The 57,671-nt window shown below is 64.7% G+C and carries 45 protein-coding genes and 2 tRNA genes (2 of these 47 running past the window's edge); 28 read left to right on the top strand and 19 right to left on the bottom strand.

Features of this window, described 5'->3' with window-relative positions:
• The 5 genes from GV068_RS01805 to GV068_RS01785 all read left to right on the top strand — a co-directional run.
• Positions 1 to 1,080, top strand: the 3' portion of a protein-coding gene (locus GV068_RS01805) for a DNA polymerase III subunit gamma/tau (protein ID WP_159695721.1). 1,062 nt of this gene lie to the left of the window's left edge; 1,080 of the gene's 2,142 nt are visible here — the last part of the coding sequence; its start codon lies beyond the left edge, outside the window; its stop codon occupies positions 1,078 to 1,080.
• Positions 1,081 to 1,128: 48 nt separating this feature from the next.
• Complete coding sequence (locus tag GV068_RS01800; RefSeq protein WP_159695720.1) at positions 1,129 to 1,455, top strand: YbaB/EbfC family nucleoid-associated protein; 327 nt, start codon at positions 1,129 to 1,131, stop codon at positions 1,453 to 1,455.
• Positions 1,456 to 1,468: 13 nt separating this feature from the next.
• Entirely contained in the window at positions 1,469 to 2,059 is a 591-nt protein-coding gene (gene recR, locus GV068_RS01795) for a recombination mediator RecR (RefSeq protein ID WP_159695719.1), read from the top strand.
• 103 nt (positions 2,060 to 2,162) lie between these two features.
• Positions 2,163 to 3,296 carry a glycosyltransferase family 1 protein gene (locus GV068_RS01790; protein WP_159695718.1) on the top strand — a complete coding sequence of 378 codons (1,134 nt, stop codon included), beginning with the start codon at positions 2,163 to 2,165 and terminating at the stop codon, positions 3,294 to 3,296.
• The gene (locus GV068_RS01785; RefSeq protein WP_229463596.1) at positions 3,283 to 4,155 is read left to right on the top strand and encodes a DUF2334 domain-containing protein; all 873 of its coding nucleotides are present in this window, start codon (positions 3,283 to 3,285) and stop codon (positions 4,153 to 4,155) included. The genes GV068_RS01790 and GV068_RS01785 overlap by 14 nt, the downstream gene beginning before the upstream one ends.
• Here GV068_RS01785 and GV068_RS01780 read toward each other — a convergent pair.
• A complete protein-coding gene (locus GV068_RS01780; RefSeq protein WP_229463594.1) occupies positions 4,061 to 4,351 on the bottom strand; it encodes a hypothetical protein in 291 nt (96 codons plus the stop codon). The two genes, GV068_RS01785 and GV068_RS01780, sit on opposite strands and share 95 nt — an antisense overlap.
• A gap of 188 nt (positions 4,352 to 4,539) precedes the next feature.
• Between GV068_RS01780 and GV068_RS01775 the strand changes: the two genes are divergently transcribed.
• Positions 4,540 to 6,939, top strand: coding sequence for a penicillin acylase family protein (locus tag GV068_RS01775; protein ID WP_159695717.1), 2,400 nt, complete (start codon positions 4,540 to 4,542; stop codon positions 6,937 to 6,939).
• Positions 6,940 to 7,065: 126 nt separating this feature from the next.
• Here GV068_RS01775 and GV068_RS01770 read toward each other — a convergent pair whose 3' ends face one another.
• The 3 genes from GV068_RS01770 to GV068_RS25450 form a co-directional block, all read right to left on the bottom strand.
• Positions 7,066 to 9,201, bottom strand: coding sequence for a bifunctional diguanylate cyclase/phosphodiesterase (locus tag GV068_RS01770; protein ID WP_159695716.1), 2,136 nt, complete (start codon positions 9,199 to 9,201; stop codon positions 7,066 to 7,068).
• Between the two features lies 1 nt (position 9,202).
• A complete protein-coding gene (locus GV068_RS01765; protein ID WP_159695715.1) occupies positions 9,203 to 12,085 on the bottom strand; it encodes a response regulator in 2,883 nt (960 codons plus the stop codon).
• A 239-nt stretch (positions 12,086 to 12,324) separates the two neighbouring features.
• Positions 12,325 to 12,450 (bottom strand): IS3 family transposase, encoded by a 126-nt coding sequence (locus GV068_RS25450; RefSeq protein ID WP_373888397.1) that lies wholly within the window; start codon positions 12,448 to 12,450, stop codon positions 12,325 to 12,327.
• Positions 12,451 to 12,457: 7 nt separating this feature from the next.
• On the opposite strand from GV068_RS25450, the gene GV068_RS01760 reads away from it, so the two are divergent.
• Positions 12,458 to 12,547: transfer RNA gene (locus GV068_RS01760), tRNA-Ser, on the top strand.
• Between the two features lie 107 nt (positions 12,548 to 12,654).
• Here GV068_RS01760 and GV068_RS25445 read toward each other — a convergent pair.
• The 3 genes from GV068_RS25445 to GV068_RS01745 form a co-directional block, all read right to left on the bottom strand.
• On the bottom strand, positions 12,655 to 12,831 hold a 177-nt coding region (locus tag GV068_RS25445; RefSeq protein WP_373888433.1), incomplete at its 3' end, for a transposase.
• A gap of 243 nt (positions 12,832 to 13,074) precedes the next feature.
• Positions 13,075 to 13,281, bottom strand: coding sequence for a YbdD/YjiX family protein (locus tag GV068_RS01750; RefSeq protein ID WP_159695713.1), 207 nt, complete (start codon positions 13,279 to 13,281; stop codon positions 13,075 to 13,077).
• A complete protein-coding gene (locus GV068_RS01745) occupies positions 13,281 to 15,347 on the bottom strand; it encodes a carbon starvation CstA family protein (RefSeq protein ID WP_159695712.1) in 2,067 nt (688 codons plus the stop codon). The genes GV068_RS01750 and GV068_RS01745 overlap by 1 nt, the downstream gene beginning before the upstream one ends.
• A 230-nt stretch (positions 15,348 to 15,577) precedes the next feature.
• Here GV068_RS01745 and GV068_RS01740 point away from each other — a divergent pair, with 230 nt between their 5' ends.
• The 9 genes from GV068_RS01740 to GV068_RS01700 all read left to right on the top strand — a co-directional run bounded on the left by GV068_RS01740 (position 15,578) and on the right by GV068_RS01700 (position 28,702).
• Positions 15,578 to 16,942, top strand: a complete 1,365-nt coding sequence (locus GV068_RS01740) for a cache domain-containing protein (RefSeq protein WP_159695711.1) — start codon at positions 15,578 to 15,580, stop codon at positions 16,940 to 16,942.
• On the top strand, positions 16,939 to 17,577 hold the full coding sequence (locus GV068_RS01735; RefSeq protein WP_159695710.1) for a response regulator transcription factor: 639 nt from the start codon (positions 16,939 to 16,941) through the stop codon (positions 17,575 to 17,577). Before GV068_RS01740 ends, GV068_RS01735 begins: the two co-directional genes overlap by 4 nt.
• Positions 17,578 to 17,685: 108 nt before the next feature.
• Positions 17,686 to 18,852, top strand: a complete 1,167-nt coding sequence (locus GV068_RS01730; protein WP_159695709.1) for an EAL and HDOD domain-containing protein — start codon at positions 17,686 to 17,688, stop codon at positions 18,850 to 18,852.
• A 1-nt stretch (position 18,853) separates the two neighbouring features.
• Positions 18,854 to 20,899, top strand: a complete 2,046-nt coding sequence (locus GV068_RS01725; RefSeq protein WP_159695708.1) for a bifunctional diguanylate cyclase/phosphodiesterase — start codon at positions 18,854 to 18,856, stop codon at positions 20,897 to 20,899.
• A gap of 48 nt (positions 20,900 to 20,947) precedes the next feature.
• Positions 20,948 to 21,037: transfer RNA gene (locus tag GV068_RS01720), tRNA-Ser, on the top strand.
• Between the two features lie 535 nt (positions 21,038 to 21,572).
• Positions 21,573 to 24,764, top strand: coding sequence for a metallophosphoesterase (locus GV068_RS01715; RefSeq protein WP_159695707.1), 3,192 nt, complete (start codon positions 21,573 to 21,575; stop codon positions 24,762 to 24,764).
• 709 nt (positions 24,765 to 25,473) lie between these two features.
• Positions 25,474 to 27,078, top strand: a complete 1,605-nt coding sequence (locus tag GV068_RS01710) for a methyl-accepting chemotaxis protein (RefSeq protein WP_159695706.1) — start codon at positions 25,474 to 25,476, stop codon at positions 27,076 to 27,078.
• A gap of 107 nt (positions 27,079 to 27,185) precedes the next feature.
• On the top strand, positions 27,186 to 27,596 hold the full coding sequence (locus tag GV068_RS01705; RefSeq protein ID WP_201303230.1) for a hypothetical protein: 411 nt from the start codon (positions 27,186 to 27,188) through the stop codon (positions 27,594 to 27,596).
• A gap of 11 nt (positions 27,597 to 27,607) precedes the next feature.
• Positions 27,608 to 28,702, top strand: a complete 1,095-nt coding sequence (locus GV068_RS01700) for a hypothetical protein (protein WP_159695705.1) — start codon at positions 27,608 to 27,610, stop codon at positions 28,700 to 28,702.
• Between the two features lie 59 nt (positions 28,703 to 28,761).
• On the opposite strand, the gene GV068_RS01695 is transcribed toward GV068_RS01700, so the two are convergent.
• Complete coding sequence (locus GV068_RS01695) at positions 28,762 to 31,311, bottom strand: chemotaxis protein CheW (protein WP_159695704.1); 2,550 nt, start codon at positions 31,309 to 31,311, stop codon at positions 28,762 to 28,764.
• 216 nt (positions 31,312 to 31,527) lie between these two features.
• On the opposite strand from GV068_RS01695, the gene GV068_RS01690 reads away from it, so the two are divergent.
• The 4 genes from GV068_RS01690 (at position 31,528) to GV068_RS01675 (ending at position 36,317) form a co-directional block, all read left to right on the top strand.
• Positions 31,528 to 32,679, top strand: coding sequence for a TRAP transporter substrate-binding protein (locus GV068_RS01690; protein ID WP_159695703.1), 1,152 nt, complete (start codon positions 31,528 to 31,530; stop codon positions 32,677 to 32,679).
• Positions 32,680 to 32,835: 156 nt separating this feature from the next.
• Positions 32,836 to 33,414, top strand: coding sequence for a TRAP transporter small permease subunit (locus GV068_RS01685; protein ID WP_159695702.1), 579 nt, complete (start codon positions 32,836 to 32,838; stop codon positions 33,412 to 33,414).
• Positions 33,411 to 35,330: a TRAP transporter large permease subunit gene (locus GV068_RS01680; RefSeq protein ID WP_159695701.1), complete on the top strand. Its 1,920-nt coding sequence runs from the start codon at positions 33,411 to 33,413 to the stop codon at positions 35,328 to 35,330. Before GV068_RS01685 ends, GV068_RS01680 begins: the two co-directional genes overlap by 4 nt.
• 387 nt (positions 35,331 to 35,717) lie before the next feature.
• A complete protein-coding gene (locus GV068_RS01675; RefSeq protein WP_229463592.1) occupies positions 35,718 to 36,317 on the top strand; it encodes a YitT family protein in 600 nt (199 codons plus the stop codon).
• Here GV068_RS01675 and GV068_RS01670 read toward each other — a convergent pair.
• Together GV068_RS01670 and GV068_RS01665 are read right to left on the bottom strand one after the other, a co-directional pair.
• Positions 36,302 to 37,456 (bottom strand): serine hydrolase, encoded by a 1,155-nt coding sequence (locus GV068_RS01670; protein WP_159695699.1) that lies wholly within the window; start codon positions 37,454 to 37,456, stop codon positions 36,302 to 36,304. The two genes, GV068_RS01675 and GV068_RS01670, sit on opposite strands and share 16 nt — an antisense overlap.
• A gap of 49 nt (positions 37,457 to 37,505) precedes the next feature.
• The gene (locus GV068_RS01665) at positions 37,506 to 38,402 is read right to left on the bottom strand and encodes a LysR family transcriptional regulator (protein WP_159704442.1); all 897 of its coding nucleotides are present in this window, start codon (positions 38,400 to 38,402) and stop codon (positions 37,506 to 37,508) included.
• 220 nt (positions 38,403 to 38,622) lie between these two features.
• Here GV068_RS01665 and GV068_RS01660 point away from each other — a divergent pair, with 220 nt between their 5' ends.
• Both GV068_RS01660 and GV068_RS01655 read left to right on the top strand, forming a co-directional pair.
• Positions 38,623 to 40,317: a sensor domain-containing diguanylate cyclase gene (locus tag GV068_RS01660; protein WP_159695698.1), complete on the top strand. Its 1,695-nt coding sequence runs from the start codon at positions 38,623 to 38,625 to the stop codon at positions 40,315 to 40,317.
• 70 nt (positions 40,318 to 40,387) lie between these two features.
• Positions 40,388 to 41,119, top strand: a complete 732-nt coding sequence (locus GV068_RS01655) for a helix-turn-helix transcriptional regulator (RefSeq protein ID WP_159695697.1) — start codon at positions 40,388 to 40,390, stop codon at positions 41,117 to 41,119.
• A 71-nt stretch (positions 41,120 to 41,190) separates the two neighbouring features.
• Here the strand turns inward: GV068_RS01655 and GV068_RS01650 are convergent, their stop codons facing one another.
• Positions 41,191 to 42,516: an alpha-amylase family glycosyl hydrolase gene (locus GV068_RS01650; RefSeq protein WP_159695696.1), complete on the bottom strand. Its 1,326-nt coding sequence runs from the start codon at positions 42,514 to 42,516 to the stop codon at positions 41,191 to 41,193.
• Between the two features lie 200 nt (positions 42,517 to 42,716).
• Between GV068_RS01650 and GV068_RS01645 the strand changes: the two genes are divergently transcribed.
• Both GV068_RS01645 and GV068_RS01640 read left to right on the top strand, forming a co-directional pair.
• Entirely contained in the window at positions 42,717 to 43,700 is a 984-nt protein-coding gene (locus GV068_RS01645) for a porin (RefSeq protein WP_159695695.1), read from the top strand.
• Positions 43,701 to 43,773: 73 nt separating this feature from the next.
• Entirely contained in the window at positions 43,774 to 44,208 is a 435-nt protein-coding gene (locus GV068_RS01640; RefSeq protein ID WP_159695694.1) for a hypothetical protein, read from the top strand.
• Here GV068_RS01640 and GV068_RS01635 read toward each other — a convergent pair.
• Positions 44,170 to 45,189: an SDR family oxidoreductase gene (locus GV068_RS01635; RefSeq protein WP_159695693.1), complete on the bottom strand. Its 1,020-nt coding sequence runs from the start codon at positions 45,187 to 45,189 to the stop codon at positions 44,170 to 44,172. The two genes, GV068_RS01640 and GV068_RS01635, sit on opposite strands and share 39 nt — an antisense overlap.
• A 173-nt stretch (positions 45,190 to 45,362) precedes the next feature.
• Here GV068_RS01635 and GV068_RS01630 point away from each other — a divergent pair, with 173 nt between their 5' ends.
• Entirely contained in the window at positions 45,363 to 45,890 is a 528-nt protein-coding gene (locus GV068_RS01630; RefSeq protein ID WP_159695692.1) for a hypothetical protein, read from the top strand.
• 58 nt (positions 45,891 to 45,948) lie between these two features.
• On the opposite strand, the gene GV068_RS01625 is transcribed toward GV068_RS01630, so the two are convergent.
• Both GV068_RS01625 and GV068_RS01620 read right to left on the bottom strand, forming a co-directional pair.
• Positions 45,949 to 46,962: a sulfate ABC transporter substrate-binding protein gene (locus tag GV068_RS01625; protein WP_159695691.1), complete on the bottom strand. Its 1,014-nt coding sequence runs from the start codon at positions 46,960 to 46,962 to the stop codon at positions 45,949 to 45,951.
• 92 nt (positions 46,963 to 47,054) lie between these two features.
• Positions 47,055 to 47,267, bottom strand: a complete 213-nt coding sequence (locus GV068_RS01620) for a hypothetical protein (RefSeq protein WP_159695690.1) — start codon at positions 47,265 to 47,267, stop codon at positions 47,055 to 47,057.
• A 162-nt stretch (positions 47,268 to 47,429) separates the two neighbouring features.
• Between GV068_RS01620 and GV068_RS01615 the strand changes: the two genes are divergently transcribed.
• Both GV068_RS01615 and GV068_RS01610 read left to right on the top strand, forming a co-directional pair.
• Positions 47,430 to 48,182, top strand: coding sequence for a phosphatase PAP2 family protein (locus GV068_RS01615; protein WP_159695689.1), 753 nt, complete (start codon positions 47,430 to 47,432; stop codon positions 48,180 to 48,182).
• 13 nt (positions 48,183 to 48,195) lie between these two features.
• Positions 48,196 to 49,032, top strand: coding sequence for a metallophosphoesterase (locus GV068_RS01610; protein ID WP_159695688.1), 837 nt, complete (start codon positions 48,196 to 48,198; stop codon positions 49,030 to 49,032).
• Positions 49,033 to 49,159: 127 nt separating this feature from the next.
• Here GV068_RS01610 and cls read toward each other — a convergent pair whose 3' ends face one another.
• Positions 49,160 to 50,548, bottom strand: a complete 1,389-nt coding sequence (cls, locus tag GV068_RS01605) for a cardiolipin synthase (protein ID WP_159695687.1) — start codon at positions 50,546 to 50,548, stop codon at positions 49,160 to 49,162.
• Positions 50,545 to 52,650, bottom strand: coding sequence for a site-specific recombinase (locus GV068_RS01600; RefSeq protein ID WP_159695686.1), 2,106 nt, complete (start codon positions 52,648 to 52,650; stop codon positions 50,545 to 50,547). Before GV068_RS01600 ends, cls begins: the two co-directional genes overlap by 4 nt.
• A gap of 125 nt (positions 52,651 to 52,775) precedes the next feature.
• On the opposite strand from GV068_RS01600, the gene GV068_RS01595 reads away from it, so the two are divergent.
• A complete protein-coding gene (locus tag GV068_RS01595; RefSeq protein ID WP_159695685.1) occupies positions 52,776 to 53,612 on the top strand; it encodes a branched-chain amino acid aminotransferase in 837 nt (278 codons plus the stop codon).
• A 30-nt stretch (positions 53,613 to 53,642) separates the two neighbouring features.
• On the opposite strand, the gene GV068_RS01590 is transcribed toward GV068_RS01595, so the two are convergent.
• From GV068_RS01590 to GV068_RS01580, 3 genes are all read right to left on the bottom strand, one after another.
• Positions 53,643 to 54,221, bottom strand: a complete 579-nt coding sequence (locus GV068_RS01590; protein ID WP_159695684.1) for an NUDIX domain-containing protein — start codon at positions 54,219 to 54,221, stop codon at positions 53,643 to 53,645.
• Positions 54,222 to 54,320: 99 nt separating this feature from the next.
• On the bottom strand, positions 54,321 to 57,179 hold the full coding sequence (locus GV068_RS01585; RefSeq protein WP_159695683.1) for a TonB-dependent receptor: 2,859 nt from the start codon (positions 57,177 to 57,179) through the stop codon (positions 54,321 to 54,323).
• 309 nt (positions 57,180 to 57,488) lie between these two features.
• On the bottom strand, positions 57,489 to 57,671 hold the 3' portion of the coding sequence (locus tag GV068_RS01580) for an OmpA family protein (protein WP_159695682.1). 486 nt of this gene lie beyond the right edge of the window; 183 of the gene's 669 nt are visible here — the last part of the coding sequence; its start codon lies beyond the right edge, outside the window — the gene reads right to left on this strand; its stop codon occupies positions 57,489 to 57,491.

The raw sequence follows: 57,671 nt of genomic DNA, 5'->3' as shown, positions 1-57,671 counted from the left end.
ATGACCCTGCTGCGCATGCTGGCCTTCCGCCCGGGACAGGGAGGCGCCGAGCAGGCCGCGGCCCCGGCAGCACCAGCTGCGGCGGGCGCGGCGCCGGCCGCACGCGCGGCGGCGGTTGCCGCGGCCAGCCATGCGGCGGTGGCGCCTGCGCGCCAGGCTCCTTCGCCTCCGGCTCCGACCGCGGCTGCACCAGCGGCTCCCACGGCTTCTGCCCCAGCCCCGGCGATGACCTCCGCCCGCGCCGCGATCAATGCGGCGCTGGAAGCGGCGCGCGCCGCCTCCGGCCAGAAAGCCCCACCGAAGCCGCGCCCTGAGGCGCCGCCGGCGCCTGCCGCACCGGCGGCCGCGCCCGCACCAGCCGCGCCTCCTGCATCCCCGGGCCCGTCGGCCGCCATGCAGGGAGCCCCGGCCGGCCGTCCTGCGCCGGGCGGCACGCCGCCCTGGGAGCAATCGCAACCGCAGGCCGTCCAGTCGCCGCAGCAGGCCCAGCCGCAGGCTGGGCAAACCCAGGCGCGCATGCAGCAGGCCGCGGCCGAGGATGAGCCGCCGTCCTGGGTCACCGAATTTTCCGACGACACCGCCGTCGCCTCCGATGCACCCGCAGTCGTAATGGCTCCAGCGCCGGCGCAGACGCGCGCCCCAGCCGCGCCGCCGCACGCCTATGTCGTCACGCCGGTCCCGGCGATCGGCTGGGACGGCAACTGGCCGGCCCTGGCCGCCAGCCTGCCGCTGCGCGGCGTGTCCCAGCAGCTGGCCCTGCAGACCGAATTGATCGAATGCGTCGCCCATGAGCAGGCCGCGACCTTCCGCCTGCGCGTGCCGGTCGATACCTTGCGCGCCAGCGGCAACAGCGAAAAGCTGACCGCCGCGCTGCAGGAACACTTCCCGCAAGTGCGTGTCAGCCTCGATACCGAGATCGGCCCGGTCTGGTACACGGCCGCGGCCGAAGCCAAGGCCGCGCGCGAAGAGCGCCAGCGCCAGGCCGAAGCCCTGGTCGCCGCCGATCCGTTCGTGCAGGCGATGGAGCGTACCTTCGGCGCCTTTGTCGTGCCCGGCTCGGTGAAGCCGGCCGCGGCTTGAAGCCGGCCAGCATTAAGATAAGCAACCCACCCTTTGGAGATACCGACCATGATGAAAAACCAGCTCGCAGGCTTGATGAAACAGGCGCAAGCCATGCAGGACAACATGAAGAAGGCGCAGGAGCAGCTGGCTCTGATCGAAGTCGAAGGCCAGTCGGGCGCAGGCCTGGTCAAGGTCGTGATGACCTGCAAGAACGACGTCAAGCGCGTCACCATCGACCCGTCGCTGCTGGGCGATGACCGCGACATGCTGGAAGACCTGGTCGCGGCAGCGTTCAACGACGCCGTGCGCAAGGCCGAAACCACCGCCAGCGAAAAGATGAGCGGCCTGACCGCCGGCATGCCGCTGCCGCCGGGCTTCAAGATGCCGTTCTGAGGCAAGGGAACGCATGTCCAAGTCGCTCGACTTCCTGACCGAGGCGCTGCGGCGCCTGCCCGGCATTGGTCCGAAGTCGGCGCAACGCATGGCTTTCCACTTGCTGCAGCATGACCGCGAAGGCGCGGCCATGCTGTCGCGCGCGCTCTACCAGGCGGTGGACACGGTCCACCACTGCGCCATGTGCAATACCTTCTCCGACACCGAAGTCTGCGATCTGTGCGCGGACGAGACGCGCGAGCGCGCGCTGCTGTGTGTCGTCGAAACCCCCGCCGACCAGATGATGATCGAGCAGACCCTGACCTACAAGGGCCTGTACTTCGTGCTGATGGGCCGGCTCTCGCCGCTGGACGGCATCGGTCCGCGCGACCTGCACCTCGACAAGCTGGTGGGGCGCGCCACGGACGGCGTGGTCGAGGAAGTGGTGCTCGCCACCAATTTCACCAACGAGGGCGAAGCGACCGCCCACTACATCAGCGAGATGCTGAAGGCGCGCGGCCTGAAGGTCAGCCGCCTCGCGCGCGGCGTCCCCGTCGGCGGCGAACTCGAGTATGTGGATGCGGGCACGATCGCGCGCGCCATGCTGGATCGCCGCAGCGCATAATCCCTTGTAAAGATCACTGGCAGAAGGTTCCGCGGATGCCTGTGTGTGCGCGCAATCCTGGCTGGCGGACCGCTGCCATCATGGCACTTTCAGCGGATGGTCTATGCATCTTGTCGATATCACGATGTTTTACGCCGCCGAGGGTGGCGGCGTCAGTACCTACCTGAACGCGAAGTCACGTTGGCTGTCGCGCTACAGCTGGGCGCGGCATACCATTCTCAGCCCCAATGTCGGCGACGATGAATCGCCCAGCCTGGTGCGGGTACCGGCCGTGTCGCTGCCCGGCATCAATGGCTACCGCATGCCGCTGTCGGTCGCGGCCGCGGCAAAGCGCCTGCGTGCAGCGCACCCTGACCTCATCGAAGCGGGCGACGCCGGCCACTGCGCCTGGGCCGCGCTGCGCCTACGCCAGCGGCTCGGCATCCCGGCCATCGCCTTCTACCATTCCGATCTGCCGCGGCTCGTGCAGAACCGCCTCGGCAGCACCATCTCGCACGGCACCTGCAAATACCTGGCCCACCTGTACCGCGAGTTCGACACCGTGCTGGCGCCGAGCCGGCTAATGGTGCACCAGCTGGCCGACATAGGCGTGACCCATGCGCTGCACCAGCCGCTGGGCATCGATAGCGAGATCTTCCATCCCAAGCGCCGCCGCGCCACTTTGCGGGCCGAGCTCGGCCTGCCGGCAGAGAGCCGCCTGCTGGTCTATGCCGGGCGCTTCACGGCGGACAAGAAGCTGCACCTGCTGATCGACGCGGTGCGCAAGCTGGGCAGCCCTTACCACCTGCTGCTGGTCGGGGGCGGAGATGCGCTGCCGCAGCATGCGCAGCTGAGCGTCATGCCCTTCCAGCGCGACCAGTGCGCACTCGCCGGCATACTGGCGAGCTGCGACCTGCTGGTGCATCCGGGCGACTGCGAAACCTTTGGCCTGATCGTGCTCGAGGCGATGGCCTGCGGCCTGCCGGTGGTGGGCACGAGTGGCGGCGGCGTGGCCGAGCTGGTGGACGAGCAGACCGGCATCCTGGCGCGGCCCAACGACGCCGGCAGCCTGGCCGGCGCCATCGAGGCGATGTACACGCGCGACCTGGCGGCCATCGGCGCCAATGCGCGGCGCAAGGCCCAGGAGCACTACGACTGGAGCCAGGTGTTCCCGCAGCTGATGCACCGCTACGGCAGCCTGCTGGCGGCGCGCCCAGGCACATGGCGGGCGCTGGAGCGGGTCTGTGTTTCCGACTGACCGCAAGGGCGACGGCGCGGACGCCGTCCCGGCCCTGTGCGTGTCGATCCACGACGTGGCGCCGGCCACCTGGGACGAATGCGCGCGCCTTGCGCAAGCGATGCGCGAGGTGGCCGACATTCCCCTGACCTGGCTGGTGGTGCCCCAGTACCACCGGGGCGGCGGCGATGCGGCGCGCATGCAGAAGGGGCTGGACAATGCGCTGGCGCGCGGCGACGAACTGGCGCTGCACGGTTTCACCCACCTCGACACGGCCCCGCGCGGCCCCAGCCTGAGCGAACGCTTCCTGCGCGGCACCTACAGCCACGAGGGCGAATTCGCGGCCCTGCCGGCTGACGAGGCGGCGCGCCGCATCCGGCGCGGCCTCGACTGGTTCGCCGAACGCGGCTGGCCGGTGCGCGGCTTCGTGCCGCCGGCCTGGCTGATGGGAGAGGGAAGCTGGCAGGCGCTGCGCGCCTTCGATTTCGACTACACCACGAGCTTCCGGCACTTCCACCTGCTGGGTGGCGCCGGCGGTGCCCGAGGCGACATGGTGTGGTCGCCGTCGCTGGTCTACGCAGCGCGCAACCGCAGCGGGAGGCTCGCCTCGCCGCTGCTGGCGGATGTGCTGGCGCTGCTGCTCGCGCGCCATCCGCTCATCAGGCTCGGGCTGCACCCGCCGGACGTGCGCCATCCGCGGCTGCTGCGCCATGCGCAGGCCACGGTCGAGCGGCTGCTAACGGCGCGCACGGCCCTGACCAAGGCCGCGTTCGCCCAACAGCTGCTTACCAGTACGGTCCCCAGTAACCCCCACGCCAGTAGCGCGAACCATAGCCGCCGTAGTACGACGGAACCTGGCGCAGTTCCTCGCGCGTACTGAGCTGCAGCACGCATTGGCGCCACTGGTCGCTGTTCGGCGCATAGCCGAGACGCGAACATGCCGGACCGTAGATGGTCATCAGGTCCGCCATCTCCGCCTGTGCGCGTTCGGCGCGCTGCTGCGGCGTACTGCATGCCGCCAGCGCCAGGGTCATTCCCACCACCGCTAATTTACTCGCTGATTTAGCCATTTGCATGATCTGCTCCTTTGCCCGCCGTCCTGGCGCCCTGGTTACAGTATAGAACTGCAAGTGGGGATAGGTAGCGCGTAAATCAATCGTGCCTGACCCCGGCCGTTCCTGCCCAGCGGACAACATCGGTTCGCCGAGAAACTCTGTTTTCTGGCAAGATACGCCCCTAAAAAAAATATCGGGGGAGATACAAGATGCGACAGCGTCGTTGGAAGACCTGGACCCTGCGCGGGGTAGCCGGACTGGTGGTGCTCGTCTTGCTGGCGCTGGCCGCCGGCTGGTTCTACCTGCGGGGCAGCCTGGCGCAGCTCGATGGCGAGCGCAAGGTGCAAGGCCTGCATGGCGAGGTGACCGTGGCGCGCGACGCCAGCGGCGTTCCCTTGATCAGTGGCGCCAGCCGCGCCGACGTGGCCTATGCCACCGGCTTCGTGCACGCCCAGGAACGCTTTTTCCAGATGGACCTGCTGCGCCGCACGGCCGCCGGCGAGCTGGCCGAGCTGTTCGGGCCGCGCGCGCTGCCGCTCGACCGTTCGCGCCGCCTGCACCGTTTCCGCGCCCGCGCGCAGGACGCCTTGGCGCGCATTCCCGGCCCGGAGCGCGCCATGCTGGAGCGCTATGTGGCCGGCGTCAACGACGGCCTGCGGGCGCTGCGCAGCAAGCCCTTCGAATACACGCTGACCGGCACCGAGGCGCGTCCCTGGACCGCCGCCGATTCGTTGCTGGTGATCTGGGCCATGTACATCGACCTGCAGAACAACCAGGAGCCGCGCGAGCTGGCGCGCGGCTGGCTGCGCGCGCACAGCGACGCCGAGCAACTGGCCTTCCTGCTGCCCGAGGCGAGCAGCTGGGACGCCACGCTCGACGGCGGCGCGGCCAAAGCAAACCCGGTCGAGGCGTCGCTTCCGGCCAAGGCGCCTGCATGGTGGGGCGCCGCGCCTGACAAGCCGGCGCAGCTGGCCGGCGCCGCGTTCGTCGATTCGGTCGGCAGCAACAACTACGCCGTCGCCGGCAGCCGCAGCACCAATGGCGCCGCCATCGTCTCGGACGACATGCACCTGGGCCTGCAGCTCCCGAACATCTGGTACCGCCTGGCGCTGCGCTTCCCCGATCCGAAGGGCGGACAACGGCGCCTGGCCGGCGTCAGCCTGCCCGGCGCACCGCCGACCATCATCGTCGGCAGCAACGGCCAGGTGGCCTGGGCCTTCACCAACAGCTACGCCGACCTGGTCGACCTGGTGGCTCTCGGCGCCGACCCGGCGCACCCGGGTCAGGTACGCACGCCGAAGGGCTGGGAGACCCCGGCCAGCCACGTCGAACTGATCGCGGTGAAAGGCGCCGAAGCGGAGCGCTTCGTGGTGCGCGAGACCTCGCTCGGCCCGATCCGCGAAGCTTTCGGACGCCAGTACGCGGTGCACTGGATCGCCCACGACCCGCAGGCCATCAACGTCAATCACCTGAAGCTGGAAAACGCGGCAAGCGTCGACGAAGCGCTGGCGATCGCCGCCATCGACGGCATCCCGGCCCAGAATTTCGTGGCGGGCGACGTCCATGGCAACATCGGCTGGACCATCGGCGGCCTGCTGCCGCGGCGCGCCACGCCGTCCCTGCTTACCACCTTCCCACTGGAAGAGGGCACGCCGACCTGGAGTTCGCTGCTGCCGGCCGAACGCTATCCGCGCATCGTGAATCCCGCCGGCGGCCAGATCACCACCGCCAACAGCCGCCAGCTGATGGGCGAGGGCGCGGCCCTGATCGGCGACGGCGGCTTCGACCTGGGCGCGCGCAACCGCCAACTGGCCGAAGGCCTGCAGGCGCTCGGCTCCAAGCTCAACGTGCGCCAGGTCTTCGACGTCGCGCAGGACGACCGCGCGCTGTTCATGACGCGCTGGCGCGAACATGCGCTGGCGGCGCTGGACGCCAAGGCGTTGGCCGGCCAGCCGCAGCGCGCCGAGTTCCGCCAGCTGCTGGAGAAAAGCTGGACCGGCCATGCCAGCGTCGATTCGGTCGGCTACCGGCTGGCGCGCAACTACATGTGGGCGCTGAACGAATTGCTGTTCGGGCGCGCCAACAAGGCGCTGGACGAGATCGAGCCGAAGACCACCCTCGCCACCGCGACCAGCCGCTGGCCCGACGTGGTCGCGCGCCTGCTCGACACCCGTCCCGCCGACTGGCTGCCGCCGGGCTATGCCGACTGGCGCGCGGTGGAACTGGCGGCGGTCGATCGCGTGATCGCCGACCTGACCAAGGATGGCTTGCCGCTGGCGAAAGCCACCTGGGGCCAGCGCAATACCGCCGCGATCGCGCATCCGATCAGCATCGCGGTGCCGGCTTTGAAACCGGTGCTGGGCGCACCAAGCGACCAGCTGCCGGGCGACTCCAACATGCCGCGCGTGGCGGGACCGAAGTTCGGCCAGTCCGAGCGGCTGACGGTGGCGCCGGGGCGCGAGGAGGAGGGGCTGTACAACATGCCGGGCGGGCAGAGCGGGCATCCGCTGTCGCCATTCTTCCTGTCGGGGCACGCGGAGTGGGTAAAGGCGCAGCCGGTGCCGCTGTTGCCGGGGCCGGCGAAGTACACCTTGCGTTTCGTCCCGTAGGGTGGGCGGCTTTGCCGCCCACGCGTTCAAATCACGGTGACGCTGCCCGCGCAGCTGTTCATACCTCAACTATCACCGCGTGGGCGTTTGCAATTCCGGGCATTGCCCGAAATTGCCCCGCCCACCCTACTTGGCCGGTAACAGCATGGGCGCCTGCAGCATCCCCGTAATCGCTTCAGCGCTCGACGGATGCCCCAGGAAGTAGCCCTGCACCATATCGCAGCCATACTGCTCGAGCAGCAGCAGCTGTTCGCCGGTCTCCACACCTTCCGCCACCACCACCATCTTGAGCCCGTGCGCCATCGCGATGATGGCGCGGGTGATGGCGGCGTTTTCGGAGTCCTGCGGCAGGCCGTTGATGAAGCTGCGGTCGATCTTCAGCGCGCGCACGTCGAAACGTTTTAGATAGTTCATCGACGAGTAGCCGGTTCCGAAGTCGTCGATCGACAGGAATACGCCGATCCCGCGCAGCTGTTCCAGCGTGGCCAGCGTGGCCAGCGCGTCGTCCATCAGGGTGCCCTCGGTCAGTTCCAGTTCCAGCAGGCGCGGCTCCAGGCCGGCATCCAACAGGGCCGAGTGCACCATCTGCGACAGGTTCTCGTCCTTGAACTGCTTGGCCGACAGGTTGACCGCCATGCGCAGCGTGCGCTGGGCGTGGCGCTGCCAGACCCTGGCCTGGCGGCAGGCGGTGCGCAGCACCCATTCGCCGATCGGGACGATCAGGCCGGTCTCCTCGGCCAGCGGGATGAACTCGGTCGGCGGCACCAGGCCGCGCTCCGGGTGGCGCCAGCGCACCAGCGCTTCGACCCCGACGATCTCGGACGTGCGCACGTCGCGCTGCGGCTGGTAGACCAGGTAGAGCTCATCGTTCTGCAGCGCCTTGCGCAGCCCGACCTCGAGCTTCACATGGCTCATGATCTGCATCGTCAGCGAGGAGCTGTAGAGCTTCGCGTTGTTCTTGCCGCAGTTCTTGGCGTGGTACATCGCGGTGTCGGCGAATTTCAGCAGCGAGCCGCAGTCGTCGCCGTCTTCCGGGAACAGCGAAATGCCGATGCTGGCGGTCACGAAAATTTCGTTGCCCTCGATGAGGAAGGGGCGGCGCATCGCTTCCTTGACCCGGGTCGCGACGTTGAGCGCGTGTTCGACCCGCTCCAGGTCGGGGATCAGGATGGTGAATTCGTCGCCGCCCAGGCGCGCCAGGTTGGTGGTGTGGTCGGCCTTGCCGGCGGAACCGTCACCGCGCGAGACCAGGTCGCTCGGCCGCGTGGTTTCGCGCAGACGTTCCGACACCATCTTCAGCAGGGCGTCGCCGGCATTGTGGCCGAGCGTGTCGTTGATGCGCTTGAAGGCGTCGAGGTCCATGAACAGCACCGCGAACTTCTTGTTGCCCATTTTCGAGCGCTGCAGCTCGCGCTCCAGGGTCTCGAGGAAGGCCTGGCGGTTCGGGATGCCGGTCAGGCTGTCGCAGTAGGCCAGGCGCCGGATCTGTTCCTCGGCGCGCTTGCGTTCGCTGATGTCGCGCACCAGGCCGAGCACCTGCGAGGGACTGGTAGCGACCAGTCGCGCCTCGAAGTGCTGGACTTCGCCACAGTGTTCCAGGTCGTATTCGACCGAGCGTACCTGCTGGGTGGCGAGCACGGTGCGCATCTGCTCCAGCACGCGCGCCGCGGTCTCGGGCGGCAGTACGTCGGTAATGTGCTTGCCGATGCAGGCCTGCGGCTGCGGCATGACACGCCCGCGCCCAGGACGCTCGTGGCCCGGCTCGTAATCGAGGTAGAAACCGTCGCGGTCGAGCCGGAAGAAGGTGTCGGGAATCGCCGCCAGCACCGCGCGATTCTGGGCGTCGGCGACGCGCAGGCGCGCGATGGCGTCGCTGGCGCGCAGCACGTACAGCACGCGGTGGCCGAGGATCGGCCAGTTGATCGGCTTGGACACGAAGTCGGTGGCGCCGGCTTCGTAGGCGCGCGTCACCGCTTCCAGGTCGTCGCCGCCGGTGACCATCACGATCGGCACGCTGGTGCCGTCGCTTTCACCCGCGCGGATCGCCTCGCAGGCGGCGAAGCCGTCCATGCGGGGCATCTCGACGTCCATCAGGATCAGGTCGGGCGCGTGCGAGCGCGCCAGTTCGACCGCTAGAGCGCCATCGGCCGCCTCGATCGCGTCCAGCCCGACCTGGGCCAGCATCTCGAGCATCAGCATGCGCATCACCGGGTCGTCGTCGGCGACCAGGACCGTTCCGCGCTTCGGAAGAGAGGAGGGCATCTCAGGTTTCCTTTTCAAGCATGGCATGCAGCGAATGGCGCACCGTCTGGAATTCGTGCTCCATGTCGGTGAGGATGCGGTCGGCGCCCGCGACGGTATCGGCGCGTCCCAGTTGTTCGAGTTCCTTGCACAGCGTCGCCAGCCGCGCCGCGCCGATGTTGGCGCTGGCCGACTTCAGGCTGTGGGCGACGCGGCGCACGCTGCCCGGGTCCATGCCGTCGACCGCTTCGCGCAGCGTGGCCAGGTGGCGCGGGGTATCGCCGACGTAGGCATTGATGACCTTCTGCACCAGCGCATCGCCGCCGTCGCGGCTCAGCGCCCGGATGTTGTCGAGCGCGACTCGGTTGACGGCCTCACGCTGGATCACCTCGACCGTTTCCGGCGGCAGGCGCGGCGGCGTGTCGAGGTGGTGCGCACTGGCCGCCAGCGGCACCCCGACCCAGCGTCCGATGACGGCTGCCAGCTGCTGCTGGGTGAAGGGCTTGGACAGGTAGTCGTCCATGCCGGCGGCAAGGCAGGCTTCGCGGTCGCCCTGCAGCGCATTGGCCGTGATCGCGATTACCGGCAGCGTGCGCGCGCGGCCCGCTTCGCGTTCGTGGCGGCGGATCGCCGCGGTGGCGGCAAAGCCGTCCATCACCGGCATCTGGCAATCCATCAGCACCGCATCGAAGCTGCCCGAGCGCACCGCCTGCATGGCTTCCTGGCCGTTGCGCGCGCAGGTCGCCTCGATGCCCAGGCTTTCCAGCATGGCCTTGGCCACTTCGACGTTGACGGGGTTGTCCTCGGCCAGCAGCACGCGGCGGGCGCGTGCGCGCGGGGCCGGACGGGCCGCATCCGCGGCATTGGCCGGCGCCGACGGTGCATCCATCTTGACGGGCGCAGTTGCGTTCGGCGCACTGGGCGCGGCGGCAGGCGCATGCAGGCGCGCCGCGCAGGCCGACAGGCAGGCGTAGAGATCGGCCGCACGGGCCGGCTTGATCAGCTGGTAGGCGACGCCCGCGGTGCGGCGCTGCACCGGGTCGGCCGCCAGCCGCTCGGGGCTGACCAGCACCAGGTGGGTGGCGCGTGCGCCGGCATCGGCCTTGATCGAGGCCGCCAGCGCCAGGCCGCTGGTATGGGTCAGTTCCATGTCCAGCACCGCCGCGTCGTAGGGACGGCCGGCACGGGCCGCGCTCAACAGGTTCTCGTAGCCGGCGGCCGCGCTGGCCGCGGTGTCGGCCTTGGCGTGCCAGGCCTGCAGCTGCTGGGCCAGGTCTTCGCGGCTTTCTTCCTGCTCGTCGACCACCAGCACGCGCAGGCCTTCGAGCGGGTGCTGGCGGCGGCCGGGCGCGTCGGGCGCATCGGGATCCACGCGGCGCTTGTCGAAGCTGACGCTGAACCAGAAGATCGAGCCCTGCTTGGGCGCGTTGTCGACGCCGATGGCGCCGCCCATCAGTTCCACCAGCTGCTTCGAGATCGCCAGCCCCAGGCCGGTGCCGCCGTAGCGCCGGGTGGTGGAGTCGTCGGCCTGCGAGAAGGCTTCGAACAGGCGCGCCCGCGCTTCGCGCGAGATGCCGATGCCGGTGTCGTGCACTTCGAAGCGCAGCATCACCGACTGGGTGTCCTCGCCGGCCACGCGCACGCGCGCCAGGATGCGGCCCTGCTCGGTGAACTTGATGGCGTTGCCGAGCAGGTTGGCCATGATCTGGCGCAGCCGGTTCGGGTCGCCGCAGATCGCCACCGGAATGTCGTTGGCGATGTCGAAGTCGAAGCCGATGCCCTTGCTGGCCGCCTGCGGGGTGTAGACGTTGTGGATGTCGTCCAGCAGGTCCCACAGATTGAAGTTGATGTACTCGATGGTGAGCTTGCCGGCCTCGATCTTGGAGAAATCGAGGATGTCGTTGATGATCACCAGGAGGTGCTCGCCGGAGCGCTTGACCAGGGTGGTGTAGTTGCGCTGGGCCTCGGTGAGATCGGTGGCGAGCAGCATCTCGGTCATCCCGAGCACGCCGTTCATCGGGGTGCGGATCTCGTGGCTCATGGTGGCGAGAAAAGCGCTCTTGGCGCGGCTCGCCGCTTCGGCGGCATTCTTCGCCTTTTCCAGCTGCTCGGTGCGCACGCCGACCTGGCGTTCCAGCTCGTCGCGGTGGTGCAGCAGGGCCGCACCGCGGTCCTCGATCTGGGCCATCATGGTGTTGAAGCTGTCGATCAGCTGTCCCAGCTCGTCGGTGCGCTGGTGGGCGATGCGCAGGCTGTAGTTCTGGCTGCTGGAAACCTTCTGCGCGGCCAGGATCAGCTTCGTCACCGGCTCGGCGATGCTGCGCTTGAAGCGCCCGGCCATGGCCACCGACACTACGAGCGAGGCGCACATGGCCAGGCCCATCACGGCCAGGCCGGCCAGGATGTCGATCCAGGTCGCCACCAGGTCGGTCTCGATCATCACCACGCCCACCTGCAGGTCGCCCGTCATCACCGGCTGGTACAGGCGCATGCGGCGCGACAGCAGGCGCTGTCCCTCGAGGTTGGCGGCAGACAGGGCCTCGGGCTCGATGCTGTCGAGATTGTCCGGCGCGGGGGAGGGGGCGGCGTCATCGGCGCGCGCCACGTACTGGGCGAAGGGCTTGCCGTTGCGGTCGTACAGGACGGCGCCGGCGATGTCGTTCTTGGCGGCGAGTGCGCCGAGGGCGCTGCGCGCGCGCGGCCGGTCACGCAGCAGCAGGTAATCGGCGCTGCTGGCCGCGATGACTTGGGCAAAGGTCGACAGCTGCATCGCCCCTTCCTTGCGGTGGCTCGTGACCGAGGTCACCGCGAAGGCTCCGAACACGAAAATCAGTGCGGTCGCGGTCGAGAGCAGCGAGATGATGGTCAGCTTCTGGTTCAGACTGGAGCGCTCGAAGTTCGGCATTCTGATCCCGCAGGCACGTCGGAGCGGCCTTGCGCCGGACGACGCAGGGCTTCCTTTGCGGAATGCAAATTCCCGCAAGAAAAAAATATACGTTCAAGGGAAGGGGGGCTCGTTGAGGGATGTCAACGTGTTGAAGGCGGTGCAATAAATGTGAGGGGTGTTTGCTTGGCCGTCATTGTTATCGGCCGATCCGTCGTCCCGGCGGAGGTGAACTGCCACACAAAAGTTGGACATCTGTTTTATGTAGCCTGAGCGTGCTTGCCCCTGCATTGAAGCGGGGTCAGGCCGCCCAAGGTGGTACTGATGCGTTTGGTATTGTAATACCCGATGTATTCTCGGCCTCGCTTACGGCGACCACGCAACACCGATTCAGGAGAGGTGGCAGAGTGGTCGAATGTACCTGACTCGAAATCAGGCGTACGGGTGACCGTACCGTGGGTTCGAATCCCACCCTCTCCGCCAGTAGTAATGAAAAGGGCCCCACATCGGGGCCCTTTTCATTTTCAGTGCATGTTCTTCGCTACGATTTCATCTGTCGCCAGCTTGGCCTGCTGCAGCGGCTGGCTCANGTAGTGCTCTCGGCGCCTGCAAAACGCTTCATCGCCATGCAGTCGATACGCATCCACCCAACGCCGGATCACCGGCGCTGGGATGCCCTGCTGGGCTGCCAGGCGGTGATAGCCTAGCTGCCCCTCCAGATATTGCTTGATGACCCTGAGCTTGATCTCTTTTGTGTACTTAACCATCTACCCCTCGAAAGTGGACAATAGCTGTCCAACTTTCTTGTGGCAGTTCAAGGCCGGGACCCAAGTTCGTTGCGTCAAGTTGGCGGGTGCACGCAAGCGTTAGTGGTCCGCATGCGAGATTGGATCCCGGCCTGCGCCGGGATGACGGTCTTCCGGCTAGGAGTGGAAAGCGATTGCGGCGTGCGGGCAAAAAACAGAAGGGGCGCCGCAGCGCCCCTCCATCATCCAGCAATCAAGCAAACCTTAACAGCAGGTCGCCCGCGAGCCCCCATACCGCGCCTCCTGGCGCTCACGGAAAAACTCCTCGTACGTCATCGGCGTCTGGTCCGGATGGGTACGTTCCATGTGCGCCAGGTAGGTGTCGTACTCGGGCAGGCCGACCATCAGGCGCATGCTCTGCCCGAGGTACTTGCCTGCCGTTTTGCCTGCATCGAGCAGCGCGCCGAACATCACGGCACCTGTGCGGTCGGCATGGCGACGTACGGGGTCTCCTTCGCGGTCGGGCCGCCGCTGGTGCGGGCCGCGAGGATCGTACGGATGCCGTACACCACCACCGCCAGCACCACGATCATGAAGAAGCCCGTCAGGGTGGCGTCGACGTAGTCGTTGAAGATGATGCGTTCCATCTGCTCGACCGACTTGGCCGGCGCCAGCACCGTGCCGGCGTCGTGCGCGGCCTGGAACTTGTTGGCGTGGGCGATGAAGCCGACCTTCGGATTGGCGTCGAAGATCTTCTGCCAGCCGGCGGTCAGGGTGCACAGCAGCAGCCAGGCGGTCGGCACGATGGTGACCCAGGCGTACTGCGCACGCTTCATCTTGAACAGCACGCAGGTGCCGAGGGTCAGCGCGATACCGGCCAACATCTGGTTGGCGATGCCGAACAGCGGCCACAAGGTGTTGATGCCACCCAGCGGATCGACCACGCCCTGGTACAGGAAGTAGCCCCAGGCCGCCACGCACAGGCCAGTGGCCAGCAGGTTGGCCGGCAGCGACTCGGTGCGCTTCAGCGACGGCGAGAAGGCGCCCAGCAGGTCCTGCAGCATGAAGCGGCCGGCGCGGGTGCCCGCGTCCACCGCGGTCAGGATGAACAGGGCCTCGAACAGGATCGCGAAGTGGTACCAGAAGGCCATCATGGCCTGGCCGCCGATCACGTTCGACAGGATGTGGGCCATGCCCACCGCCAGGGTCGGTGCGCCGCCGGCGCGCGAGATGATGGTGTGCTCGCCGACGTCGCGCGCCATCTGTTCCAGGGTCTCGGGGGTGATCACGAAGCCCATCTGCGTTACCGCTGCTGCAGCGGTCTGCGCGGTGGTGCCCAGCACGGCGGCCGGGCTGTTCATCGCGAAGTAGACGCCCGGGTCGATGGTGCTGGCCGCCACCAGCGCCATGATGGCCACGAAGGATTCCATCAGCATGCCGCCGTAGCCGATGAAGCGGGCGTGGGTCTCGTTCTCGATCATCTTCGGCGTGGTGCCCGACGAAATCAGCGCGTGGAAGCCGGAGACGGCGCCGCAGGCGATGGTGATGAACAGGAAGGGGAACAGGTTACCCGACCACACCGGGCCGGTGCCGTCGATGAACTTGGTGGTGGCAGGCATGCGCAGGTCCGGGGCGACGATCAGGATGCCGACCGCGAGCGCCACGATGGTGCCGATCTTGAGGAAGGTCGACAGGTAGTCGCGCGGCGCCAGCAGCAGCCACACCGGGATGACCGAGGCGATGAAGCCGTAGCCGATCAGCATCCAGGTCAGCTGGGTGCCGGTGAAGGTGAAGGCCGGGCCCCAGGTCGGCGAATCGTGCACCCACTGGCCGCCGATGATGGCCAGCATCAGCAGCACGAAGCCGATGATGGAGACTTCGCCGATCCGGCCGACGCGCACGTAGCGCGAGTACAGGCCCATGAACAGCGCGATCGGGATGGTGGCCATCACGGTGAATGAGCCCCACGGCGAACCAGTGAGCGCCTTCACGACGATCAGCGCCAGCACCGCCAGGATGATCACCATGATCATGAAGCAGCCCAGCAGCGCGATCAGGCCGGGGATCTCGCCCATTTCGGACTTGATCAGGTCGCCCAGCGAGCGGCCGTCGCGGCGGGTGGACATGAACAGCACGATGAAGTCCTGCACGGCGCCGGCGAAGACGACGCCGGCCAGGATCCACATCATGCCGGGCAGGTAGCCCATCTGGGCCGCCAGCACCGGGCCGACCAGCGGGCCGGCGCCGGCGATCGCGGCGAAGTGGTGGCCGAACAGCACGTAGCGGTTGGTCGGGACGTAGTCCAGGCCGTCGTTGTACTTGTAAGCCGGGGTCTGGCGCGTGGGGTCAAGACCGAGCGCCTTGGTGGCGATGAACTTGCTGTAAAAGCGGTAGGCGATCAGGTAGACGCAGACCGCGGCGGCGACGATCCAGATCGCATTGATGGTTTCGCCGCGTTTGACGGCGATGAACCCGAGCGAAAAGGCGCCGAGGATCGACAGGGCGATCCAGCCGAGCGTGCTCGACATTCGTTTCATGGTGCTCCTCCGAGGATGGATTGATACTTGTATTCACTGCTTATCGTGGCCGGCCTCGTACGAATCGACCGGCGGTTTTGGGGACAGCGTACCGGAGAGTATGTTGCACGAATATCAGCACCGCAAGCGCATGATTACGCAGTGTCTGCGTAGTACTACGCAGGCAGCCTCGCCAGCAGGGCGGCAGTTTCCCCCGTAAAATGTCGGGCTGACATGGTAGGAGGAATGGAATGCGCTTGAGGCAGAAGGTGATCGTGCTGGCGATCGGGCCGCTGATCGTGGCCCTGTGCGCGATCGCCCTGTTCGTGCGCCAGCAGGCCGCCGAGCTGGCCCAGCAGCAGCGCGCCACCATCCAGCGCGCCTACCTGGCCAGCAAGGAGGCCGAACTGCGCCACTACGTGGCCCTGGCCACGCAAGCGATCGGCCACCTGGTCCGCTCCGGGCGCAGCGATCCGGCCACGCTGGACGAGGCCAAGCGCATCCTCGGCTCGCTGAGCTTCGGCGACGACGGCTACTTCTTCGTCTACGACATGCAGGGCCACAGCCTGATGCATCCGCGCCAGCCCGAGCTGGTCGGCACCGACATGTGGAACTGGCGTGACGCGAACGGCGTGCCGACCATCCAGCGCCTGATCGAGCGCGCCCGCGCCGGCGGGGGCTTTCACCGCTATACCTGGGCCAAGCCATCCTCGAACCGCCCCGCGCCCAAGCTCGGCTACGTGGTGCCCCTGCCGAACTGGGGCTGGATGATGGGTACCGGGATCTACCTCGACGACGTCGAAGCCGCGCTGGCGCAGGTGGACGCCCAGCAGTCGCGCAACATCGGCGAGACCCTGCTGTGGATCGCCGGCCTGGCGGTGCTGGCCTCGGTGGCGGTGGCCAGCGGCGGCCTGGTGCTGAACCTGCGCGAGCTGCGCGTGGCCGACGCCAAGCTCAAGGTACTGGCCCAGCGCGTGGTCGAATCGCAGGAAGAGGAGCGGGCGCGCCTGTCGCGCGACCTGCACGACGGGATCAGCCAGGCGCTGGTCTCGGTCAAGCTGCAGCTGGAGGCGGGCATCATCCGCCTCGACGGTGATGAGGCGCAGCAGCAGGCCGCGCGCGGTTCGCTCGAGCGCACGGTGGACCAGGTGAAATTGGTGCTGGGCGAAGTGCGCCGCATCTCGCACGACCTGCGCCCGGCGCTGCTCGACGACCTGGGCCTGGCGCCGGCGCTCGACCACCTGGCCAGCGAATTCGGCCACCACAGCGGCACCCCGGTGCGCTTCCGCGTCGAAGGCGCGGTCGACGCGCTGCCCGAGATGGCGGGCACGGTGCTGTTTCGCATCGCCCAGGAAGCGCTGACCAACGCCGAACGCCACGCCGGCGCGCGCCAGGTCGAGATGCTGCTGGCGCGGCGCGGCCGCTGCCTCAGCCTGACAATCGCCGACGACGGCGCCGGCTTCGACGCCCAGGGCATCGCCCAGCACCCGCAGCGCGGCATTGGCCTGCGCAACATGATGGAACGGATGGAAGCCATCGGCGGCCTGCTGGCGATCGATTCGTCGCCGCTCGGCACCCGCGTGGTGGCGAGCATCGATTTGAAGGAACAGACATGAACGACGAGACCGACATCCGGATCCTGCTGGTGGACGACCACCCCCTGGTGCGCGACGGCCTGCGCGCGCGCCTGGAAGCGGCGCCGCGCCTGCGCGTGGTGGGCGAGGTCGGTTCCGGCCAGGAAGCCATCGAGCAGGCCGGCGCCTGCCGCCCCGACCTGGTGCTGATGGATGTGAACATGAAGGGCGGCAGCGGCATCGACGCCACGGCGCGCCTGCTCGAACACTTTCCCGGCATCGCGGTGCTGATCCTGTCGATGCACGACAAGCCGGAATACGTGACCCAGGCGATGGCGGCCGGCGCGCGCGGCTACGTGCTGAAGGACGCGCCGGGCAAGGACATCGTGCTGGCGATCGACACCGTGATCGGCGGCGGCATCTATTACAGCGCCGCGCTGGCGCGCCAGCTGTCCAGCCCGGTGGCGCCCGACAAGCTGCTCACCACGCGCGAGCAGGAAGTCCTCAAGCACATCGCCGCCGGCCAGTCGAACAAGCAGATCGCGCGCGCCCTCGAACTCTCGGTGCGTACGGTGGAAACCCACCGCCTGAACATCAAGCGCAAGCTCGGCATCGAAGGGCAGGCGGAGCTGATCCGCTACGCCGTCCAGCGCGCGGAAAGCAACGGTTATTCGTAGGTATGTACAGAAAGTATCCATAAAGAAACAAAAGGTGTTGCTTTCTGATAATCCGTCGAATAAGATTGATTGAATGTCACATAGCGCCCGCGCATAGAGAGCCCAAGAATGGCCGAGCAGGACCCCAACCCATTTCCGCTGGTAGCAATCGACCCGGTCGCCAATGGGCAGAACGAGTGGGTGGCGCTGTGCCTGCGGGTGGAGAAGGGCGCCGACCCGCAGGGTCTGCAGGCCGTGTTCGGGACGCCGGACCTGCTGGCCGCGATCGCCCCGCTCGACGGGCTCCTCATGCTGGACAATCCCGCCGCCTTGACCCCGCCGGTGCTGGCCCTGATGCCGGCCAACCGCATCGGCTTCGTCGTCGGCGCATCGAGCCTGGCCCAGGACGGCGCCGCGCGCCGCCTCACCGAACTGCACGAACTCGGCTACCGCCTGTGGCTGGACGGCACGCCGCCCATCACGCTGCCGGTGCCGCCGGCGCTGCGCACCATCGCGCGCGACTACGTCCGCGACGCCTTGCCCGCAAGCCGCCCGGCCGCGCTTTTCGGCCCGCACCTGGCGCGCAGCGTCGACAGCATCAAGGCTTTCGGCGAATGCGAGATGGCCGGCTTCGACTGGTTCAGCGGCGACTATCCGCTCGACCCGGCAGCAGCGGGCGACACCAACGACGGCACCTCGCGCCGCCGCATCATGACCCTGCTCGGCCTGTTGTCGCGCGACGCCGATTCGCGCGAGATCGAGCAGCAACTCAAGCAAGACCCGGCGCTGTCTTACCACCTGCTCAAGCTGGTCAACTCGGCCGCTTTCGCCGTCAGCACCCAGATCACCAGCTTCAACCAGGCCATCAGCCTGCTCGGCCGGCGCCAGCTGCAGCGCTGGCTGCAGCTGCTGCTGTACGCGCGCCAGGACGCGGACGGCCTGCCGAACCTGCTGCTGCCGCTGGCAGCGCGCCGCGCGGCCCAGCTGGAGGCGCTGTGCAAGCAGGCCGGCGGCGACCGCGACGCGGGCGACCTGGCCTTCATGACCGGCGTGTTCTCGCTGCTCGACCGCCTGCTGCACATGCCGATGACGGAGATCGTCGCCGACCTGCACCTGCCCGACCACGTCGCCGGGGCGCTCTTAACGCGCAGCGGCCCCCTCGGCAACTGGCTGCGCCTGACCGAAGCCCACCCGTCATCCCAGGAGCTCGAGGCGGCCGGCATTGCCCCCGCCGACTGGTGGAACAGCCAGTTGAACGCCTATCACTGGGCCATCCAGGTAGGCCGGAATGTCTGACATGCACGCACTCGTACCCCTTGACGCAGCACTCGATTTCGTCGGCGGTACGGGCGCCGTGTGCGATGCCGTGCTGCGCCTGCGCGGCGAAGCCCTGCACGAGGCCCTGGGCCGCATCGCGGCCGACCTGCTGGGAAGCCCCTACGGGCGCTTCCTGCCCGGCGCCGGCGTCGGCGGCGCTCCCGGCATCGGCCCGGTGCTGCGCCAGGTGGTGGCAGGCAGCACCGAGCAGTTCGGTATCTACGAAGTGGCGGGGCGCGACGCCTACACGGCGGACGACGCACGCCGCCTGGCCGGCCTGGCGCACCTGACGGCGTCGCTGCTGCAGGTGCACTCGCTGGCGGTGCGCTCGACCCACGCCTACGCGCAGATGGAAGCCCAGCTCGCGCACCAGTCGCAAATCCTCGACCAGATCCACGAGTCGGTGCTGACCATGGACCAGATGGGCTACATCACCAGCTGGAACCGTGGCGCCGAAGAACTGTTCGGCTACACCGCACTGGAAGCGATCGGCCGCAACATCCTGTTCCTGTACGCCGACGAGGAAGAAGGCTTCCAGGACACCTTCGCGGAGCAGGGCGGCCGCATGATGGAGGTGAGGCGCCGCAAGAAGTCCGGCGAGGTGTTCTGGGCCAGCCTGTCGCTGTCTCCGCTGCGCGACCTGGCCGAGCGCCCGATCGGGCTGATTGCCTACCTGACCGACATCACCGAACGCAAGCAGGCCGAGGAACAGCTGCACCACCTAGCCTATTACGACGAACTCACCGGCCTGCCGAACCGCACCCTGTTCGCGCGCCTGGTGGATCAGGCCCTGATGGTCGCGCATCGCAACGATGCCGCCGGCTGCGTGCTGTTCGTCGACCTGAACCGCTTCAAGCGCATCAACGACACGCTGGGCCGGCGCATCGGCGACGACCTGCTGCGCCAGGTGGCCCAGCGCTTCCGCGACACCCTGCGCGACGAAGACGTGGTGGCGCGCCTGTCGGGCGACGAATTCGCCGTCGGCCTGTTCGACATCCGCCAGCATTTCGAGGCCACCACCGTGGCGCAGAAGCTGCAGGCGGCGCTCGACGCCCCGTTCATGATCGGCGGCCACGACCTGCGCGTGGGCGCCAGCATCGGTATCAGCGTCTATCCGCAGGACGGCGGCGAAGCCGAGACCCTGCTGGGGCTGGCCGACATTGCGATGGAACGAGCGAAGCAGCTGGACGCCAACCCGGACCGCAGCGTCGCCTTCTACAGCCAGGACATGAACCAGGGCATGCAGGAACGCATGCGCATCGAATCCGGCCTGCGCCAGGCGCTGGGCAACGGCGAACTGACCTTGTATTACCAGCCGAAGTTCGAGATCGGCAGCGACCGCATCGTCGGCGCCGAGGCGCTGGTGCGCTGGGTGCATCCGGAGCGCGGCATCGTGCCGCCGGGCGAATTCATTCCGCTGGCCGAGAGCACGGGCCTGATCGTGCAGGTGGGGGAGTGGGTGCTGGAGCAGGCTTGCGCCCAGGCCGCGATCTGGCAGCGCTCCGGCGTTGCGCCGTTCCGCCTGGCGGTGAACGTGTCGGCGCGCGAGTTCACGCCGTCGCTGCCGGCGCGCGTGGCGGATACCTTGTCGCGCTACCAGCTCGATCCATCATGGCTGGAACTGGAGATCACCGAGAGCACGCTGATGCACGATTTCGAACGCGTGACGGCGATCATGGACCGCATCCATCAACTGGGCGTGGCGCTGTCGCTGGACGATTTCGGGACCGGCTATTCGAGCCTTTCTTACCTGAAGCGCTTCCCGATCGATACCCTGAAGATCGACCGCTCGTTCACGATGGGGATTCCGGATGATCCGAGCGACTGCGCGATTGCGGGGACTATTGTCAGCATGGCGCAGCAGCTTGGCCTGCGCGTGATTGCGGAGGGGGTGGAGACGCTGGAGCAGCTGGCCTTCCTGCGCGAGTCGGGGTGTGATGAGGTGCAAGGTTACCTGTACAGCAAGCCGCTGCCGGCGGCGGACTTCGAGCGCAGTCTGCGGGAGAACTGGCTGCTGGTTGCCTGATTCCCTTCGCCGGTAGTGATGTTTTCTGTATAATGCGGCTTCCTCATAGGAAGCGTGGCCGAGTGGTTGAAGGCAGCAGTCTTGAAAACTGCCGACGGGGGAACCCGTTCGTGAGTTCGAATCTCACCGCTTCCGCCAAGCTTACTGAACAAAAGCCCCACTAGATGGGGCTTTTGTTCGTCCGTTTAGCCGATATCAATGCGTTTCGGCCCTCACAACTATGCGGCAGCCGTGCAAATCTTCGCTGAATAGAGCGCCTGCTACTGTCACTGGTCAACTGACTCTTCACTCTCGTTGTCCGCAATCCGTGTCCTTTTGTGGATGGCAACATAGGGCGATCAATCTCTGCGTCCATAGCGAACGGCAACGCAGCTAGCAAGATCTAACATACCTTCTAAGGGTACTTCGTTTGTTTCTACATCAGCTTCGCGAAGAAACATCTCTGCCAAATTCAGAGAGATTTGTTGAGAAAACGATGCGTATAATGGAAATCTGCGCTTTTAGCATTGCTCTATCCTCTTAAGATGCGCCATATGGTAAAGAACAGCCTTCGTTCACGTTGGGAGTCTAAGGGATTGTCGAATGCAACTGGTACATGTAGCGTTCAATTGTCATAGTCGTACCGCAGTTTCCGCTCGCGGCGGATCATCACCCATCTATTTAGGTTATTGACGTGGATAAAATTATTAGCTGGCTCCATGTATCGGACATTCACTTTGCTTCAGCCACTGGGTGGCGTGATAACCACAGCAGGGGAACACTTCTCACTTATTTGAAAGAGCTATTCAAAGGTAGTGAAGTACAGAAGCCTGACTTGATATTCTGCACTGGCGACATAGCGTTCGGAGAACTAAAATCTGATTCTCTCAGTGCTCAATACGAATCAGCTCGGGTGTTCTTTGATGAACTGAGAAGCGTGTGCGGTGAGGATGGCTCACCCCTTCCTCTGGACAGACTGTTTATTGTTCCGGGAAATCACGACATCGACCGAAGCAAGGTGAACAAACATGCTCAGCTTGCTTACTCATCTTTTGCGAAACAGTCACAGCAATTTTCGCAAGATATTAATTCGCAGTTTGATAGTCGCAGTACAGAATTTCGCGATGCCGTGCGGCGACTATCCGCGTACGAAGAGTTTGTAAAATCATACCTTCCGCATCAACATGATGTTAATGGGCGGCTCCAGTATGCGCTGGAGTGTCGAATAAATGATATCACTGTTGGGGTTGCTGGGTTCAACTCTGCGTGGACTTGTGCGGGTGACGAAGATGACCGAAATTTATGGCTTGCCGCTGAGTGGCAGTTCAATGCCGCCCGAAATAAGATTTCAGGATCAGACATTAAAATTGGTTTGATTCACCACCCTTCGGACTGGTTGGTTTTGTGCGATAGAGATATCTCAAACACTCGGATTCCGAGTGAATATGATTTTTGGCTACACGGGCATTCTCATAATGCGTGGGTTTCGCCTGGTAATACACATGTCGTCATCGCTGCAGGTGCTGTTGGCGCAGAAACGTCGGCGGAATTCGGAATAAATATTACCACTGTTAACCTTTCCAGGCGCAGCTGCGCTACCAATCTGCACGCAAAAAAATCTGGGGCATCGAATTGGACTAATGCGCCAGTTGCTGACCACGCCCCTACAGGGAAGTGGGAATATCAACTACCGACTCGCGTAGTCGCGATGGCCTACTCGAAAGGTTACTGCCAGGATCAGCGTGAGCATAACACTTCGCTGTCTATGCCAATCTCAATTTCGCAAAGCAATGAACCTGGTGATGAGGGACTAGTTTTGCGATATTTCTCGCGACGCCTAGACGAATCATTGAGGTCGTTCTCAACTCACCCGAATAAATGGGTCGATCGCACTATTTCCGAGGTTTCGGAAGTATCTAAAGATGTTAGTAGTGCAAAAAAGATTGATATTGGCGATATAATTAAAAATCCACTGTCGGCATTAATTAAAGCACCACCTCAATATGGTTTGACCTGTTTGGCACACTATATAACGGTGGAAGCATGGAAACAAAGGCCGTCGCAGCTTTTTCTTTATCTTGATGCGCGAACTCTTCAACCGCATAAGCACTCGGTAAATCAAGCGGTTTCTGATGAGCTGCAGTTGCTTGGAAGAAGAAGCGAAGAAATCAAATGCGTAATTTTAGATTCTTTTAACGATGACAAGAACACGATAAAAATTCTTGAAATCGTAAATGATTTGTTTTCGAATGTTGCGTTGATCGTTATGCAGCAGATAAATCCTGGTAACTTCTCCATCACGCAACTCAAATGTGCTGGCCGAACGTTCACCGAGTATTATCTATGGGCGCTGAGTCGCAATATCATGCGAAATATCGTCGCAACCTATAATGAAAGCAGAGTAATCGGTGACGAAGACGTCGTAACGGCAAGACTCGCCAATGATCTAGAGGTGCTAAACCTACACCGTACGCCCCTTAATTGCATTACGCTGTTGAAGGTCTCGGAATTCGACTTTGACGAAAGTCCTGTGAACAGATGCGACATCATTAGGCGGGTATTGTTCCTACTCTTCAATGTGGATGCTTTACCCTCTTATAAAAGTCGACCGGATCTTAAGGATTGCGAATTTGTATTGGGTTACTTTTGCGAAGGATTAATAAGAGAAAATAAATTTTTGTTTGCGCGCGATAAGTTTCTTGTCGATGTTCAAGCATTTTGCAGGGCAAATCTAATTGACTTGGAGACGCATTCCGTCTTCGATATTTTATTTCAAAATAACATCATCGTCAGTGTTGGTCATTTCTTTAGATTCAGATTCTCGTACTGGGTCTATTATTTTGCCGCCCATCGAATGCATCATGATCGAGAGTTCGCAAAATTCATCCTGGAGGAAATGCGATACTCTCTTTATCCAGAATTGATAGAGTTCTACACGGGGATTGATCGTCGTCGCGAGGATGCTCTTTCAATTCTCACTAACGATCTTAAGACGCTTCACCAGAAAGTGGACGCTCATCTAGGACTGCCTAGTGATATAAATCCGTATAAGTTTGCAATCTGGAAGCCGTCAGAAGCGGTTGTAACGCAAATGGAAGAAGAGTTGGCGAACGGGGTAAAGGATTCCAATTTGCCCACTATTATCAAGGACCAATATGCTGATAAAAGCTACGATAAGCAAAGGCCATATAACCAGGAAATAAACAAGGTCCTTCACGACCATACCTTCGTCTATATGCTAAGCGCGATGTCTGCTGGGGCAAGAGCGTTGCGAAACAGCGATTACGCAGCGGCTGACGTGAAAAAGACCTTAATGCAGGAGATACTTAATTGTTGGCGTCAGGCGACAAAAGTTTTGTTTGTGCTCTTACCACTGCTCGCGAAAAACGGATATGCTTTGTATGATGGTATAGGGTTCGCGTTAGGAGATGGATTCGGGGAGGAGGAAAATGAGAGGTTTATGAAGATCCTGACTTGCATTCCGGGTAATATAGCCACATGGACAAGGGACGATATATATTCAAGAAAAATGGGGCCGCTGCTAATCGATCAGTTAAATCGTAAGGACCTGGGTGAGATTGAACGCCATGAGCTCATATTAACTCTTGTTTTAACGAGGCCGCGAGATTGGGAGAAAGCAGTGCAGAGATATATCGCTGAGTGCGCGCGGAACTCTTTTTATCTAATGGATCTTAATCAGGCGTTGAGGCATCAATATAGCGTGGGATACATTTCTGATAAACCTACTTTGGCAGCGGTTGAGTTCCTTATAAAAATGTCTATTACTAAGCATCTGACTGGTGAAAGACAGCCAACACAAAAGTCATTTAAAAAAATAAAGGGGGATATACTGCCTGAGCGGTTAGGTGACCGCGACGAACAGTAGGTGACTTTATACAATAAGTGGTGGCTGCCAAATGATCTTAGGTAGGAGTATTGGTGTAGCCCGAACTTCCGGATAGGGCGCGACGGCGTGGGCCAAGTGACTTTAAATATTGCAGGTTCGGTCCTTGGCCCACTAGCATTAGAATGATTACAGTACATCTCGACGCCGGCAGCGATGCTTGCTTCTTGAGTACGCACTGGCATACGGCTGGGCGTACGTGCACTAGGCGGCTGAGAGTAGAATGAAGTCGATTTTCAGACTAGGGTTGGATTGGCCGATGGATCGGATGAGCCAGCCTAGTGGAGTGTAGGGCTTCTGCGGCGGGCACGTTATATTCGACCGCTCCGCAGCAACGACCTCTTACATAGTCAGCAGAGCAAGGTGCATCACAACCTGCCCCAGCACTGAGGTCATGCGTCGGTGCACTGCGGACAAAACATTGTTGTTAAGCTATCGCCGATGTTCACTTAGAGAATACTTATAGCGTCGATACCATGTATCGTTTACAGACTTTTAACGAAATATGCAGTTCGCATCGAAAGTTACTGCGTTCCCACTGGATGTAGGTGAACTAGTTGCAACCTGATCACAAAGATTGGAAGTTCATAATATAAATCTTGCCATGGGGAATGACGTCCCCTTACTATCTGCATCTGCCTTTTGTCAGATACCTCCTACATTCTGATAAGTATTTTGGGATAGATTGAAGATGCTGAACCGTTTGCCCGTGATGTGGAAGGTCCTGGTCGCTCCCGGGATCGCCATGGTGTGTATGGCGCTGTACCTTGCCTTCACCGTCGTTGTATTCCAGAAGAATAACGTGCGGCTGGAAGACGTCCGCGACGTCCAGTATCCTGCGCTCGATGCGATGACCGAAAACGCGGCCGCACTCGACAAGATCATCGACATCCTGAACACCGCCGCCGCTGCCGGCGAGCCGGAGCAGCTGGCGGCCGCCGACGCCCTGGCCACGAAAGTCACCGAGACCTACCAGCGCCTGCGCAAGCTCGACACCGGCCGCGCCGACGAACTCGCGCGCCTGTCCGGCGAATTCGGCAGCTACTACAAGATCGCCCGCGACATCTCCAACATGATGGCCCAGCAGGCCGGCATGCCGACCAAGGACAAGATGCAGGCCATGGCCGCGGCGCTGGCCACCTACCGCAAGGACGCCGCCAGCTTCCGCACTGCCGCCAAGGAGCGCTTCGTCTCTACCGTGGGCGACGCTACCTCCGCAGCCGACCGCGCCATCCTCGGCGGCGCCCTGATCGGCGTGATCGGCCTGGCCCTGACGCTGGCCTTCGCCGTCCTGGTGGCGCGCACGCTGCTGCGCCAGGTGCAGCAGGCCGTGAAGGTGGCCGAGACCGTGGCCGCCGGCGATCTGACCAGCACCATCGACGACAGCGCCACTGACGAAACCGGCCAGCTGCTCAAGGCACTGAAGCACATGAACAGCAGCTTGGTGCGCATCGTCGGCGAAGTGCACACCGCCACCGAGACCATCGCCGTCAACTCGGCGAAGATCGCCGAGGGTAACGGCGACCTGTCGGCCCGTACTGAACAGCAGGCAGCGACCCTGGTGCAGACCACCTCTGCGATGGGCGAACTCACCGGCGCCGCGCGCCAGAACGCCGACAATGCGGCCCAGGCCAACGAGCTGGTCGGCTTCGCCGCCGGCGTCGCCACCCAGGGCGGCGAAGTGGTCGGCCGCGTGATCGCCACCATGGATGCGATCCACGCCTCCTCGCGCGAGATCGCCGACATCGTCAGCGTCATCGAAGGCATCGCCTTCCAGACCAACCTGCTGGCGCTAAATGCCGCGGTCGAAGCGGCGAGGGCGGGTGAGCAGGGCCGCGGCTTCGCCGTGGTCGCGAGCGAGGTGCGCAACCTGGCCCAGCGCTCCGCTGCAGCCGCCAAGGAAATCACTTCCCTGATCGGCCGCTCGGTCGAGCAGGTGGAACTGGGCACGCGCCTGGCCGGCCAGACCGGCACCACGATGGACGAGATCGTGGGCAGTGTGCGCCGCGTCACCGAGATCATGGGTGCCATTGCGGAGGCGAGCAGCGCCCAGACCACCGGCATCTCGCACATCAACGATGCGGTCGCCCAGATGGACCAGGACACCCAGCAGAACGCCGAACTGGTCGAAGAGACCACGGGCTCCGCAGCCGCGCTGCGCGAGCAGGCGGCCAACCTGGCGCAGGCGGTCAGTGTCTTCATCCTTGCGCGCAATGCTGCTGCGGCGGCGCCGAAAGCCGCCGGCAAGACACTGGCGCTGGCGGCCAACGAACCGGCCGCAAGACGCCGCGCCTGAGCGCATTCCACACCCTTTTCTTCGACCGTCCCGGTGAATATCCGGGGCGGTAGCTGAGCCACGCCCGGCGTTCATGCCGGGGCTTCATCAACACCAACTCGATCACCATGAATAAAGCTTCTACAGCAGCGCTTGGCGCGCTCGCGCTAGCCATGCTCGCCGCAGCACCGGCCCGTGCCGAGATCGGCGTCATCGTCTCCGCCAAATCGACCCAGGCGCCTCAGCTGGCCCAGGTGTGCCAGGCCTTCCTCGGCAAGGTCAAGTCGCCCACGCCGATCAACCTCAACGAGAAAAACCCGCTGCGCGACGAATTCTTCGCCAAGGCCTGCAAGAAGGATCCGGTCCAGGTCCAGGCCATGTGGGGCAAGCTGATTTTCACCGGTACCGGCACCCCGCCGACCGAAGTGGGTAGCGCCGAGGCCATGAAGAAGGCCGTCGCCGCCGACCCGAACGCCGTCGGTTACATCGACAAGAAGGATGCGGACGCCAGCGTCAAAGTCATCGCCACCGCCAACTAACACGAACGATTATGAAGAAACTGATTATCGCCGCGCTGCTGTCCAGCGCCGGCATGGCGTATGCCGACGACCTGAGCTTCTCCGGTTTCGCGACTGTCACCGCAGGCAAGGCCTACAGCGGTTCGCAGGGCGAATACATGGGCAATGCCTGCCCCTGCTTCATCGGCAACTACGAACACGGCGCCGTCTACAACAAGGGCGACTGGAGCTGGACCAACGAATCGCTGGTCGGCGTGCAGGCCAAGTACCAGTTCACCAACAAGCTCTCGGGCACCGTCCAGGCCGTGATGCGCGCTTCCGAGAACGGCAAGCCGGACGTCGACTGGGCCTACCTGTCGTATGACCTGACCCCCGAGACCACGATCCAGGCCGGCCGTCGCCGCCTGCCGATCTACGCCTATTCGGACAGCGTCTACATCGGTTACACGCTGCCGTGGGCGCGCGTACCGCAGGACATCTACGGCTGGGAAGTCGGCGCCTACAATGGCGTGAACATCCGCCACTCGCGCAGCATCGGCGACTGGGCCGTGACCGGCAACGTGTTCGCCGGCCAGGAGACCACGCGCGACAACATCGAGCAGCGCAAGATCTTCTACGGCTACCGCGTCGACGACGACTGGAAGAACATCCTGGGCGGCTACCTCGACGTCTCTAACGAGATCTTCGGCGCCCGCCTGATCTACATGCAGAACTCGATCAACCTGGGCATCTACGAGCCGGGTGCGGATCCGGTGTACCAGAAGGGCACCCGCCAGCGCATCATCGGCCTGTCGGGCAGCATCGACTACGGCAACTGGATGGTCCGCGCCGAAGCGAACCGCTTCATGCGTCCTTCGCTCGACTACAAGTCCAAGAGCCTGACCGCGACCGTCGGCTACCGCTACGGCAAGTTCACGCCGATGATCGGCTACTCGAAATACGAGGAAAAGCTGACCCCGACCTACACCGCGACGCAGAACGACAGCACCCGCTTCGCCGGCGTGCGTTGGGACTTCCGCAAGAACATGGATTTGAAAGTGCAGTGGGATTCGGTCCAGGATTCGAGCGCGTATGACTTCACCAAGAACGCCAAGATGTTCACGGTGACGATGGACGTGCTGTTCTAATCAGCACCGCGCACCTCCGGCCCGGCTCTGTGCCGGGCCGGTGGAAGCGCACAGCCTTACTACGGCAGGCGCTCGCCGAACTCGCGCGTTGCCGCAAACACCTGTGCCAGAATCCGCTCGGCGCTGAGTTCCTGGATCAGCAGCTCGCCGCCATTCGCCTTGATCAGGCCGACGGTCAAGGCCGCACCATCTCCCATCCCACCGAACGGGCTCCACGCCTCGGGTGCGAACTGCTGCACCGAATGCACGTCGTCGACCAGCAGGCCAATCGTGCTTGCCCCATGGCGCACCAGGATGACCTGGCCATCGGCCGGCAGCGCACGCGCCTGGCCGGATACCATGCGCCCCAGGTCGAACACCCACACGAAATCGCGCCGGCCCTGGTCTGGTCCGGCATCGAGAATCCCGATCGCGCCGCTGGAGGCGGGAGCGCGCTTGACGCGCGCGAACGGCAGCGCTTCGACCACGACGGCGGCATCGAGCGCCGCCAGCGCACCGCCGGCCACGAACAGCGCATAGTCGCGTCCCTGTTCGACCTCGGCGCGTACGCGCACCTGGCCCGGCGGCTCCAGTTCGGCGCGCGAGCGCACCGGTCCGAAGGTCTGCAGGACAACCGAAAGCACGTCCTGTTCGCGTCCCGCGACGGCGCGGAATTCGCGGTAGCCCTCGGCGCGCGCGCATGCGGCGACGCAGTACTGGCCTTCATGCACCACGATGCGCGCCGCGCGCCCATGCTGGGCGGCCGTGTCGAGCAGATCGCCGTCCAGCGCCAGCAGTGCGCCCGCGGCATACCTGGTATCGGTGCTGCTGAGCACCCGTCCGTCTGGACCGACCAGGAAGGCGTGCATGTCCGCGCGCCCGGCCACGCTGCTGTCTAGCATGTTGTGCAGCTCGACGGCGCTGTCGAAGACGATACCGATGCCGCCGATGACACTCGCCTCGCGCTCGGGGTGGCGGATTGCGGCATGATAGACGAAGGTTGGCCGTCCGTCGTATAGCGGGGACGGCCCGAAGGCTTGGGCAACGTGGTCCGACGCGCTGCGCAGCGCCGCCACCGCGCGCAGGGTGTCGTCCGCGATGCTGCTGCCGATGAGGTCCTGCGATCCCGTCGCGGCTACGATGCGTCCGTGGCGGTCGTACACGACCAGGCGGCTGTACACCGTGTACAGGCCATTGATGTGGGCGAGCAGGGAGCCGATCCGTTCGCCGCGCAGGCCATCGTCATCGTCTGCCAATGCCTGGCGCAGCAGGCCGGCCAGCGCCCACCAGCGGCAGTCGTTGGCGCGCTCGTACAGGCTGCGGTCCAGCATGTCGACCAGCAGCTGCGCGGTGAATTCGGCGGCCTGCAGGCTCGACGCCAGCACGGTCTGGTACAGGCCCTCGATCGATTGCGAGAAGGCCGCGTCGCTGCGCTCGCCGGTCTCGGTGATCTCGTCGAGCACGGGGTTCAGGCGCTGGGCCTCGCGGCCGTCGCCGCTGCCGGTCCGGATGCTGGTGACCTTGCCGTTCCAGACGATGCGCTTGATGGCCTGGGTCGCACCCAGCACCGAGGACATCAAAGCATGCAGCGCCGGGTTGAAGCTGCGCGCGTGCGACAGCAGCCCTTGCAGCATGTCAGGCGCCAGCCGCGACGCGGCGTCGCGGGGCGGGCGGCGAAAGGCCAGGTCGAGCGGGACCATCACCTGGGTCTTCCAGCCTGGCGGACCCGGATAACCCTGGTAGCCGCTCGATGCGAAGCTGCTGACCAGGTACTCGCGGCCGGCGAACAGGCGCGGCGCGGTGGTGCCGTCCAGGTTGACGGGGACGCGCACGCCAGGCGCGATCCAGAGCGGATCGGCGCTGTTGACCACGCGATCGTCGGCGTCGAGCAGCAGCATGTTGGCGCGCCCTTCGGGGTCGGCATAGGCGGTGAAGATCGCGGCCAGTTCGTGCGCGAAGTGAAAGCTCACGCACAGCACGCCGATCACGGCGCCCGTATCCGGATGGCTCATCGCCTGCGAATACAGCAGCGCGCGCTCCTGCCCGGGACGCAGGTCGCTGGCGCGGAAGGTCTCCAGATAGCCCGGTGCTGCCAGGGTCGCGGCCACCAGCGGATCGCTGCTGCACGCGAGGGGTGCGTCGGGATCGGCGCGCACCAGCATCGTGCCGTCCAATGCAAGCAGCAGGATGTCGTCGTACACCGTGTACTTGTCGCGGTAGGCGGCCAGGCGCCGCTGCGCCGCGGCGCGGTCGGGGTCCTGGCCGGCAACGAAGCGGCACAGGTCGAGATCGACCGCCAGGAAGCCGACGTCGGCGGTGCGCTCGAACAGGTTGCGCACCAGGAGCTCGAGCGCGTACTGGGCGCGGGTCGCGGCCTCGCCCAGGACCTGGCGCACCTTTTCGGCCACCATGTTGGCGATCAGGTCACGCTCCAGCTGCACCAGATCGGTGCGGGTCGCCAGCACGGCGGGCAGCAGCAGCCGGGCCTCCGAAGGGCAGTTCATCTTGGCCGAGGCTTCGATCAGGCGCCAGGTCTGGTGCAGTTCGTGCAGCGCCGCCTGGCGCTGGACGACGTCGGGCATGTAGGGGAGGAGGGTGTCGACGGCTTGCTTGTTTGCTTCGTGGTTCATGCTCTGCTCATTGAAAGAATACTTTCCAAAAAGCAAAACACATGCCACCAGCCGCATGCCTAACGCTTTGTAAGTCCCGTGTAAGCAATCCGTAAGGAAACAGGCACATCCTGCAAGCCGGCGTGTCAATACTTAGCAAAAGGAGAAGGTCCGCAAGCCAGGAAGTTGTACGTGATTCGATTCATCCTCGTAAAAAACCAATCAAGGAGACAGACGATGAAGCAGCGTGACGACGATTCAAAGAAGCCAGCATCCACCCGCCGTAAGTTCCTCGGCACCGCAGCCGCCGGTACCGCCGGCGCCCTCGCAGTACCGATGATCGCGACGGCGCAGACACCGAAGCAGATGCGCTTCCAGAGCACCTGGCCGAGCAAGGACATCTTCCACGAATACGCCCTCGACTTCGCCAAGAAGGTCAACGACATGACCGGCGGCGAGCTGAAGATCGAAGTGCTGCCGGCGGGCGCCGTCGTTCCCGCCTTCGGCCTGCTCGATGCGGTCTCCAAGGGCACGCTCGACGGCGGCCACGGCGTCATGGGCTACAACTACGGCAAGCAGAGCGCTATCGCGCTGTGGACCTCGGGCCCGGCCTACGGCATGGACGCCAACATGGTGCTGGCATGGCATAAATACGGCGGCGGCAAGGAGCTGCTGGCGGAGCTGTACAACAGCATCGGCGCCAACGTCGTGTCCTTCCTCACCGGTCCGATGCCGACCCAGCCGCTCGGCTGGTTCAAGAAACCGATCAGCAAGACCGAAGACCTGAAAGGCCTGAAGTTCCGCACCAACGGCCTGGCGATCGACATGTTCACGGCCATGGGCGCGGCGGTGAACGCGCTGCCCGCGGGCGAGATCGTGCCGGCGATGGACCGCGGCCTGCTCGATGGGGCCGAATTCAACAACGCCAGTTCCGACCGCGTGCTCGGCTTCCCGGACGTCTCCAAGATCTGCATGCTGCAAAGCTTCCACCAGAGCTCGGAGCAGTTCGAGATCACCTTCAACAAGACCAAGTACAACGCGCTTCCCGCCATGATGAAGGCGATTATCGAGAACGCCGTCGAAGCCGCGTCCGCCGATATGTCGTGGAAGGCAGTCGACCGCTATTCCAAGGACTACGCCGGCATGCAGGCGCAGAACGGCGTGAAATTCTACAAGACCCCGGACGCGGTGCTGCAGGCCCAGCTCACGGTGTGGGACCAGGTCGTGGCCAAGAAGGGCGCCGACAATCCGCTGTTCAAGAAGGTCGAGGCATCGATGCGGGCCTTCGCCGCGCGCGCGATGAAGTGGGACATGGATACCAATAATCCGCGCCGCATGGCCTACAACCACTACTTCGGGCGCAAGGCTCCTCCGCCGAAGAAGGCGTAATCGCTTTTGTAGGGTGGGCGGCTTGCCGCCCACGCGGTGATACGCGGTGACTCCGCTCTCGTGCCGGATGATCTCGCTGCGAACGATCACCGCGTGGGCGGGAGACCCGCCCACCCTACGTCCTTCGCCACTCGTCTTCGCGACCGGAGCAGCTACATGCAAAACGTTTTGTTTTTCGTCGACCGGGTCAGCAGCTGGGTCGGCCAGGCCTTCTCCTGGCTGATCGTGGCGCTCACCTTCCTCATCAGCTGGGAAGTCTTCGCGCGCTATGCCCTGAACAGGCCCAATCCCTGGGCCTTCGACCTGATGATCATGATGTACGGCGCCGCCTTCATGATGGCTGGGGCCTACACGCTGGCCAAGAACGGCCACGTGCGCGGCGACGTGCTGTACAGCTTCTTCCCGCCGCGCCTGCAGGCGGGCCTGGACCTGATCCTGTATTTCGTCTTCTTCATTCCCGGCGTGGTGGCGCTGGTCTGGGCCGGCTACACCTACGCCGCCGAGTCGCTGGCGATTCAAGAGCATTCGACGCTCACCGCCAACGGCCCGCCGCTATATCCCTTCAAAATGGTGATTCCCTTCGCCGGCGTGCTGCTCCTGCTGCAGGGTCTTGTGGAGATCGTGCGCTGCGTGGTCTGCCTGCGCGATGGCGCGTGGCCCGCGCGCGAACCTGACGTCGAAGAGGTCGACGTCGACAAGCTCAAGGCGCAGGTGAGCGAGGAGGGCCGGCCATGAGGAAGGAAATCTGGTTCGGCCTGTCGATGCTGGTGGCGATCGTGGTCGCGCTGTTCGCCCTGATGCCGGCGCCAGCCGACATGACCAACGGCCACCTGGGCCTGTTGATGCTGGCCCTGGTGGTGGTCGCCATCATGCTGGGCTTCCCGACCGCTTTCACCCTGATGGGCATGGGGGTCTTGTTTGCCTGGTTTGCCTTCCACAGCCAGGACCCGGACCAGGCGGTCCAGCTCACGCTCGACCTGATGGTGCAGCGCGCCTATTCGGTGATGGCCAACGACGTGCTGATCTCGATCCCGCTGTTCATCTTCATGGGCTACCTGGTGGAGCGCGCCAACCTGATCGAGCGCTTATTCAAAAGCCTGCACCTGGCGATGGCGCGCGTGCCCGGATCGCTGGCGGTGGCCACCATCGTCACCTGCGCCATCTTCGCCACCGCGACCGGCATCGTCGGCGCGGTCGTGACGCTCATGGGCCTGCTGGCGCTGCCGGCTATGCTGAAGGCCGGCTACAGCACCCAGCTGTCGGCCGGCTGCATCACGGCGGGCGGTTGCCTGGGCATCCTGATTCCACCCTCGGTGCTCCTGATCGTGTACGGCGCGACGGCCGGGGTCTCGGTGGTCAAGCTGTATGCGGGCGCCTTCTTCCCGGGGATCATGCTGGCCGCGCTGTATGTCGGCTACGTGCTCCTGATCGCCAAGCTGAAACCCAGCATGGCGCCGCCGCTGCCGGCGGAGGAGCGGGTGGTGGCGCTGCCGGCCTACACCGAGTCCATTCCCGGGGCTTACAACAAAATGGCGGTACCCGGCCTGCTGCGCTCCTTTAAAAGCGCCAATGGCAGCAAGCGCACGCTGGCGAACAACCTGTTCGTCGCCATGCTGCCGGCGCTGGCCTTCGCCCTCGTGATGGGCGTCAGCTATCGGCTGGTGACCGCGCCGGAAGCGCCGGCCACGGAGCTGGTCGCGATGGACGACCAGCAGAGTCTCGATAGCGCATCCGGCAGCGAAGCCGGCGGGCTGGCGGAGCCGCCGGTCGAAGGTGCGCTGGCCGAGCCGCCGCAGGACGGCGCATTGGCGGAACCGCCCGCGCAGGCCGCTGCGGCGCCGGCGCCGGAGGCCACGCCGGTGATTCCGGCCCCGGCCTCCGCCGATCCCGTTGCCAAGCCGGCGCCCACGGGCTTCTGGATCACGCTGGCGGTGCTGGCCGCGGCGATGGCAGTGTTCTACCTGCTGTTCACGTTTGCCCGGCTCGAGATCTTCAAGATGCTGCTCGGCTCCCTGTTTCCGCTGGCGATCCTGATCCTGGCGGTCCTGGGCAGCATCGTGTTCGGACTGGCCACGCCGACCGAGGCGGCGGCCATGGGCGCTTTCGGGGGCCTGATCCTGGCGATCGCCTACCGCAGGTTCAACCTCAAGCTGCTGCGGGAATCGGCCCACCTCACCACCAAGACGACCGCGATGGTGTGCTGGCTGTTCGTCGGCTCCAGCATCTTCTCGGCCGCTTTCGCGCTGCTGGGCGGGCAGGAGATCATCAACAACTGGGTGCTGGGCATGGACCTGACGCCGGTGCAGTTCATGATCCTGGCCCAGGTCGTGATCTTCCTGCTCGGCTGGCCGCTCGAGTGGACCGAGATCATCGTGATCTTCATGCCGATCTTCGTGCCGCTGCTGCCGCACTTCAACATCGATCCGCTGTTCTTCGGCCTGCTGGTGGCGATGAACCTGCAGACCGCCTTCCTCTCGCCGCCGGTGGCCATGTCGGCTTTCTACCTGAAGGGCGTGTCGCCGCCGCACGTCACGCTGAACCAGATCTTCCTGGGCATGCTGCCCTTCATGGGGCTGCAGGTGCTGGGCGTGATCCTGCTGTACACCTTCCCGGCCATCGGCATGTGGCTGCCGGAAGTGCTCTATAAATAGCAGAGCAGGGGAGCGGTCCGCCGGGCCGCTCCCCTTGATGTAGCAGTTTTCATACGCGACAGTAAGCAGCTGTTCCCTTATCGTCCCCGCCAAGCCCCTTCGTTACCTGATATTCGTCGCACGAATGTCTGACATGTGAATTTCCGCACTTACATTGCGTTGCAACATGCGACATAATTCGGGGCTGTACCCAGCAGTACCATCCACTTTCCCCGATCTTGCGATCGTTCCAGCCCTGAGAAACGTGAGGAAAATGAAGCATTTACTCCTGTCCGGCTCGAATATGTCCCAGCGCCCGTGCGTCATGGGTCTTGTCGCCGTTCGTGGAGTAGCGCTGCGATGATGCAGGGCACCCTTCAGTCGCAGCCGGTAAAGGCTCCTCGTCCCATGCCGGCCAAGCCCCATACCTTCTTCGACGACGTCTACGGCATCGCCGTAGGCGTGCTGTTTGTCGCCATGGGCGTCCTGCTGCTGCAGGCGGCCGGGCTGATCACGGGCGGCGTGGCCGGCATCTCGCTGCTGGTGTCCTACCTGTCCGGCTATTCGGTCGGCATGCTGTTCATGCTCATCAACCTGCCGTTCTTCCTGTTCGGCTACCTGTTCATGGGCGCGCGCTTCACCATCAAGTCCCTGGTCGGCAGCATCCTGATCATGGCCATGCTCAAGCTGATGCCGAACGGCCTGGTGATCGGCCACATCCACCCGATGGTGGCGGCGCTCGGCGGCGGCACCTTCTGCGGCATGGGCATCCTGGCCCTGGCGCGCCATGGCGCCGGCGTCGGCGGCACCGGTATCGTCACCTTGTGGCTGCAGAAGAAGTACGGGATCAATGCCGGCCGCACCCAGGTGGCAATCGACGCCGTGATCCTGCTGGCCGCACTCGGCATCGTCTCCCCTGGCCTGGTGGGCTGGTCCTCGCTGAGCGCGATTGCCATGAGCAGCATGGTCATGGCCTGGCATCGCCCCGGCCGTTACTTCGGCAACTGAGCCACCTGCGGCTGGAACCAGCCGTATTCCCACTTCCACGGCATGTCCGTTTCGCCCAGCACGCGGCGCGCCAGTTCGGGATAGATCTTCTCGGCGCGCACGTCGTTGGCCAGCATGACCACGCAGCGCTGGCCGCGCTCCAGGCACAGCACCATGTTACCGGTGCTGTCGTTGTGACCTCCCTTGAACCAGGCCGGCCCGCTGCGGTCGGCGAAGGTGACCACGCCCAGGCCGGCTGCCAGCGACTGCGGCCAGGTGGCCGGGCCGGCGGTGAGGGTCGGGAACTGGCCGCTTGAGGCGATCGGCAGCTGGGCCTTGACCATCATCGCGCGCGACGCCGCGCTCAATCCCTCGCCCCGCACGATGCCGGCCCACAGGCGCGCCTGGTCTTCGATGCTGGTGTCCATCGAGCCGGCGGCGCTCGGGCGGCTGCGCTCGTCGTGCGGCTCCATCGTCCCGTCCAGCATGTAGCCGTCGGCGAGATTGTGGGCGAAGTCGGCGCGCCATTGCATGCTGGTGTTGCGCATCCCGAATCGGTCGAACACGCGGCGCTGCATCTCCGCACCCAGGTCCAGGCCCAGGCCGCGCTCGACGATCAGCTGCAGGATGTAGAAGCCTTCGCCCGAATAGGCGTAGCGCGTGCCCGGATCGAAGTGGAAGCGCAGCTTGCGGTCCGCTTCCAGCCAGCGGAAGTTGGCGAAGCCCGAGGAATGCGTGAGCAGGATGCGCGGCGTCAGCTTGCGCCAGCGCTCGTCCCCGGCCAGGGCCGTGTAGTCCCAGGGTTCACGGTCGAATGCCGGCAGGGGCTTCGGCAGGAGCTTGTCCAGGGACGCGTCGAGGTCGAGCCTTCCTTCGTCCACCAGCTGCAGCAGCATGTAGGCGACAGCAGCTTTGGTCAGCGAAGCGCCGTACATGATGGTCTGCGGCGTGAGCGGCAAGTTGCGTTCGACGTTGCGCCGGCCGTAGGTCTTGACGCTCACCACCTGGCCGCGGTCGATCACGGCCAGCGCCAGGCCCTCGACGTGTTCGCGCTTCATGAGGCGTCTTACCTCGTCGTCCGGGACGGGGGAGGCCGATGGCGGCGCCGCGCCGGCGAATCCGGCGAGCAGGCAGGCGAGCAGGCACAGTGCTGTTTTCATCGACGCGCTCCATGGAGGATTGGCTCCGCCATGGTACACCGCCGCGTGCTCAAAGATGGGGGAATTGCGCGAAGCTGGCCCGGATCCAGTCGACGAACACGCGCACCCGCGGCGACAGCTGGCGGCTTTGCGGGTACAGCACCGAGACCGGCAGCGCGGGCGGCGGGAGCAGCGGCAGGACGATCTCCAGCTGGCCGCTGCGCAGTTCGTCCTCGATGCGGTAGCGCGGCACCTGCACGATGCCGAGGCCCGCGATGGCCGTCGCCGTGTACATGTCGGCGCCGCTCACGCTGACGGCGGCCGGCGGCAGCACCTGCCGTACTTCGCCACCGATGACGAATTCGAGCGGGTAGGGGCGGCCGGTGGCGGACGAGATGTAGTGCACCGCCTGGTGCTGGTCGAGGTCCTCGAGGCTGGCCGGGCGGCCGTGGCGTGCCAGGTAGGCCGGGCTGGCGCAGGTCACCTGGGTCAGCTGCGCCACCTGCTGCGCCACCATCGAGGAATCCTGCAGGTTCCCGACGCGCAGCACGCAGTCGATGCCTTCGCGGACCAGATCGACCAGCCGGTCGCCTTCGCCGATCTGCAGCACGATGTCGGGATAGCGCGCCAGGAAGGCGGGCAGGTTTGGCGCCAGCACCTGCTGCGCCAGCGTCGCCTGCAGGTTCACGCGCAGCAGTCCGGACGGCTCGGCGTGGCTGAAGACGCTCTCCATCTCGGCCAGGTCGGCCAGCAGGCGCACGCAGCGCTCGTAATAGGCCTGGCCATCCAGGGTGGGCGCCACCACGCGCGTAGTGCGCTCGAGCAGGCGCGTGGCCAGGCGCGCTTCCAGGCGCTTGATGGCGTTGGTTACCGTGGCGCGCGGCAGTAGCAGGTCCTCGGCCGCCAGCGTGAAGCTGCGGCGTTCGACGATGCGCGTGAAGATGCGCATCTCCTGGAAGCGGTCCATCTGGGTCGTCATGCACTATTCGTCGCGAAGGAATAATAAGTTCCAGTTTAGCTCATCCATTCCATTTGAATATACAAGCTATTTCCAATGGGATAGGTGGTTTTGTTGCAACGCCACAAATTGGTCAGTTTTGCAACGAATAATGCCATTAGGTATTTATTTCAAAACAGTAAACTAGCTACAATGCTAGGTTACTTATCTGCTTGGTTATGATTCACCCATGAGCGGCTTCTTCGGAAAAATGCGTCTGTCCAGCCTGATGACCCTGGCCGTCTGCGCCACGGTTGCGCTGACGGTCGCGCTGCAACTGGCGCTGGTCAACCATTTCGCCGTGCGCCAGGCGCGCGAAGAAGCCCAGCTGCGCCTGCAGCAGCTGTCCTGGCAGATGCGCGATTCACTGAACCGCGTGATCGAGCAGGCCACCGGCGACACCCGCCTGCTGGCCGAGCTGCCGGCACTGCGCTATGCGCGCGACCCCGCCGAGATGCGCGCGGTGCTGGAAAGCCTGCAGCGCACTTTTCCGGACTATGCCTGGATCGGCATCGCCGATCTCGACGGCAAGGTGACGGCCGCTACGGGCCGCATGCTGGAAGGCGCCAACGTCGCCAAGCGTCCGTGGTTCGCCAGCGGCATGCGCGGCGTGCACGCCACCGATTACCATCCTGCCGTGCTGCTCGAGAAGATGCTGCCGCGCCGGCCCGACCCGTGGCGCTTCGTCGACGCCTCCGGCCCGATCCTCGACGCCGGCGGCAAGCCGGCCGCGGTGCTTGGCCTGCACATGAGCTGGGAGTGGGCGCGCCTGCATGCGCGCAAGCTGCTCACGCCGGCGCTGCGCGAATACGGCGCCGAGATCCTGGTGATCCGCGACGACGGCACCGTCATCCTCGGTCCGGACGGCATGGTCGAGACCAAGGTCGACACCAGCAGCCTGCGCCTGGCGCAGAAGGGCCTGACCGGCTCGATGCGTGAGGTCTGGCCGGATGGCCGCGCCTACCTGACCGGCTACAGCCAGACCGGCGACATGCTCGACCCGGCCTCGCTGCGCTGGAGCGTGCTGGTGCGCCAGACCGAGGACCGGGCGATGGAAGGCACGGTCGACCTGAAGCGCCGCATGCTGGCCTGGAGCGCGCTGCTGGCGCTGCTGCTGGCGGGCGCCGCGGCTGCGATGGCGCGCCACCTGACGCGCCCGATGGCCCAGCTGCGCCGTGCGATCGAGCGCGTCACCGAAGCGACCAACGCCGGCAAGGAGCCGCCGCCGATCCCGCAGGTGGACGGCTTCCTCGAAACGCAAATCCTGTCCAGCACCATGCGCGACCTGGTGAGCAGCGAGACCGCGCACCGGCACGCGCTGCTGGCGCTGAACGAACGCCTCGAGGCGGCGGTGGCCGAGCGCACCGCCGAACTGCAGGCGCTGCTGCTGCGCGACGTGCTCACCGGCCTGCCGAACCGGCGCGCGCTGCTGGAAACCCTGCCCGAGGCGATGAGCCGGGCACGCCGGGTCGGCCGTCCGTGCGCGCTGCTGTTCCTCGACATGGACGGCTTCAAGGCGGTCAACGACAGCCATGGCCACGAGGAGGGCGACGAGCTGCTGCGCCAGTTCGGCGAGCGCCTGGCGCAGGGCGTGCGCAAGACCGACATGGTGGCGCGCCTGGCCGGCGACGAGTTCGTGGTGGTGCTGGAGATGCTGAGCGACGCCGCCCACGCCGAGGACACCGCGCGCAAGCTGCTCGAGCGCCTGAAGGAACCCTTCCTGCTGCGCAGCGCCACGGTGAAGGTGGGCGCCAGCATCGGCGTCGCCCTGCACCGGCCGGAAGACCCGCTCGACGTCGACGCCTGGCTGGCGCGCGCCGACCACGCGATGTACGCGGTCAAGCGCACCGGCAAGAACGGCGTCGCGCTGGCCGCCTCGGTCTGAGGGCAGGCTTGCCGGGCTGCGCGAGCGGCTGCTACCATCGCCGCACCTTCATTTCCTGCCACGGCCCCGCATGTCCGAGATCACCCAACTCATCGCCACGCTCAAGCGCGAACTGAAACAGCAGGGCAAGACCTACCGCGACGTGGCCGAGGCGCTCGACCTGTCCGAACCGAGCGTCAAGCGCTTGTTCGCGACCGAGCAGTTCACGCTCGATCGGCTGGTAGAGATCTGCGGCCTGCTGGGCCTGACCCTGGCCGAGCTGGCGCAGGAGGCGGGGCAGGGCTACCAGCGCCTGCGTACGCTCACACCCGCGCAGGAACGCGAGCTGGTGTCCGACACGCGCCTGCTCTTGGTGACGGTGTGCGCGCTGAACCACTGGACCATGGCGCAGATGCTGCAGGTGTACCGCCTGAGCGAAGCCGAATGCGTGCAGCTGCTGCTGCGCCTGGACCGGCTGGAATTGATCACGCTCCTGCCGGGCAACCGCATCCGCCTGAACGTCGCGCGCGATTTCGACTGGCTGCCGGGCGGGCCGATCCGCCAGTACTTCCGCGAGCAGGGCATGCCCGACTTCATCGACAGCGTCTTCGGCCAGGCCAGCGAGTCGCTCGACTTCGTGCACGGGATGCTGACGGAGAGTGCGCGCGCCAAGCTGCAGGGCGAGCTGCGCCAGCTGCGCGCGCGCTTTGCGCAGCTGCACGAGGAGAGCCTGGCTGCGCCGCTGCCCCAGCGCCGCGGCACGGGGCTGCTGCTGGCGCTCAGGGAGTGGGAGCCGGTGGGGTTTGCGCAGTTGCGTCGGTAGGGTTCACGAGCTAACGCTGCTCGGGCAAACTCCACAGCACAGCACGAGCAGATTAGAGCGCAGCGACCGACTTATTTGATCGCCCCCGTGACCTGATAGCCCCAGGCGTCCAGCTTCTCCTTCTTCCCGCTGACGCCGTACTCCTGCGGCGTCCCCGACAGATTGACGGCCACCGACACCGCATTGCCATCCTTCTCACGCCGGAACGCGAACACCTTGTCGTTGCCGCTCTCCAGCACCCGCATCGTCCCGCCGTACTGCCCGTTCCACAGCGCCGGATTGTCGTGCTTGAGCTTGAGCAGCCAGGCATACATCGCCGCATTGGAATGCTCCTTCCACACGATCGGATCCTTTTCGAAGAACTCGAGCCGCTTGTCCAGGCCCGCCTCCTGGCCGCCATAGATCAGCGGCATGCCCGGCAGCGTGGCCGCCAGCACCGCCATCGCCTTGAACGCCGGGCCGTAGTGCTCGACGTCGCTGCCATGCCAGGAGTTCTCGTCGTGGTTGCTGGTGAAGCGCATGCGGTAGGCGCCCTCGGGATAAGCGACCGGCGGCTTCTCGAACAGCGCCTTCAATGTCCGTGCGTCCGCCTTGCCCTTGGCGATGTCCTTGAACACCCCCAGCGTATCCCAGCCGTAGCTCATGTCGAAGGCGCGCCGGTGCAGTTCGGGCTGCCAGGCCTCGGCCAGCATGAACACCGGCTTGATCCGCTCCAGCTCGGTCCGCGCCTGTTCCCAGAACGCGGTCGGCACCTTGGCCGCAACGTCGCAGCGGAAGCCGTCGATGCCGGTCTCGCGCACCCAGAAGGCCATTGCCTCGGTCATGCCTTTCCACAGGGCCGGCTGCTTCCAGTCCAGGCCGGTGACGTCGGTCCAGTACTCGGGCTCCGGGCCCTCGGTATAGGTCACCGGGAAGATCTCGCCCTTGGCATCCTTCAGGTACCAGTCCTTATGCTGTACGGTCCAGGGATTGTCGAAGGCCGTGTGGTTGGCGACCCAGTCGATGATCACGTGCATACCCAGGCCCTGGGCCTGCTTCACCAGGCGCTTGAAGTCGTCCATGCTGCCGAATTCCGGGTTCACGGCGGTGTAGTCGCGCACCGCGTAGTAGCTGCCGAGCGTGCCCTTGCGGTTCTTCACCCCGATTGGCTGCACCGGCATCAGCCACAGGATGTCCACGCCCATCTTGCGCAGCCGCGGCAGGTGTTTCGCGAAGGCATTGAATGTCCCTTCCTTCGTGTACTGGCGAATATTGACTTCGTAGATGTTCGCGCTGCGCGTCCAGGCCGCATGGGCCATGGGCGTCGCAGGGGCTTGTTGAGCAAAGGTCGGCAGGGAAGTGATGGCGGCAGATATTGCCAGGGCAAGAATAGGCAGCGCGCGGACAACAGATGGCATGGGGTCTCCCGGAGTTTGTGAAAGCCTCTTGTGTCCACTCATTCTACGGTGTAGAACCATAAGCAGGCCGGAAAGTTCGGCTCACCCGGATGCCTTGCTCCATTTCGATATTTGTATGCACGGCTGCTGTTTTATGTGAAGTAATAGACAGATCAGCTCGCCGAAGCAGGGAATGATGGCATCAAAGAGGGAATGACGCCATGAAGATCTCACTCGTCGCATGTGCCCTGCTCGGAGCGAGCGCGGCTTGCGCCTCGGCCGAGAACGCGACCGCCCCCGATGGGGGCGCCGTTGCCGGGGCAGTAAAGGAAGCCTGCACCAAAGGGTGCCCGGCGCCGTCTGGAGAAGCCAGCGGCAAGGGCGCGCCCGGCCGTGGCGGCGATGCGCCAGCCATTTTCACGCTGGAAACCGCGCACGAAGCGGAGCAGCGCCGTTCCGCCGAAACCCACGCGCTCACCGTGGGCCGCCAGTACAACCTGGAATTCCTGGCCCTGAGCGACGTCGGCGACCCCTTCCACGGCGGCCTGGCCGGCAGCGGCACCGGTGCCCTCGAAGTGCGCCGCGCCAGCGACAGCGTCACCTACCAGAGTGAATATAACGGTTTTACCGCCGGCTCTTCCTGGGGCAAGGGCGACATCGATGGTTCGCCATCGGGCCGCGCCTGGGGCATGTCGGTCGGCTTCAACCTGGGCCCGCTGACGATTCGCGCGGCGCACCAGAACCGCAACGTGGTCAAGATCACCCGCATCAACCCGGTCGACGTCAGCATGGCGGCCAAGAATTCCATCGTCGCCGCCAACATGCGCTTCAACTGGGGCACGGCCTACGCCGCCTACAGCGCCAGCCGCGGCTGGGGCAGCTCGCCGCTGTTCAATCCGGACAATCCCTACGGCGCCGGCATCACCTCGATTCCGTCCACCGACAGCCGCGACGTGCTGGCCGGGGTGGCGGTGCCGATCACGCGCGCGACCACGCTGCTGGCGTCCTACATCCGCAAGAACGATCGCGACCCGGCCGACCGCGACGCGCGCCAGATTGCGGTTGGCGCCACCTACGCGGTCTCGCGCAAGCTCGACTTTTACGCCGCCTACTCGCACATCCGGCACCAGAGCGGTATCCAGAATGCCAACGTGCGCACGGGCGGCGGCGGCGCGATCAATCTGGGCATGCGGCACGCGTTCTAAGCCGTGCGCTGCGACGCAGACTTGCAAAAAACGTTAGCCTGTCTCCATGACTCAATTACCATCAGGAGGCAGTATGACAGGCGCAAGCACACTTGATCCGGACAACTTCCCGGAAGGTCCAGACCGTAGTCTCGGCAAGGGACACGGCATCGATTCCCTCGGCCCGAGCGACATTTCCGACACCGGTAGCGACGTGGTCGGCGGCCCCGGCTTTGCCGAAGCGCTCGATCCGGACCAGACCCTCGACTTCGACCACGGCACCACTTCGGACATGGAACAAAGCCATGCCGGCGGCACCGCCGGTCCCGACGTCGGCGACGCCAACTTCTCGGGTGACAGCGACCTGGGCGGCACCGGCGAGCGCGCCGCAGCCGGGCGCGACAATGTGTCCAGGGACGGCGCCGACATCGACACCGATCAAATCGTGTCCATCCCCGACCTGCCGCTGACCGAGGAGGACACCGATTTCTTAACGACTAAACCGCCGCGAGAGGCTGAAGGCGGCTAACAGCGCGCCGCCTGCCACCAGGGCGGTGGTCACGGGCGACGAGCGCAGGCTGGTTTTCGTATACAGGCTGCGCTCGTGCACGGTCTGCGGCATGCCCTGGCGCTGGCGCAGCTCGGTCGCCGGATCGGGCTTGTAGAGCGCGTCGCGGCGGTTCGGCGCCGTCGGGCGCTCCGATTTCTGCTGCTTGAACATGCTGGCGTTCATGTAGCGGTCGAACAGGGCCGGCATCAGCTTGGAACCGGCCGCAATCATTTTCGAGGCGCCGCCCGCATACGCGTCGCGCTTCGGATGTTCGGCGCAGTACAGGATGGCGTCGGCCACCACTTCCGGCGCGTAGATCGGCGGCGGCAGGGCGGGTTCGCGGTCCATGTAATTGCGTGCATGTACCGCGAACATGGTGTCGATCGCCGCCGGGCGCACCAGGGTCACCTGCAAGGGCGCTCCCTCCTTTTCCAGTTCCATGCGCAGCGCCTCGGTGAAGCCCTTCACCGCGTGCTTCGAGGACGCGTACATGCCCTGCATCGGGATCGAGCGTTCCGACACTTCGCTGCCGACGTTGATGATGGCGCCGCCGCGGTGCTTCATGCGGCGCACCGCTTCCAGCGAACCGTTGACGGTGCCCCAGAAGTTGGTCTGGAACAGGCGATGGTGGTCTTCCGGCTTCACTTCTTCCAGGCGGCCGTACACCGAGATGCCGGCATTGTTGACCCAGGTATCGATGCGGCCGAAGCGCGAGATCGCCTTGTCGCCGATCTTCTCGACGTCCGCGATGTCGCCGACGTCGGCGGCCACGGTCTCGACCATGACGCCCTTGCTGCGCATCTCGTCGGCCAATTCGTCGAGCGCATCCTTGCTGCGCGCGGCCAGCACGAGGCGGGCGCCGCGCGCGGCGGCCATGCGGGCGGTGGTCAGGCCGATGCCGCTAGTGGCGCCGGTGATGACCATGACCTGGTCGTGAAGTTTCCGGAGTCTGATTGCCATGACGTGATCCTTTTCAGATGGGTGAAGAGGCTTGGTCCGCGGCGTCCGGCCGCAGGACAGGCCAGGTTGATGAACGGCCACCATCCTAGCCCGGCTGGCGGATTCGGTGTTTTCGCTTGCCTTTGGGATATTTCGTCTTGCTAAGACAGCAGGCGCGCCTTACGCTGTCGCCCATGAGCGTCTATTCCATCTCCTCGACTCCCGAACCCTTGCACATCGTCTGCCCGCGCGCGCGGCAGCCGATGGCCATCGTCCTGTCCTGCGCGGCTCTCTCGGTGCTGGCGCTGGCGGCGTTCAAACTGCTGAATGACCCGGAACGTTTTTCCTGGTTCAAGGTGTGGGTGCTGGTCCTGATGGCGACCGCCTGCGTTGCGCTGATTGTCCGCAATCTGTTCGTGCGCGACGAGCTGTTGCTGTACCGGGACGGCGCCCCAGAGTGGGCGCTCGGGGAGGAAGACATGCTGGTGCTGGCGGCCGCCAGCGTGCGTTCGGTGCGCGTCGGTCCAGAGCCAGGACCGTATTCGGCCGACGGCAAGTATGCCGCGCTCGGGATGGGGCAGGGATTGATTGAGATCGAGACCACCGGAGGCTGCTATCGCTTCGGCGCCGGGCTCGACGTCGATGCCTGCCTCGTTACGGCCAGGCAGATCGCCACCTACTGCGGCCTGCACGAAGCCGGTCCGCAGTGGAAGGCGGCCTGAAAGAAAAACGGGCGCCGTGTGAGGGCGCCCGTTTCTTGGCTTGGTACTGCTACGCGGCTTACTTGCCCGGCTGGTAGATCTGGTCGAACAGGCCGCCGTCGGCGAAGTGCGCCTTCTGCGCCTGGGTCCAGCCACCAAGTTCCGTGATCGGGAACAGCTTCACGTTCGGGAACTGCGAGGCATACTTCTTGGCGAACTTGTCCACGGCCGGACGGTAGTAGTTCTTGGCGACGATGTCCTGGCCTTCATCGGTGTACAGGAACTCGAGGTAAGCCTGGGCCACCTTGCGGGTGCCCTTCTTGTCGACGTTCTTGTCGACCACGGCCACCGGCGGTTCGGCCAGGATGCTGATCGACGGGGCCACGATTTCGAACTTGTCCGGGCCCAGCTCGCGCAGCGCCAGCAGGGCTTCGTTTTCCCAGGCCAGCAGCACGTCGCCGATGCCGCGCTCGACGAAGGTGGTGGTGGCGCCGCGGGCGCCGGAATCGAGCACCGGCACGTTCTTGTACAGTTTGCCCAGGAAATCCTTGGCGGTGGCCGGCGAACCGCCCGGCTGGCGCAGGGCGTAGCCGTAGGCGGCCAGGTGGTTCCAGCGGGCGCCGCCCGAGGTCTTCGGATTCGGGGTGATGACCGACACGCCTGGCTTGATCAGGTCGTTCCAGTCGCGGATCTGTTTCGGGTTGCCCTTGCGGACCAGGAACACGATGGTCGAGGTGTAGGGCGCGCTGCGGTAGGCCAGGCGCTTCTCCCAGCCGGGCGCGATCAAACCTTTTTCGCTGATAGCATCGATGTCGTAGGCCAGCGCGAGCGTGACCACGTCGGCCGAGAGGCCATCGATGACGGCGCGCGCCTGCTTGCCCGAGCCGCCGTGCGACTGCTTGACGGTGACGGTGTCGCCGGTCTTGGCCTTCCACTGGCGGGCGAAGGCGGCGTCGATGTCCTGGTAGAGCTCACGGGTCGGGTCGTAGGACACGTTGAGCAGGGTAACATCCGCTGCGGAAGCAGTCTGGCCGAACAGCGGTGCCAGCAGCGTCAGGGCGGCCAGCGAGTGCAGGAAGGTTTTGCGAAGCATGTTGTTCTTTCAGGGGGCATTTTGGAGCCTTCAGCTTAAGGCTCAGTTCCCCCTGAAGGAACGAATTAAATCGCTTAACAATATGCGCTTTTTTAATGAGCCTTGGACAGGATCAGCAGCCAGCGCTTGAACAGCAGGACTTCCAGGTGACCCGGCTCGATGCCGGTATCGCACTCGATGATTGGGTTGACTGCATAGAAACGCTTGCGGAAGTCACGGGTGATCAGGACTTCGCGACGGCCGATGCGGACCATAAAAGGGACAGGTGCATATTCCAGGCCGAAGGAGCTGTTCAGAGTGGTCATGGTTGTTTCCTCTTATTAAATTCGTTGAAGTGAGTAAAGAATATCACAACCACTGTATAAATCTACAGTTACTGTGCGGATGTACAGTAAATTTTTATTTTCGTGGTTTTTTCGCCAATTGGCCTTATATCAAGCCCGAGCCCTGAAACCACCGAGCCAGGCATGACCGAGAACTTCCTTCCCCGACTCCATCGCTTTGCCGCCGCCCGCTTTTCCCCTGAAGGGGAGTACGGCCTGTACCTGACCGCCGGCGTGGCCATGCTGCTGGTTGCCATGGCCGTGTTCGCCCAGATGGCTGGCGCGGTCGTCGCCGGCGCCCCGATCACCCAGCTCGACGTGGAAGTGGCCAACTGGCTGCACGCCCATGCACGTACCGATAACCTGCTGCGCCAGGTGCTGCTGGTGGTCACGCACGTGCATAGCACCCCAGGGATTCTCATCCTGGCCCTGTGCGTCGGGATCTGGCTGTACCGCAAGAGCCACCGCTACTGGATCGTGGCCCTGGTCGCTAGCGTGCCAGGCGGGCAGATCCTGAACGTGTTGCTGAAGCACACCTTCGAGCGTGCGCGGCCGCATTTCGCCGAGCCGCTACTGGAGCTGAGTACCTATAGCTTCCCCAGCGGCCACGCGATGGGGGCCACCGTGCTGTACGGTTTTATTGCCTGCTATGCGGCGCGCCATGCCAGGTCGTTGGCGGGCAGGGTACTGCCTTTCGTGCTCGCCTTGGCCATGGTGGCGACGGTCGCGTTCTCGAGGATGTATCTTGGAGTCCATTATCTGTCCGACGTGCTGGCGGCGTTTGCCGAAGGCTGCGGCTGGCTGGCGATTTGCATCACCGGCGCCGCCACCCTCAACCGGCGCAAGCGGGCGCGCGAGCGGCGCGCCAGTGCAGCCGTCGAGCAGCAAGACATCTGATAAGGAAAAAAGGATGCGCACACTCGTACACCTGTCGGACCTGCATTTCGGTCGCGTCGACCACGGCCTGCTCGCGCCGCTGCGCACGCTGATCGAGCGCATCGACCCCGACGTGCTGGTGGTCTCGGGCGACCTGACCCAGCGCGCCAAGCCGGAACAGTTCGAAGAGGCGCGCGCCTACCTCGACACCTTGCCGGGCCCGCAGATCATCGTGCCGGGCAACCACGACATCTCGCTATACAACGTATTCCGCCGCTTCGTGAAGCCGCTCGAACGCTACAAGCGCTACATCACGGACGACCTCGACCCGGTCTACATCGACGACGAGATCGCGGTTGTCGGCGTCAATACCGCGCGCTCGTTCACCATCAAGGACGGCAAGGTGAGCCGCGACCAGCTGGAGGTGGTGCGCCAGCAATTGGCCAAGGTGCCGGCCGAGGTCACCCGCATCGTGGTGGCCCACCATCCCTTCGACCTGCCGGACCATTTCGAAGAGCGCGACCTGGTCAACCGGGCGCCGCGCGCCATGCAGGCTTTCTCGGAATGCGGGGTCGACATCCTGATGGGCGGGCACATGCATGCCAGCCACGCCGGCAGCACGGCGGCGCGCTACCAGCTGAGCGAATACGCGGCGCTGGTGGTGCAGGCCGGCACCGCAACCTCGACCCGCGGGCGCGGCGAGGTGAATTCCTTCAATGTGCTGCGGGTGGATAGTCAGATGGTCGAGATCGACCGCTACGGCTGGGACGTGGTGCACGGGCACTTTGAACTGGTCGATACCGACAAGTTCCTGCGCACCGGGAATGTCTGGACGCCGCATAACGATGGCCTGATGGCAGCCGGACTTTAAACAGATCGCTTTACCGTAGGGTGGGCGGCTATGCCGCCCACGCGTTCAAGTCACGGTGCTGCAGCCTGCGCGGCAATTCCATAGCTGGTTGAACGCGTGGGCAGGAAACCTGCCCACCCTACGAAAATCAGATCCAATACTCGGCCAGGCGTCCCATGAACTCGCGGATCCGGTCCTTCCACGGCCGGTGCTTCCACTGCTCCAGCGTGATCTCTTTCGAGCTGCGCAGGTCTTCATTGAAGGCCGCCTCCATGTCCTGCCCGAAGGCCGGGTCCAGCACCACCACGTTCAGCTCGTAGTTGTGGATGAAGCTGCGGCGGTCGATGTTGGCCGAGCCGATGGTCGACCAGATGCCGTCGATCACCGCGGTCTTGGCGTGCAGCACCGCCACCTGCAGCTGGTAGATCTTGACGCCGCCGCCCAGGAGCTGGTCATAGAAGGCCTGGCCGGCGTACTTGATCAGGTCGTGGTCCGACACCCCAGGCAGCACCAGCTTGACGTCCACGCCGCGCTTGGCCGCCGCGATCAGGGAGTCGACGATCTGCTGGTCCGGTACGAAATAGGCCGAGGTGATGTGGATCGATTTCTTGGCCTCGTTCATGGCCACCATCAGCGACTTGTAGATCTCGGAATCGCGGTCCGGCGAGGTGGCCAGCACGCGCAGCACCTTGTCGCCGGCGGGCGCAAGGCGCGGGAAGTATTCGGCGGGCGGCAGTTCGCCGGCCTCCTGGTGCACCCAGTTGTTGACGAAGGCGTACTGCAGCGCCGCCACCGCCGGGCCTTCGATGCGGATGTGGGTATCGCGCCAGCCGACCTGCTCGCTGTCCACCGTCTCCGGCTTCTTACGCGAGCGGAACAGCGAGCTGTTGGCATAGGTCTCGCTGATGTTGATGCCGCCGGTGAAGCCGATCTTGCCGTCGACCACCATGATCTTGCGGTGGTCGCGATTGTTCAGCTGCCAGTTGCCGGGCCGCTTGGTCGGGTCCACCGGGTTAAAGATCATCACGCTGACGCCCGCCGCGCGCATGCGATCGAAGAATTCCTTGGGCGTGGCCAGGGTGCCGACGGCGTCGGCGATGATGTTCACCACCACGCCCTGGCGCCGTTTTTCCATCAGCAGTTCGGCGAACTGCAGGCCGATCGGGTCGCGGTCGAAGATGTACGTTTCGAGATTGATCGAAGTCTTGGCCTCGCGCACCGCCGCCATCATTTCGCGCATGGTGGCCGGGCCGTCGAACAGCAGGGTCACCTTGTTGCCGGGGATGAGGGGTGCGCCGGTCGCCTGTTCTTCCAGTACCGCCAGCTGCTTGAGGTCGGGCGAGGCATTCGCCCAGCGCTTGGCCAGCAGCTGCGAAGCCTGCTTCGTTCCCAGCATGCCGCGCGGCGTGGCCACCGTCGGCACCGCCTTGGACGGGCTGTCGGGCAGGGTCTCGGCGTCGGGCAGGCTCTTGCAGGAGGCAATCACGCCGACTAAGGCCAGGCATGCCAGGAAAGTGCTCAAGCGCTTCTTATTCATTTCGTGTCCCTCATGATGATGAGTTCACTGCTTGGGGTGGTGGCCTTGGGGCCGAGGAAGAATTCGACAGGCGCGCTGATGAAGCGGCGGCCCAGGGCCTGCAGCAACAGGATGCCGCGCTTGAAGCGGATCTTGCGGGCGCGCATCGCGACCCACAGCGCCAGCCCGAAACTGACCAGGAGGTTGACGGTGCCGATCAGCGCCACGCCGGCGGCGGCAGTGCCGATCTGGCGCCAAGAGAGTGCATAGTCGAGCCCGACCAGGGCGGTGGCGTAGTTGGCGGTCGAGAAAGTGACGTGGCGGATGTCGAGCGGCAGGCCGAGCAGGAAACCGACGAAGCCGGTCATGCCCAGCATCAGGCCGAAGAAGAAGTTACCCATCAGGCTGCCGAGGTTGTCCTCGATGTAGCCGGCGAAGCGGTCCAGGCGCGCCGCGCCCAACCAGCGGCGCAGGCCGCGCAGCTGGCGCACGCGCTGGCCCATGCGGGTATACAGGGCCTTGTTGTCGTAGTAGCCGGAGATCAGGCCGGCCACGAACAGCCAGACCCCGGCGATGGCCGCGTAGAACAGGGCGGGGCCGTGGAAGGGATCGATGTCGGCCAGCAGGTGGTGCGCCTTGAGGGGACTGACCATGTGGCTGCCGTTGAGCAGCTGATAGCCGACGGCGATCAGCCAGGCCACCGGGAAGGCCAGCACCACGTTGCCGAGCACGGCCACGATCTGGGTGCGGAACACTTTCGTGACGAGCACCGCCAGGCTGTCGACGTCGAGTCCGCGGCCGTTGTCCGCCTTTTGCAGCGAGGCGGCAATGTGCTGGGCGGTCATGGCCGGCTGCTTGGTCGCCACCGTGAAGTGCAGGACATAGATCAGGATGAAGCCCAGCGAGTAGTTCATGCTGAACAGAAAAGCTTCGACCAGCGGCGCCGTGTGCAGGTAGCCCAGCATGATCTTGAACATCGCCATGAAACCGACGATGAAGCCGGCGCCGGAGGCGGCCACGAACATGTGGCGCAGCTCGCGCCGGGTCTCGGCAATGTAATGTTCGCCGGTGCGGCTGGCGTTCTCGGTGACGTTACGCGCCAGCAGGTCGACGTTGTCGCGCAGCAGGCCGCGGACGCGGTACTTGGTGTTGTGGGCTTCGATCAGTTCCTCGGCCAGCGCGATCGCGGCCAGGCGGCGGTCGCTGGCCACCAGGCCGCCCGGGCTCGCCACCGAGCTGGCGACCGCTTCCAGGTCGACCGTCGGCGCGCTCGGCAGGTCGCCGCTGACGTCGACCAGGTAGAGCAGCTTGTGCAGGCGGTCGATGCTTTGCTGCAGGGCCACCAGCAAATAGGTAAGGGCGACGCTGGTGCCGTTCGACTGCGCGCTGCGGCGGATCTTGGCCACCACCTCGCCGCACTGGTCGAGCATCACCAGGAGGTGGCGCGCGTCTTCCGGCTGCTCGAGCTTGCCGTCGAGGTAGCGGCCGTATTCGTCGAGGTAGCGGTTGACCTCGATGTTCTGCATCAGGAAGGGCGAATCGAAATCCTCGATCTCGCTGTAGCTGTGCACCAGGCGCGGCTCCAGGCCGAGGGCGCAGATGCGGCAGGACAGGGTGCGGATTGCATCCAGCAGACCCATCAGGGTGACGTAGCGCGCCCGGTCCGGCGTCGCGTCGGTCGGTGGGGGCGCATCAGCGATGACGTCGAACAGTTCCATCCAGTCGGCGGTGGGCACCATCCAGATCCACTCGTAGTCTTCCTCGTCGTACAGCACCTGGTCGAGCGCGTCCGATAAGTACAGGTCGTTCAGCGCCGGCGGCAGGAAGCGGTAGGTGATGCGGCGCTTGAGTTCGGTGACAAAGCCGTCGTTGGACAGGATGCCGATGTCGCTGTACAGGCTGGTGTGGCGGCGGCGCTCCAGCATGGTCGTGATGTAGCGCCGCAGCGCCCAGGCCTGGGCAGGATTGCCCTTGAGTAGCTGGGTGAGGGTGCGCACGGCCTGCGCCGGATCGTCCGCCTGTTGCCAGACCCAGCGGTTACGCGGGCGCAGGCAATCGACCAGGTCGACCAGCAGGTCGATGCGGTCGCTGTCGGGATCGATCCGTTCGAGAATGTGGAGCATGTACGGTGTTGACACTGGAAAGCTACAGTGTACGCGAGGCATCGCGGCCGTATGGTTCGCCACCGAACAATGAACCAGCTGAAAGCGGTACACTGACGGGCTGTATCAACGGAAGAGAGGCAAGTATGTACCTGACTTATTTCAAGGGCGAATGGACTGAAGGCAATGTGCCGCTGTATGGCGCAATGGACCACAGCCTGTGGCTGGGTTCCTCGGTGTTCGACGGCGCGCGCGCGATGCGCGGCAAGCTGCCCGACCTGCGCCCGCACCTGGAGCGCGTGATTGCCTCCGCCGAGAAGCTGGGCCTGCGCTGCCCGCTGAGTGTGGATGAAATGGAAGCGCTGGTACGCGAAGGCGTGGCCAAGTTCCCGGCTGATGCCGAGCTCTACATCCGCCCGCTGGTGTTCGGCACCGAGGGTTTCCTGATTCCGGTGGCCGAGGCCAGCCAGTTCGCCCTGACCCTGTTCGATGCGCCGCTGCCGCCTTTCGCCGGTTTTTCAAGCTGCCTGTCGACCCTGCGCCGCCCCCAGGCCAGCATGGCGCCGACCGACGCCAAGGCCTCGGCTCTGTACGCCAACTCGACCCGCGCCATGCGCGAGGCCAAGGCGCGCGGCTTCGACCAGGCGATCATGCTCGATGCCGATGGCAACGTGGCCGAATTCGCGTCCTCGAACCTGTTCATCGTGGCGCAGGATGGCGCCGTGGTGACGCCCAAGCTGAACGGCACCTTCCTGGCCGGGATCACCCGCGCGCGCGTGATCGCGCTCTTGGGGTCGGAAGGCGTGCATGTGGAAGAGCGCAGCGTGGCTCCGGAAGAGCTGTTGGCGGCGCGCGAGATCTTCAGTACCGGCAACTATGGCAAGGTCACGCCATGCACGCGCTATGAAGACCGCACGCTGGAGGCGGGGCCGGTCGCCCGTCGTGCGCGCGAGCTCTATCTCGCCTTCACCGAGACCACGTAATCGGTAAGGTGGGCGGCTTTGCCGCCCACGTTACGATAATTCGTCCTTCAGGAACTGCAGCAGTATCACCGTCTTGGCATCCACGATGCCGCCGTTCTTCACCTGCTTCCACGCTTCGTCGACGTCCATCTCCAGGACTTCGATGTCCTCACCTTCTTCTTCCTTGCCGCCGCCTTCTCCCCGGCGGTCACGCTCCCCGTATTCGCCCAAAAAACAGTGCACCGATTCCGTCAGGGAGGAGGGGTTGGGATAAAACTCGATCATCTTGCGCAGCCCATGTCCGCGAAAACCCGTTTCCTCGCACAGCTCCGCGCGCACCCGTTCGCCCGGATCGGCATCGTCCAGCATCCCGGCCGGGACCTCGATCATGTAGCCGTCGTGGCCCGCCAGATGCGCGCCGATGCGGAACTGGCGCGTCAGTAAGACCGTGTGTTTCGACGGGTTGTAGAGCAGCACCGCCGCCCCGCCGGCATTGGCGTAGACCTCGCGCGTCTGCTGCTGCCATTCGCCACTGCTGCGGCGCTGTTCGTAGATGACTTTTTTCAGTTCGGCGTAGTCGTTGGACAGCGTGTGCTGGTGCTGGATGCGGATCGTGTCGTCGTGATGCATGTAGAAGCTCCCAATGCGGTTGACGACGACTATAGCCGTGGGGCGTAAAAAAAGCCGCCCGGTTTGCACCGGGCGGCTTCGTTCAAGCTAAGAGTCCGATTAGAACTTGTAGCTTGCGCTCAGGCGGAAGTAACGGCCCATTGCGTTGTGCAGCTGGGTGTTGAAGCCTTCGGTCGGGTAACGCGGATCGTACGGCGCCGCGGTATCGAACAGGTTCTTGATGTTGCCCGACAGGGTCCAGTTCTTGAAGGCGGTGTAGGTATAGGCGACGTTGAAGGTGGTCCACTCAGGAATCGAGCAATCGCTCACCCAGTTGCTGAACTTCGGCAGGCCGCCCGGAGCGGTCTTGCCGTCCGCCAGGGTGCCGTAGTGGCAGTACGGAGTCGCGTAGGTGACCCAGTTGTCGGTACGACGCAGCAGCGAGACCGGCGACACGAAGTCGACCGAGCCGGTGAGCGAGTGCGGGCCCTTCGACCAGTTGCTCGACAGGCTGGCGCGGTGACGCGGGATGTCGCCCACGGTGGTCGCCCAGTCCGAGTAGCCACCGGCGGAGCCGACGATGTTCGCTTCACGCTCGCCCGGACGCTCCGAACGCTTAAAGGTCAGCGCGTAGGACCAGTCCAGCTTGGTGGTCAGGCGGCCGTTGTCGCCCAGGTTCAGGCGATGCGCCACTTCGAAGTCCAGGCCCGAGGTCTCGGTTGCGCCCTGGTTCACGTAGTAGCGGTTGACCGCGGTCAGCGGGCCGGTGCCCGGGATCGGACGGCCAGCGGCGTCGATCAGCAGGTTGGCGGTGCTGTTGTCACGCACGGCCAGGCCTGGGTACAGGTCCGGGTGGTCCACCACGTAACCGGCCGGCAGCAGCGCGGTTTCGTCTTCCTTGCGGATGCGGTAGTAGTCGATCAGGATGTCCAGGTTCTTGGTCGGGGCGATGATCGCGCCGAACGAGAAGCTCTTCGAGGTTTCCGGCTTCAGGTCCGGGTTGGCCTTCGACATCGACGAGATACGGCGCGAGCAGTCGGCCGAGGTGCCGCCGAGTGCCGGGTTCTGGCCGTCAGGGCAACGGATGGTGTCGGTGACGGTCGAGAACGACTGGACGCCGCCCTGGGCGATCTGCGACAGGGCCGGAGCGCGGAAGCCTTCGGCGTACGACGAGCGGAAGGTCAGCTTGTCGTTGACGATGAACTTGGCGCCGACTTTCGGGACGAAGCTCGATTCGGTCGGGTACTTGTCGTAGCGGCCGGCGAAGTCCATCTCGAAGTTCTTGGTGAACGGGGTGCGCAGTTCGACGAAGGCCGATTTCACCACGCGGCTGCCGTCGACCAGCGAGTTCGCCAGGCCGATGATGTTGCCGACCTGGGTCTCGTAGTCCGGGGTCAGCGACAGCTTTTCCTGGCGGATTTCGCCACCGAAGGCCAGGCCGATGTCACCGCCGGCCAGCTGGCCGATCGTGGTCGATGCCTTGGCGTCGAACTGGGCAACCTGGGCGTAGCCCTTGTTGATCACGTTGCGCGCCACGCTCGGGTCGGCCGCGGTCTGCGCCAGGGTGCGGTTTTCGCTGACGATGCGGTCGATGGTCGGGCGGTACAGCATGCCCTTCATGGTCTCGGTACGCTCGCTGCGGTTCAGCAGCACGGCGGTTTCCCAGTCAAACTGGCCGCTGGTGCCTTTCAGGCCGGCCAGGATGCGGCCCGAGGTGTTGACGTTCTTCGAACCGCCGTCGATGCCGCTGAAGCGGTAGGCCAGGGCGGCGCGCGAGTTGGCCCATGGGTTGTCCGGGTGGCCGGCCGGCAGGATCAGCTGGTAGTCGCTGGCGGTGCCGTTGGCGCGGAACACGGTGGTCGGCGAGGTGGTGCTCAGGGTCGACGAGTTGCCGGTGTATTCACGCTCGGTGCGGGTGACGCCGGCCTCGAGGAAGGCGGTGACGTCCGGGGTGAGCTGGTAGGTCAGCTTGCCCAGCACGTTGGCGTCGTTGCCCTTGGACTGCGCTTCCTGGTTGCTCCAGGTGTCGTAGTTGCAGAATGTACGGCCGTTCAGCAGCGAGGTCGCGGTCAGGTTGTGACGGTCGCGGTTGCCCGTGATCTGCTGCGACGGGTCGCAGCCGAGGCGGTTGATGATGTCCGCGCCGTTGGCCAGGGTGGTGGCGAAGTTGCGCGCGCCGGCGGTGCGTTCACGGAAGAAGAACGGCTGGTCGGACACGTAGCTGCCGTATTCGTTCAGGCGCGCGTTGATGTCGGCGTACATGTGCTGCTTGACGTCGCGGGCATCGCGGATGCCGGTTCGGTCGCGCGAGGACAGGTCGAAGGTCAGGAAGGCGTTGTAGCGGTCTTCCTGCAGGTCGCCGAAGCCGAACACGCCTGCGACGCTCCGACGAGCGAACTCGAGGTTGTCGTTGGCGCTGGTCGAGGCGGTGAATTCCGCGCCCTGGTAGTTGGTCTTGGTGATGAAGTTGATCACGCCGGCGATCGCGTCCGAGCCGTACACGGCCGAAGCGCCATCCTTGAAGATCTCGACGCGTTCGATGGCCGAGACCGGGATCGTGTTCAGGTCATACACTGCCGACTTTCCCTGGTTCGGGTCGGCGTAGGCCGAGGCGGTGATGCGGCGACCGTTCAACAGGACCAGGGTCGACGAGGAACCGAGGCCGCGCAGCGAGGCGGTCGAGGCGCCTTTCGAGAAGCTGCCGTCGGTGATGTCGTTCGAGGTGCCCGAGCCGAAGGCCGGGATCGAATGCAGCAGTTCCGACACGGTGTTGGCGCCGGTGGCGGCGATCTGCTTGGCATTGATGGTGGCGACCGGCGAAGAGCCTTCCTTGTCGGCGCGCTTGATGTTCGAACCGGTCACGAACACTTTCTGGACCGGGGCTTCTGCGGCTTGCTGGGCAAACGCGGCGCCAGAAGCGAGGGCTACGGCGACAGCGATGACGCTGCGCTTTACTACGAGTTGCTGCTGCTTAGACAAAATATCTCCGAAACTCTGAAACACAACCGCGACCGCGGACGGCGCGGCGTCTGACTCTAGTTGATGACATCTTCGGCAATGTGAATATTCACCGAAGGGCAACATCAGAGCATTTCGGACAGACAAAAGTCAAATCTGTTTGGTAATTTGTTTGTTAATTGCCACAGCCATGAGCGCGGCTCATGGGAGATGCTGGTGCGCCTTATGGATTAGTTCGCGATGCATAAGAAATACTTATTCATAGATAAAGAAAAAGGGCCGGCGAGGCCGGCCCTTATCTAGACAGCAGCGTGAATATTCACGCCATGCTCAACCCTGCGCGCGCTCCGCGACGTAGATTTCGACGCGGCGGTTGCGGGCGCGGCTGGATGCGTCGGCGTTCGAGGCAATCGGTTCGCGCTCACCACGGCCTTCGATGGTGATGCGGTTCGGGTTCACGCCGCGGCCCGCCAGGTAGTCGCGGGTGCGGGCCGCGCGGTCGACCGACAGCGG

The organism is Massilia sp. 9I, from assembly GCF_902506415.1.
In the GTDB taxonomy this organism is placed as follows: domain Bacteria; phylum Pseudomonadota; class Gammaproteobacteria; order Burkholderiales; family Burkholderiaceae_D; genus Telluria.
The sequence above is the reverse complement of the archived record's forward strand: the minus strand, read 5'-3'. Positions and strand labels throughout refer to the sequence as shown.

Coding starts and splice junctions, on each gene's coding strand:
- GV068_RS01620 (WP_159695690.1), bottom strand. CDS start 47,267: ATGACCACTCTGAACAGCTCCTTCGGCCTGGAATATGCACCTGTCCCT.
- GV068_RS01615 (WP_159695689.1), top strand. CDS start 47,430: ATGACCGAGAACTTCCTTCCCCGACTCCATCGCTTTGCCGCCGCCCGC.
- GV068_RS01770 (WP_159695716.1), bottom strand. CDS start 9,201: ATGCCCTCCTCTCTTCCGAAGCGCGGAACGGTCCTGGTCGCCGACGAC.
- GV068_RS01745 (WP_159695712.1), bottom strand. CDS start 15,347: ATGAAACGAATGTCGAGCACGCTCGGCTGGATCGCCCTGTCGATCCTC.
- GV068_RS01600 (WP_159695686.1), bottom strand. CDS start 52,650: ATGCTCCACATTCTCGAACGGATCGATCCCGACAGCGACCGCATCGAC.
- cls (WP_159695687.1), bottom strand. CDS start 50,548: ATGAATAAGAAGCGCTTGAGCACTTTCCTGGCATGCCTGGCCTTAGTC.
- GV068_RS01650 (WP_159695696.1), bottom strand. CDS start 42,516: ATGCCATCTGTTGTCCGCGCGCTGCCTATTCTTGCCCTGGCAATATCT.
- GV068_RS01710 (WP_159695706.1), top strand. CDS start 25,474: ATGCTGAACCGTTTGCCCGTGATGTGGAAGGTCCTGGTCGCTCCCGGG.
- GV068_RS01705 (WP_201303230.1), top strand. CDS start 27,186: ATGAATAAAGCTTCTACAGCAGCGCTTGGCGCGCTCGCGCTAGCCATG.
- GV068_RS01700 (WP_159695705.1), top strand. CDS start 27,608: ATGAAGAAACTGATTATCGCCGCGCTGCTGTCCAGCGCCGGCATGGCG.
- GV068_RS01695 (WP_159695704.1), bottom strand. CDS start 31,311: ATGAACCACGAAGCAAACAAGCAAGCCGTCGACACCCTCCTCCCCTAC.
- GV068_RS01775 (WP_159695717.1), top strand. CDS start 4,540: ATGCGACAGCGTCGTTGGAAGACCTGGACCCTGCGCGGGGTAGCCGGA.
- GV068_RS01765 (WP_159695715.1), bottom strand. CDS start 12,085: ATGCCGAACTTCGAGCGCTCCAGTCTGAACCAGAAGCTGACCATCATC.
- GV068_RS01740 (WP_159695711.1), top strand. CDS start 15,578: ATGCGCTTGAGGCAGAAGGTGATCGTGCTGGCGATCGGGCCGCTGATC.
- GV068_RS01610 (WP_159695688.1), top strand. CDS start 48,196: ATGCGCACACTCGTACACCTGTCGGACCTGCATTTCGGTCGCGTCGAC.
- GV068_RS01590 (WP_159695684.1), bottom strand. CDS start 54,221: ATGCATCACGACGACACGATCCGCATCCAGCACCAGCACACGCTGTCC.
- GV068_RS01780 (WP_229463594.1), bottom strand. CDS start 4,351: ATGCAAATGGCTAAATCAGCGAGTAAATTAGCGGTGGTGGGAATGACC.
- GV068_RS01690 (WP_159695703.1), top strand. CDS start 31,528: ATGAAGCAGCGTGACGACGATTCAAAGAAGCCAGCATCCACCCGCCGT.
- GV068_RS01675 (WP_229463592.1), top strand. CDS start 35,718: ATGCCGGCCAAGCCCCATACCTTCTTCGACGACGTCTACGGCATCGCC.
- GV068_RS01680 (WP_159695701.1), top strand. CDS start 33,411: ATGAGGAAGGAAATCTGGTTCGGCCTGTCGATGCTGGTGGCGATCGTG.
- GV068_RS01665 (WP_159704442.1), bottom strand. CDS start 38,402: ATGGACCGCTTCCAGGAGATGCGCATCTTCACGCGCATCGTCGAACGC.
- GV068_RS01750 (WP_159695713.1), bottom strand. CDS start 13,281: ATGTTCGGCGCGCTGCTCGATGCAGGCAAAACGGCAGGCAAGTACCTC.
- GV068_RS01630 (WP_159695692.1), top strand. CDS start 45,363: ATGAGCGTCTATTCCATCTCCTCGACTCCCGAACCCTTGCACATCGTC.
- GV068_RS01725 (WP_159695708.1), top strand. CDS start 18,854: ATGCACGCACTCGTACCCCTTGACGCAGCACTCGATTTCGTCGGCGGT.
- GV068_RS01595 (WP_159695685.1), top strand. CDS start 52,776: ATGTACCTGACTTATTTCAAGGGCGAATGGACTGAAGGCAATGTGCCG.
- recR (WP_159695719.1), top strand. CDS start 1,469: ATGTCCAAGTCGCTCGACTTCCTGACCGAGGCGCTGCGGCGCCTGCCC.
- GV068_RS01625 (WP_159695691.1), bottom strand. CDS start 46,962: ATGCTTCGCAAAACCTTCCTGCACTCGCTGGCCGCCCTGACGCTGCTG.
- GV068_RS01660 (WP_159695698.1), top strand. CDS start 38,623: ATGAGCGGCTTCTTCGGAAAAATGCGTCTGTCCAGCCTGATGACCCTG.
- GV068_RS01655 (WP_159695697.1), top strand. CDS start 40,388: ATGTCCGAGATCACCCAACTCATCGCCACGCTCAAGCGCGAACTGAAA.
- GV068_RS01670 (WP_159695699.1), bottom strand. CDS start 37,456: ATGAAAACAGCACTGTGCCTGCTCGCCTGCCTGCTCGCCGGATTCGCC.
- GV068_RS01735 (WP_159695710.1), top strand. CDS start 16,939: ATGAACGACGAGACCGACATCCGGATCCTGCTGGTGGACGACCACCCC.
- GV068_RS01790 (WP_159695718.1), top strand. CDS start 2,163: ATGCATCTTGTCGATATCACGATGTTTTACGCCGCCGAGGGTGGCGGC.
- GV068_RS01730 (WP_159695709.1), top strand. CDS start 17,686: ATGGCCGAGCAGGACCCCAACCCATTTCCGCTGGTAGCAATCGACCCG.
- GV068_RS01640 (WP_159695694.1), top strand. CDS start 43,774: ATGACAGGCGCAAGCACACTTGATCCGGACAACTTCCCGGAAGGTCCA.
- GV068_RS01645 (WP_159695695.1), top strand. CDS start 42,717: ATGAAGATCTCACTCGTCGCATGTGCCCTGCTCGGAGCGAGCGCGGCT.
- GV068_RS01685 (WP_159695702.1), top strand. CDS start 32,836: ATGCAAAACGTTTTGTTTTTCGTCGACCGGGTCAGCAGCTGGGTCGGC.
- GV068_RS01635 (WP_159695693.1), bottom strand. CDS start 45,189: ATGGCAATCAGACTCCGGAAACTTCACGACCAGGTCATGGTCATCACC.
- GV068_RS01800 (WP_159695720.1), top strand. CDS start 1,129: ATGATGAAAAACCAGCTCGCAGGCTTGATGAAACAGGCGCAAGCCATG.